Origin of the sequence: Arthrobacter sp. UYCu712, from assembly GCF_040547005.1 — a bacterium.
GTDB lineage: Bacteria > Actinomycetota > Actinomycetes > Actinomycetales > Micrococcaceae > Arthrobacter.
This window is the reverse complement of record NZ_JBEPOZ010000027.1, coordinates 1-55,952: the sequence shown is the minus strand read 5'-3', so window position 1 is coordinate 55,952 and position 55,952 is coordinate 1. Positions and strand designations below refer to the sequence as shown.

Below are 55,952 nucleotides of genomic sequence, written 5' to 3'. Positions count from 1 at the left end.
CTCAACGGTGTGAACGCCATAAGCTGCCTGCCCCTGGTGGAATGGCTCGGGGGCACCTCGCGATATACCAAGATGCAGGCGTCCGGGAACGAGCGCCTCCACAGTGGCAGAGTCTTCACCCAGGGAGGTTGGTAATGCATAGCGCATGTCGATGACAGCAGTACCCAGCTCGATCCGCTCGGTCACTGCTCCCATAGCGGCGATAACAGGAAGGGCGCTGGACAGCATCGGCTGAAAGTGGTGCACGCGTAGCCAGGCACCATCGATACCCGCTTGCTCCGCGTCACGAGCCAAAGCAACGAGGTCTTGGATGGTGCTTGCTGCATCCCTAGACCCGTCGCTCTGAACTCCCCAGTGCCCGAACGTGAGGAACCCGATCTTCTTACGACCCTGCATTTGGCCCCCCACCATTCACTCGCTCCACCAGTCGCACCGACTCTAGGTACTCCAACGTGGCACGCACGTCCCCTTTGAGGACATCCAGTGGCGCGTCGTACTCCGCAACCAGAGCATCAGTGACTTGAGCTGCAGTTGCTGCAGAAGCGAGGTGATTCCAGATGCTCACCGCCACCTCATTGACCGCATAGTACGATCCGGAGGCTGGTGAATAGATAACCGCACCGTCGCTCGAGGGGCTACAAACCGCCCCTTGAAATTGAACGTAGTGTCCACTAAATAAATCAGAATAGGTCATGTTAATTTATTCCTCTAGTTGGCGAATCGCATTCAGTCAACGCGCATAGTCTCTACGAATTGCGAAACTTCTACAGTCTCGGATATCGAGTGTTCGCCGGCCTGGATCCAGGCATGCGCAAAAAACGGGTCGGTCCGGAACCCCGCATGCCAGGAAATGTTCCGTCCCAGCGGACGCAAATAGAGAAATAGTGCGAGAGAACGAACGAAGCATGCATCATGTGAAGCGCAACGCGGACTGATGCCGCAAAGGGCGGCGTGTACATGTTCCGCTCGTGACCTCGTGACCGAACGCTCGCCCATCACGTCGACAAGGGCGGCATATCTTCTTAACACCTTGTGCAAAACCGCCGGCTTAATGTGTGATGCAGCACGGGAAGCCATGACCGCGGCACGTAGTCCCACACGCTCGATCGGGCCAGCCGGCTCGGTGCTAAAGGAACTGATTGGAATAGACATTATTAGCTGCAGCTCCCCACTTTGGAATCCATAGCGCGCACCCATTTTTCTGCGTGATAGAGCTCTTCAAGCTCCATGAGTGAGCCAGTTGAGTACATTGATCGAGACATGACAGTACGCAAGGAGTCACCATCAACGACGCCAAGGTCAACGAGATATGAGTTGCCAAGATGACGTCGAACGGTGTCGCGGTTGGCAGCAAAGCTCTCGTAGAGCTCGCTACTCAACTCGCCCTTGTCGGGTCGGTCCCGGATTGCAGCAGGCAACGAATCTCCGACGACCTTCTTAAGGATGTGCTTGTGACCATTGCGAGGACTGAACTCATGTGAATCGAGCGCAAGAACTTGCGTGACGAGTTCAGCATCGAGGAAAGGTGCTTTGAATTGCAGTTTAGAATGACCGAAGTTTCGATTTACGCTGGCAAGAGTCTTAGCCTGTTTCATGATGCTCTCAAAAATCACGTGCTTAAAACGCTCCTCGTGCAGGAAAAATTCTTCACTATTCGCAAAATCAATAATATTTGCGCATAGTTCCGCCCTTAACGATGATGCCAAGTACGACGGAACCTCGAGACCGGGCATCCAGCCAAGGTCGGCGAGGGCGTCGCCGGGGTTCGTTGATGCTTTGTCTACTGATCCCAGGCGTGCCTTGGCTTCGTCGCCCGGACTCAACAGCCTCGTCATGAGCATGCGCGCGTTTGCTCGCAAGGTTCCTGCAGCCGACATCGATCGAAGAAGCGTCCGATAGCGTCTGAGTCCTCCGGCAGCCCCATCGCTCGCTAGCAATGAACCGTACTGCATCGAGAACAGTTCGTCCCCGCCAACTCCGACAAGGTAAAGGTCATGACCACCAGTCGAGGCGAATCTCGATCGTCGCGCGTATCCCTTATCGCCACCAACCCAGGTGGGGATACCCTCATCCAGAGCCGCCGGGGACCCGTGGAAGGTGCTGTCGAAGGCACCCGCAGCAACTCGGCTGTCGCCGAGGGTACATATCGACTGCCCGAGCGCTGCGGCGGCGATTTCGGCATAGTGCTTGTCAAGGTTGTTGTTGTCCGAACTTGCGACATGAGTAGGAACGTACGGCTCGCCCAGCTCAGAGAGGATGGCGCAGATGGACGTTGAGTCCATACCGCCCGACAAGTCAGCCACTACACTCGACGCCCCGTTGATGGAGCGTCGTACAGCCGACCTCAGAACCCGCTGTAGTTCCCCTCCGTGCAGAGTAGTTCGGTCAGCGGATGCGAACTTTGAGGAAGCCGCTGATATCGGCGTAATGTCCCACGAATTGTCACGCCGAAGATAGGCCTTGAATCCAGGTGGCACACGGCGGACCCCTGCCCAAGGGGTCTGTGTTTTGTACCGCTCCGGGATAAATCGCGACATTTCTTCAGCGACACCGCGGGGATCCAGTGATAGCGGAAAGATTTCAGACAGGAAACGAATTGAGTTGGTCAAGACAGAGAGGCCATCTCGATTGCATATGAACCGAGCTTCGCCGGCTAGCAGATCCACCGAGGCGAAGTCCTCGCAATCGAACTGCCTGGCAGCGTACGCACCTGAACTACTAGGTCGTCCGTCACGAATAGAGGAGTGGTTCCACATCTCTAGATGGAGACGACCGCGCCTATCATCCCATGACTCTTTTATATGACGCACCAATGCTCCACCACGGGCAGTGGAAGCGTCGCCCGCCAGAATCGCGGTGTGAATTGAATTAGGCAAGTGCATAACGTGGCCGCACAACCGGAGGCCCTCGTCTAGATACAGACGAAGGCCTCCAGTTAGCTGGGTATTAGATCCAGCCGCAGCTCAGGTTCGGAACTCGGTTGCCGAGACCGTCACGGCTGCAACCCCAAGGAAGGCCCTTCGTGGTCTCCCGCAGAGTGCCAATTTCTTCGACGATCGGGCTGATGTACTGCTTCTTCATTACAAATCTCCTAAGGGTAAAAAGAGGTTCTACAGAATGAAATAGAGTCTGCCGCGTTCAGCGACACCGTCAGCGTAGCATGCCTACTCTGACGCAATTAAATCCACCTCCTCACCCCTAGATTCTGCAGTTTATTCCTGAGGAGGGGCCTCGATTGCCTCTGTTCTTGTGCACCCCGCGAATGAACAATGCCTTCATCCATTGACAAGTGCATCGCGTGAATGAACAAAGCCCTCATCCATGACAAGCACACGGTCGCAAATCGCTGCGACTTCCGAGCTATGAGTCGAGATAAGCACTGTCCGTGTCCCTTTTAGGGACTGGAGAATCCCGATTAGCGCTTCGATGTTGTCGGCGTCCAGGTTCGCAGAGGGTTCGTCAAGGAGGACAATCGGCCGCTGGGAGACGATTGCCCGGGCAATCGCCAAGCGTTGACGCTCTCCTCCTGAGAGCCCCGCCCCGTCTTCGTCGATTACCAACTCCAAACCGTGAGGTCCGTTCGCTGCTAAACGCGCCAGATTCACGCTGGACAACGCTTCACCGACTTCTTCGTCAGTTGCCCCCGGACGGCCAATCTTAAGGTTTTCACGCACCGTGCCGCTGATGATGCCGTGGGCCTGTTCCACGTACGCGACGTGCGACCGCCAGGCGTCCACGGCGAGGTGATCCAGCGCCAGGTGATCAGCACGAATGCACCCGCCGTCCGCCGCAATAAGGCCAGAAAGGAGATCCAGAACGGTCGACTTCCCGGATCCGGAGGGGCCGACCAGGCCAACGATACTTCCACCCTCAAGAACGAAAGTTGCGTCTTTGACGCCGAATCCCGACTGACCATGTTGGTAAGACACATCCTCAACGACGACCGTCGGAGCCGGACGCCCAGATGCTGTGTTGTCTTCTTCGGAGAACTGTCTTCTGGATCCACGGATGGTGCATGGGCCTTCGTCGGCCGGCCGGCTGCGGTCTTCGGATTCATCGAAGATAGCCCTGATCCTGTCCAAAGCACCGCTTGCAACGCTTACGTCACTAACCGCCGACAAGAGCTGACTCATGGGCATCACGGCCAGAAAGAGGTATGCGACGAACGTAACAAGTTCCCCGATGGTCATGGAACCCTCAGCTACCCGGGACCCGCCAACACCGAGTACCACAAGTAGCGATCCCTGAACCGCCAGACCATTAGCCGGCGAAACTAGCGCCTTGACTCTCGCGAGACGAATTCCAGCATGTTTGGAACCTTCCAGTAAGAGCTGCAAAGTTGCCCTGGTTTGTTTCGTGGCATTGTAGATCCGGATCGTCCGAATACCGGAAAGCGCTTTATCTAGCGACGTCGTTACGTCAGCGATAGCCTCCTGGTTCTTTCGGGAGCTGGCCCGGGTAATCCGGAATGCACCCATGACTATCGAAAAAGAAACGATGACGACAACGAGCGTCAGGAGTAGAAGTTGAATATCCACTAGGGACATCGCAACAAGGGCGCCAATCATGAGGAGCGCGTTACCGAGGGAATCAAAGATCCCTCCGGTCAGCGCTGTTCGCAGGGTTGCTGCATCCGGCCCTACCCGTGAGATTACTTGGGACGCAGAGATCCGCCGAAGCGTCTCCAGCGGCATTCTGAGCGCATATTCAACGACACGACTTCTAATCGACCAGACTATCTTTTCTGCCGTCGAATCCACCAGATATTGTTGAACGCTAGCCGTCAACACATTCGCGACGAGCATGACAATCAGTCCAACTAGCAGGGGCCTAGTATCTTGTCCGTCCTCGATTGAGCCTATGAGCTGGTTCAGCAGCGCAGGCTGAATGAGCGCAAGCCCTGACGCCACAACTGACGCAGCGACTGCTAGCGCGATTGCTGCGCGATGCCAGGACATTATGCGACTTAGACTGAGTGGAGATCGATTACCGTGCTCCATAACACCTTTCTCCATCAATGGCGTAATCTCGATTTCCGTTTAGTACCGGTCTTGTTGCTTGGTGATGGTCGGAAAGTTCTTTGCCATTGAGCCACTATGTTTGGAAAAGAGCTTACAGGGAGCTCCGTGTGGATCGAATTTAGCGAACTGTTTTCTAAGTGACTGGGCGAGGGCGCGCACCTTAACCGGGCCGGGTATGTACACAGAGATGTCGCATCTAACTTAAACGTATGTGCAGCATAGGCGATTCGCGTGGAAGGCCCAGACATAACCGCGCTATCGTGTTTTTCGGTAATACCAAAGAGCGATGGCACGCCGCTTCTGCACTGTCGGAAGCCATCTCTCGGGCTCCCGAGCAAGTTGGCTGCTGGCCCGTCGCGACGGGCCGCCCCTGTGGCGAGTTGCTGAAATCCGCTCATGACGTTGTCCCACCGTTGCCCGTGAGACGGCCGGCGGCCGGACACAGAACTGGCCGCCGAGGTGCAGGGTCGGTGGGCTGGTGGGTGCCTAGCAGAGCCCGGAGGATGGTGGTTGTCCCGGATCCGTTACTGTCGAGAAACCCGAAGGATTCCCCGGCGCGGACATCGGAGGAGGGGTCTTTGGTGACCGTCGTGTCCCCGAAGTCCATGCGGAAGTCTTGGATGTGTACAAGCGGCTTCACGGCCGCGTCCCCCAACGTCATCCCCTTACCCTAACCGGCAGCTAACAAATATCTGATGGGTAGTTCCTCGGGCGCGTCCGGGCACCCGCGATGTCACGGAACGCCGTGGCCGTCTCAACCAGGGGGCGGTGCGTTGTGTCCGCAGTCTGGCCGCCGGTTGTGCAGGCCGAGAAAGCCACCGCTGTCCGGGACGACCGGGAAATGCACCGGTCATCCCTGGCCCGGAAAGTGCGCGCCAGCGCCAGCGCCTCCGCGACCGAAGGGGAATTCGTCCGGCGCGCCCGGGACACCGGCATGCTGGTCCGGCCGCGCTACGCGAAGAACACCACCGACGTCATTGTCGGGTACTCCGTAGCCGAACGGCCCAAGCAGGGCGAACGTCCTATCTGGTTCGGCGGCGGCACTCTGGCGTCCGACCTGAAACTTGGTGCTTTGCGTGAAGAGTGGATGGACTCACCGCACCTGGCAACCGCCGAAGCTGCAGCGGAATGGAACGCCGCGGCCCGGAACAGGCGCACGGTCTCCAGGACGGGCCCGGAGAACGCGACACCCCCGGCGGAAATGTGGGTGGAGTACACCCGCAACGCGACCGCACTGGCAGATCAATTGCGGGCCATTCCGCGGGACGATCACGCGACCTGGGCGAAAGCAGCGAGAGAAGTATCCGGTGCGTTCGCGGCCTGGTCCCACCGGCTCGAACCCACCCCCGGCCCGTTGGCGGCCACCGCCGCCGAACTGTTCCGCACAGCGCAGCTGCGCACACCACGGGAGCACAGCAAGCCCGTCGTTCTGCCGTCGATTGCCGGGACCGCCATGTTGTTCATGGCCGCATCGAGCAAGAACAAAACGGCTGCTCAGTCGGCACTGATGCTGCAGCTGGTCAACACCGCCTTTGCTATCCATGAGATGCACCAACAGTCGGGACGAACGAGAGAAGCGCAGCGGCTGCGTGCCGTCGTCACTGATCAGCTGAAGCCGTTCGCTGCGACCATGCCCCGGCCGGTCTCCGTCGGTGCACCCAAAACAGGCAGCGGTAGCGAATTCCGTAGAACTTGGACTCCGCGGCATGGCGCCCATCCGTCCAGGTTCAGCGGTGCCGAGCACACCAACGCCACCCAAAACCCGCCAGCACACCGGCCGTGAATCCGGTCCCGTGCTGGACCGATATAGACCACCAACTGCAAGGGGAGCACGATGAGCGAATCAGACGGAGTGGATGAAGTGCTGGACGGCGGAATGCGGCAGTCCCTCATGATTGCCTCACGCATTGCCGAGACCCTGGCTCGGCGGCGGCATGAATCCCAGCGGCAGCAGGAACACCAGGACGCCCAGGCAGCGCACGAAGCGCAGACCCGCCTCACGGCAGACCGTAGTGCAGCGCACGCGGTGCTGGCACCGGTACATAAGGACCAGTGGTGGGACAAAGCCCAACCCCACGACATCGCAACGGCACACGCCGTCGCCGAAGGCTGGAGGGACCACGACCCCACCGCCCTGGCCGCGTCCGAAAAGATCCGTCAGGAAGTGCTCACGCGCTACGGCATCGACACCCACGACGTCGGCGCGGATGGCGCCTACTTGGAATCAGGGATCCAGACCATCACCACGGAAAAGGCACGTCAGGACGCACTGGACCGCAGCCAGGAAGAAGCACGCACGGCGGCCGCCGAACATGAGAAGGCCATGGGCATGCTCGCGGCTGCCCGTGCCGAAGAACTCCGCGCCCAAGCCGCGACACTGGCCCCGGAAATGGAACGCAATCTAGTACCCGCCGAGTACCTTGCCAACCCGGAGCTCGCCCAGGCCTTGCAGACGGCACACAACGCGAAGACTCCCGCAGCGGTGGCAGCCGCGGATGCCGGCGTGCAGAAACGCCTGTTCCTCATCGGCAAGGACGGCATCAACGGTCCCGACATCGACCAGCTGCGCAAAGAAACCATCGCGAATGTCAACGGCGCCGGCGATTCACACTTTGAGGATCCCGCGTTCGTCCAAGCCGCCAAGGAGATGCACGAAGCCAAACTCCTGGCAGAAGGAGGCTTCACCGGGTCTGAGAGGACGCCCGTGGAACAGCGGTACCAACGAGCCGAAAAGGAACTCTTCGCCCGTATGGAAAGTGTCGGCCGCGAGATCGAAAACCGCGTCACCGGCAACGACAGCCGCCGGTTCAAAGACCAGGGCTTGAAAGCTGAAAGCACGTCAGCAGCCGACTACGGCTCAGCGGAACGCCAGGAAGCTTTCGCCGCATCGCTGGCAACAACCGGAGCCAACGAAATCCAAGTTCGTGGGCGCTCCGCGGCGGAACGCAGCGAGGGTACACACCCCCGCGCAGCCGTCACCATCGGCAAGGGCGCAGCCAAAGCCAAGAAGACCCGGACAGTGGCAGCACTAGGTGCGGAACGAGTCAGGAGCGGTCCCGCTCGTTAGCAGTACAACGAGTCGATGAAGATCCTGCAGCGTTCCCTGGACCACGCCCAACCGCTTGCCGGACAAGCCGTTTTCGTCCTTGATGCCCGAGTCCTTGGTGGTGATGACCGTCAGGTAGCCGTCGGAGAAGTCAACGGTCTCCTTGCGCTTGTCCGTGATGCCGATCGCCGCAACGCCGGCGTCGAACTGACCGTTGGAGACGGCGGCGAGCAGCCCGGAGAAGTCCTGGCCGGTAAAGACGACCTTGTCCACTCCGGCGCGGTGGGCGACGTCCTTGAAGAGTTCGACGTCGAAACCGGTGAAGTTACCCTGGGCGTCGGCGAAGGTGTAGGGCTTGGAGTCACCCAGGCTGGCTACGCGGATGGTGCCGGCTTCAATGAGGCCGTACGGGTTCTCGGCTGGCGAGGACGTAGCTGATGAGGTTCCGCCGCAGGCGGATAGTGCCAGGACCGCGGCAACAGCAGCGGCAATGAGCGCTCCCGGGCGCAATTTGAATGTCTCGTTAGGGGCCGGGGGCACCTGGCACTTATCCAGGACGGCAACGCAGCCCACTCGCGAGGAGGGTTCAATCGAGGTAGGAACTACGTCGGAAGGGCTATGACTTTCTGCTGGCGGATGGGGATGGCTAGTAGGCGACTACGGTGGTGCGACCGGTCTGGTTCGAGAAGCGGTCCGCGTAGCCCTTATCGCGTCGGACTGTGGCCATCGAGACCGAATACGTGGAATCCACGTTGACAGCAGCAGCAGGAGTCACCCGTATCGGAGAAGTCAGCATGAAGCTCATGCTTGGACGACCCGACCAGTGGACCCAGCTCGCACCAGCCATTTTCGACGCCTCTGAGGCAGGCTCAACGATTGCTAAATGGGTAATCAACGCGGCCGCACGCTCCTGGATGACCACGGGGACTCCGCGGCCGGGCCGAACGCTGTGGCAGGTGTCATTATTCCGAAGAGGCTGCCTGAGGCCGTCTTCTGGGCCGATTTGAAGCGCTGGTCAGCGGGCGCGGAGGCTTGCGGCGCTGACTTCGACAGCATGAAGGCCCCTCTCCACGGCGGTGCGGGGCTCCAGGGCGTAGGAGCCGTCGCCGAAGAGCTCAAATGTCAAAGCTCCCTGGTAATCCAGTTCGCTAAGACCGCGCAGGATTTCGTTGAGGTCCAGCGTCCCGTCTCCCCATGCCAGATGGCCACCGGGAGCACCATCTACCAGGTGCACGTGCCGGACCCTGTCACCAAACGCCTGTCCGTAGTCGCTGATGTTGTCCCCGGCTACTGCTGTGGCTACGGTGTCTATCACCACTCCCAGATCGAGTGATCCCACGTCGTGAAGCATGCGGGCCAGTGAGGCAACATCCGTGACCAGATTGGATTCCACCCTCTGCAGCGGTTCGAGCACGCACACCACACCCAGCTCCTCGGCCCGGGCGGTAATGGCCCGCAACCCCGTGACGGACCTTTCCCAGGCCGGCCCCACCGGTTCATCCTCGTAGCCGCGCCCGGCCGTGAGGAACAAAAGCGGCGATTGCAGCTCGCTGCAGATTTCCGCCGCACGCAGGAAAAGCCGTACGCTTTGCTCCCGCAGCCATTCCGCTCCGGAGGCGATGTTGACCGGGTAGGCCACCTGCTCCGGGGTAAGGCAGGCTACGGTCAGCTTCCGCTCCTGCAGCAGCTTCCTCACCTGCTGTAGATGCGCTGCGTCCGTCTCAGGAATGTGCAGGTGCGGTGCGATGCCCCAGAGCTCAATCTTGGTCCTGCCCAGATCGACCATGTCGTCCAGGCAGCGCTCCAGGGTGTGGTGCTGATAGGCGAAGTTTGAGCCGCAGACCTGGTCCGCGCTGATGGTGTACACCGCTACTTTCCGACGCCGTCGGCCAGACCGCGGATGAAGTACCGCTGGCCGGCGAAGAAGAGCACGATGACTGGGAGGGCGGCGATCGCCATGCCGGCGAAAACCACAGGATAATCCGTGCCGTGCTTGGACATGAGATTGGTGAGCCCCACCGGCAGGGTCTGTAGTGCCCCACCACTGGTGAAGACCATCGCGAAAAGGTACTCGTTCCAAGTGAAGAGTATGTTCAGCAGGACCGTCGAGACGATGATCGGACGGCACATCGGCAAGATTATCTGCCAAAAGGCCCGGGCCTTTGACGCTCCGTCCACAGCGGCTGCCTCGTCCACTTCAGCAGGCAGATCCATCATGTAGGCCCGGATCAGGAAGGTGGTGAACGGGACACGGAAGGCGGTGTAGAGGATCAGCAGGGCCCAAAAGCTGTTGTAAAGGCCCATAGCCTGAAACATTTTCACCAACGGAATGAGGGCAACAGTCGGCGCCAGCATCAGTCCGCCGAGAATAAGGATCAGCACGGTGCGGCTGAAGGGGATGTTGACCTTCGTTAATCCGTAGGCCGCCCAGGCACTGACGAACACCGTGGCGATAGTGGATGCTACGGTGACGAGGACGCTGGTTGTTAGATAGTCGCCCACGCCGCGGTTCCAGGCCGTGGCATAGTTTTCCCAGCGCCAGGCGACCGGGAGTGCGAACGGGTTGGCGAACAGTTCGGCGTTGGACTTCACCCCGTTCAGCAGCATCCACAGCAACGGATAGATGACGACGACGGCTAGGGCCAACAGGAATGCCCGGATGAAAACCCGGCCAAGAACGATGAGTATGGACGTGCGCGTTACCATTGGACTCTCCTGCGCTTGGATAACCGGAGCTGAAGCACTGCGAGCACCAGCGTGATGATGAATACGGCGGTGGCAATGGCGGCCGCGTAGCCGAAGTCGTTGCGGACAAATCCACTGCGGTATAGCCACGTACCCAGCACCTGGCTGGAATTGTTCGGGCCGCCGCTTGTCATCACCATGACTTCGTTGAACACCTGGAAAGCCCCGGACACCGTGACGATCATCATGAGGCTGCTCATCTCCCGGACCAGCGGCAAGGAAATGGAAAAGAACCGCCGGAAAGCACCGACGCCGTCTATCGAGGCCGCCTCATACAGTTCAGTGGGGATCCGTTGCAGCGCGACGGCAAAGAGCAAGGTGCAGTAGCCGAAACCCTGCCATTGGCTCATGGCGATTATGCCGAAGATCGCGGTGTTTTCCTGGCCAAGCCACGCCTGGGTGAGGCTGCCGAGACCGAGGAACTCGAGCGCCGCATTCAGGATGCCCATCCGCGGCTCGTAAATGAAATAGAACAGCAGTCCGGCGACTGTGAGTGATATTGCGGAAGGGACAAAGTACACGGCCCGAAGGATCGCGCGCCACCGTTCACTTCGCAGCCCTTCGATCATGGCGGCCAGGAGAAGTGCGCCGAACACTTGGAAAATTATCGAGATGCCGGCATAGAGGGTGTTGTTGAGCAGTGATTTCCAAAAGATGGGGTCATTGAACATCTTGATGTAGTTGTCTGCGCCCACAAAAGTCTGACGTCCGCTGTAGATATCCCACTTGAGCATGCTGAACCCGAGGTTCTGCACGAGTGGCAGGTAAGCGAAGACGCCCAACAGCACGACGGCGGGCAACACCCAGACCAGGTTCCGCCAGCGCTGGTACGGAACCCGTGTCGCCGGCCGGTCCGCCGGGCGCCCGGGTGGTGCCGTCACCGACGGCGCTGCCGCTGGCTTCCGGGCAGTATTGGAAATTGTCATGGCACTGCCTGCTACTTGGCCGCGCTGGAAGCGGATCGCACGGATGCCAGCACCTGTTCGGGGCTTTGCGTTCCGGTGATCAGGGCTTCCCCGCCGGCCAGCCAGGCATCGGCGACTGCGGGGACCGTCACCGAGTCGAGCCAGATGATGGCGTTCGTCGCCGCGTTCACCTGTTTGATGCCCTCGACTACCGGTGCCGTGGAGTTTTCTTCCGAAACCGCGCCCTTGACTGAACTGGGCTGGCCGTACGGCGGGGCCGAGAGTTTCGCGGCGTTCTGGGTGCTCGTCGCAAACTTCATGAAGTCTGCAGCGAGGGCGGCGTTTTTGGACTTGGCATTGATGATGTATCCCTCGGGAGATCCTTCGATGGCGTTGATGTCACCCTTTGCGTCGACCGCGGCCGGCAGCCGGAAGATCCCGAGGCCGTCCTTTTTCAGGAGGGAGTCGTCGGATGCCGTGGTGTCGAACTCGAGGATTTCCTGGTAGTACATTCCGGCCTTGCCCTCGGCCAGCGCCTGCTGCGCCGTGGTGTACAGAACTCCGTTGGAATCCTTGCCGCTGCCCGTGCATTCGTTGGCCAAGGTGCTGAACTGCTCCATGGCCTGAAGGTAGCCCTTGTCGTCCAGTTTCGCGGACGCCGGGTCGAAGTCCGCGTTCAGCACGTCGGCCGGTACTTCGTAGGCGAACAGCTGCTGCAGGTAATGCAGCGCCGGCCAACCGTCTTTGTTCCCGAAAGAGATGGGCTCGTATCCGGCACCCTTGAGCACCGAGCAGGAGGAAATTAGCTCCTCGAAGCTCGACGGCGGGGTGAGTCCCAGTTCCTTGAAGATCCTTTGGTTGTATCCCATGAATTTGCCGTTGTTGTACAGCGGGACGGCAAAGTACTTGCCGTCTTTTTCAAAGGCCTTGAGTGCCGATCCCCCGAATTTGTCTCCCCACTCGGTGCCGGGCGCAATGGCGGGGGTGAGGTCGGCAGCCAGCCCGCCGTCGATGAAGTTGTTGGCCCAGTTACCTGCCCACGTGAAGTAAACATCCGGCAGGGCCTGGGAGGCGGTGAGCGTTTTTGTCTTGTCCTTGATGCTCTGATCCGTCTCTTGAATAAGCTCGAAGGAAACATCCGGGTGCATCTTCTGATACTCGGCGGCCAGATCCTTGAAGTATGGCTCCAGCGGGTCGCCGCCAAACTTCGTCAGGATGCTCAGCTTTCCCGAGTACGCAGGTTCCTTGGTGAGGTCAATGGGCGCGGCGGTCTGACTTCCGCCGTCCGCGCAGCCTGCCAGGGCCAGGGCTGCGCCCGCCACTATTGCCGTCATCAACTGGGTGCTTTTGCGCATCGTTTTCTACTTTCGCTCGGTGGCCGATCAGCCGAGGCTTCACGATTTGGAGCGGCGTCTTTACCCTCCATTGGGTAAGGCGCCAGCCTCCATTACAGGAATGTTGGAACTGGTGATACCGGTACCACAGTGAATCATGCTTTGAGCGGTTGGGGAAGAGGGGAAGCAGGAAATTCGGGGTGGTTTCTAATTGCCCAGTACAGCCGGCACTGGCCCGTCCGAAGATCGCACGATCAGGGTGGAGGGCAAAACATGCCTCGCCGGGGCAGAGGCATCCCCGTTGATGCGGGCTATGAGCTGCTGGGCCGCCACCGACCCCAACTCGCGCATAGGCTGCCGGATCATGGTGAGCGGTGGCTCCATCACCGCAGCCCACGGGCTGTCATCAAAGCCGATCAGGGATACGTCCTTCAAAAGACGCAGATTGCGCGCCCGCAGTGCGTGTAGCGCGCCCACGGTCGCCTCGGTCTCGGTAGTAAAGATCGCGGTGGGTGGATCAGCCAGCGCCAGCATGCCGCTGACGGCACGAGTAGCTTGTCCCTCATTTTTCAGGACGTGGGTTACCAGGGCGGTGTCGAAAGGTATTCCGGCATCTTCCAGGGCGTCGAGGTAGCCGCGCAGGCGTTCGCCGTCGCTCCAAAGCGCCTCATCGAGGATCCGCTGCATCTGCTCAAGATCGGTTGCCGGACTAAGGGTCACCGGCCCCCAGGCAAAGGCAATTCTCCGGTGGCCGTTCTGGATGAGGGAACCGACGGCGGTTCGGGCTGCCTCGCGGTTGTCGATCACCACGGAATCGGTATTGAGGGTATCCACCAGGCGGTCAATCAGGACTACCGGAATTCCACGCTCCATGGCGTCGGAAAGGTGTGAGACGTCGTCATTCCGACCCGCCGCCGAAGCCACCACCAGGCCGTCGACTTGTTTGGCAAGCAGGACGCCGATGGCGTCCCGCTCCAGCTGCAGTTTCTCGTCAGTGCTCAGGATGATGGCATCGTAGCCGGCCAGCTTTGCCGTTTCTGAGATGCCTTTGAGGACGCCGGAAAAGAACGGGTTGGCGACGTCGGCCAGGACGATTCCGAGTGTCTTGGTGATACCCGTCGTCATGCTCCGCGCCAAGGTGTTGGGTTTGTAGCCCAATCGCTCCGCGGCGAGCATCACCTTGGCGCGGGTCGCATCACTAACCGAGCCATAATTCCCAAGGGTGCGGGCCACGGTCGCCCTGCCCACGCCTGCAGCAGCGGCAACGTCTGTGATGGTCGGGGCAGCCTCATGGTGCTGGTGGTCCGACGACATCCAAGTCTCCTTCTAGGTCACGGGATCTGCAACGGCGTCCCGGCTCATGTGGTTGTTCCTGCATCAGATCCTAGTTGGTACAGCAGCGACCGGCCGTCCGTATCCGAAGGCGCCCTCGACATAGCACTGCTCCGCAGCAGTGCCTGCTGCAAAGGCCAGCGCCTCCCGAAGACTGCCGGAGGATGGCCGGGAGTGCCTCGTCCAGCCTGCTTTGAGGAGGCTCACGACCAGCCCCGTCAAGAAGGCATCACCGCAGCCCATGGTGTCAGCGAACCGCCGGGCGTCCGTGGGAGCGGCCTCTTGGCTGAGGAAGTCGTTTCCATCGAAGAGCATGGCCCCGTCTGCTCCCCTGGTACCCACCGCGAGGGAAGCGCCTGCCGCAACCACCCGCCGCAACTCATGTTTCGCGGCCTGGGGGGTGTGACCCCCCAGCGAGAGCAGGGCCAGGTCGATAAAAGGCGCTGTCCGCCGTAAATAGTGGTCCGTTCGCCGTTCCGGTTCCGAGGAGTAGTCAAAGCTGACGAGCGTGCCGGCGGTCCGCAGGGCGGGAAGCTGCGGTTCTGACGCCGAATAGACGCTGGAATGGACGAGGTCCGCCGTAGCCAGGTAGGCGAGGTGCTCCGGTTCCAGCACAAACGGATGACTCATGGTGACGCCTCCGTTGTTCCAGCCCAGAAATATCCGGTCGCCGTCGACCACCTTGATCTCGGTCACGCCGTTAGGGCCTTCCCGGATGACGCAGCGGCTGATATCCACTCCCTCCTCCTGTATGGCGGAGCGGACAAAGTCCCCCAGCCAGTCGTTGCCGAAGACGCCGATGTAGGCGGAGTCCACGCCCAGGCTGCGCGCCAACACTGCGAAGTTGACGCAGTTCCCCCCGGGGTAGATCACTTTGCGGTCTAAAAAGCGGTCCACTATGTTGTCCCCGAAGCCGATTACTTTCATGCTCTTCCTGTCTCGACGCTGCGGGCCCGGGGCGACCGGGCCCGCAGTGCTGGGTGCCATGCCCGGAGGCGGGGTGTGGCGAACGGTCTCTGTCAGTATTCAACGACGCGGTAGTACCGGCGCAGGTCCAGCGAGTGGTTGCGGGCCCGCTCGAGGTGCTTGCTGATCCGGTCAACCACGGTGTCCATGACCAGGGGGGCCAACAGGCCACGGAATCGGGGGCTGACCCCGGCCAGTTCGTAATCCTTGGTGTCGAACAGGGTGGTGTTCTTGTTGTAGTTTTCTGCAAACTTGACCACACGCTCCATGAGTGGCCGGCTTTCGTCCTCGCTGAGGAAGAGCATGAGGCTCGTGTCTTCCTCGATGAGTTCCAGGGAGCCGTGGAAAAATTCGGCGCCGTGGACGCGCGTGGTCCGGAGCCACTGCATCTCTTCGAGGATGCACATGGAGTACAGGTAGGTGAAGCCCCAAAGGTTCCCGGCGCCGACGAGGAAGTGGTAGTCAACGTCCTTGTTTTTTTCAGCGAAAGCTTCCGCTGCCGGCTCGGCTTGGCGGGCCACGCTAACGAGGGTTTCGGGGATGGTCTGCAACTCCGCCGCAAACTCTTCATACCCTTCAAACTCGCCGCGCACAGCAAGCAGGCGCGTGCTTAGGAGCAGTAAGGGGATGTCGAACGGCCAGGTCTTGGGTTCGGTGACCATGACGACGTCCAGTGCCTTGGCAAAGGGGCTGTCACCAAAGCCCGTAAAGCCTACCGTATAGGCGCCTTTAGCCTTGGCGAACTCGATGGCCTCGATGATGTCCTCGGTTGTCCCGGAAACGGACGCAAAAATGGCTACGGAACCGGGGCCGAAAGCGGGATCAGCAGTCAGCATGAGTTCTTTGCCGATGGAGGCGCGAACGGGCAATGTCGAGCGCGAGCGGATGAAGTGCTCGTAAGGGAGCATTGCCGCGTAAGTACCACCGGCACCGATCAGGAACACATTCTCGAAGTTGCGTTCCTGCAGCGAGTCCACAAGCTGTTCGACCTCGCCCTGCAGTGCGAGGGCACTGCGGGTCTGGAGTAGGAATTTCTCTTCATTAAAGCCCAGCACGAGTGGTCCTTTCGTCGGTGGAGAGCTGGTACTGATACATAATGATACCGGTATCACAGCTGCCCATATCGTGTCATAGGAGGCGCTGCGCGTCAATAGGGCCAACTGGGATCCCCAAAGGGATGGACGTCGAGTTAGCAAGGTGGGTACCCGGACAAACTTCGGATCGCCGCAGCCGTCTGCGTGCCGCCGGCGCCGCTCCAACGCGTCCTGGTCAATGGGATGGCTTGTGAATTAGCGGGATGCGACCGCGAAGACCCAGGCCATGAACGTCACCAGGATGACGCGTTGAACCAGGCCCTTGAACTCGAACAGTCCGCTGCCGGGCTGCTGGCTGACCTTGAGCACAACGATCCCGAGGGTGAGAACAACCCCCGCTGCCAGGGTCCACCCCGCCAGGGGGCGCCAGTCCGGGTCGCTGCGGAAGCGCCGGTAGAAGATGAAGCAGCTCAGCGGTGCGAACGTGAAGACGAGGGCGCCGAAGGTGCCATGCACCATCCCGTGTGTACTGGTCTGGTCGAACATCGACGACGGGTCGGGGGTGAACGGTCCGGACGCCATCAGGCTGACTCCGATGCCCTGCACCAGCAACGGCCCTGCCCTGGAGGCCGTGCCGGTGCTGAAGTGGGTGGCGAGGCCGCGGCCGAATACCAGCATCAGGGCGCCGGTCAGCACAAAGTTGAGCATTTGGACCCAGCCGTGAGGTCCCAGGGAGAGTTCGCTGACGAACATACTGTTCGGCGAGTAGCCGGGTTCCAGCCACCCGGCCACGCTGAAGACGGACACGAACAGGGCTGCCCCGATCATGCCCGCGGTACCGGCCAGCTCGACGCGCCGTCGACTGGTGGCCGTCCGGCCGGGAACAGGGCTTGAGATCACAAGGTGAAGCCTAGTCCCGGAGCCCGCTCGTGCCCGGTCAGCTGCCGACGTACGCCGCGAGGTGCTCGCCGGTGAGGGTGGAGCGGGCGGCGACGAGGTCGGCGGGTGTGCCTTCGAAGACGAGCCGGCCGCCGTCGTGGCCGGCGCCGGGGCCGAGGTCGATGATCCAGTCCGCGTGCGCCATGACGGCCTGGTGGTGCTCGATGACGATGACTGATTTGCCGGACTCCACAAGGCGGTCGAGGAGGCCCAGCAGATTCTGGACGTCGGCGAGGTGCAGGCCGGTGGTGGGCTCGTCGAGGACGTAGACGTCACCCTTCTCGGCCATCTGGGTGGCCAGTTTGACGCGCTGCCGCTCGCCGCCGGACAGTGTGGTGAGCGGCTGGCCGAGGGTGAGGTAGCCGAGCCCGACGTCCACGAGCCGGCCGAGGACCTTGTGGGCTGCCGGCGTTTTGGCCTCCCCTTCGCCAAAGAACACCTCGGCCTCGGTCATCGACATTGCCAGCACCTCGGCGATGTTGCGGCCGCCCAGCTTGTATTCCAGGACGGAGGCCTGGAACCTCCTGCCCTCGCAGTCCTCGCACGTGGACTCGACGGTCGCCATCACACCCAGTTCGGTGAAGATGACGCCCGCGCCGTTGCACGTGGGGCAGGCGCCTTCGGAGTTGGAGCTGAAGAGCGCAGGCTTCACGCCGTTGGCCTTTGCAAACGCCTTGCGGATCGGCTCGAGCAGGCCCGTGTACGTCGCGGGGTTGCTGCGCCGCGACCCCTTGATGGCACCCTGGTCGACCACCACAACACCGTCGCGGCCGGCCACCGAGCCGTGGATCAGCGAGCTCTTGCCCGAACCCGCGACACCCGTGACGACGCAAAGCACGCCGAGGGGAACGTCGACGTCGACCGCCTTGAGGTTGTGCGTCGAGGCGCCACGCACCTCGAGCGTGCCGGACAGCTTACGCACCGATTCCTTGACGGCGGCCCGGTCGTCGAGGTGGCGGCCGGTGATGGTGTCACTGTGCCGCAGGCCCTCCACGCTTCCCTCGAAGCAGACCCTGCCGCCTTCGGTGCCCGCGCCGGGGCCGAGGTCAACAACGTGGTCGGCGATGGCAATGGTCTCCGGCTTGTGCTCGACGACGAGCACGGTGTTTCCCTTGTCGCGCAGCTGGAGCAGCAGTCGGTTCATCCGCTCGATGTCATGCGGGTGCAGGCCGATCGTCGGCTCGTCAAAGACGTAGGTGATGTCCGTGAGGGACGAGCCCAGGTGCCGGATCATCTTGGTGCGCTGCGCCTCGCCACCGGACAAGGTGCCCGCCGGCCGGTCCAGCGAGAGGTAACCCAGCCCGATTTCGGCGAACGAGTCGAGCAGGTGCTGCAATCCATTGAGGAGCGGCGCGACCGAGGGCTCTTCGAGCTCGCGGACCCAGCCGGCGAGGTCGCTGATCTGCATCTCGCACAGGTCGGCGATGTTCTTGCCCCGGATCTTCGAGGACCTGGCCTCCGGGCTGAGCCGCGTGCCGTCGCACTCGGGGCAGGACTGGAACGTGATGGCGCGCTCCACGAAGGCCCGGACGTGAGGCTGCATCGCGTCCACGTCCTTGGAGAGCATCGACTTCTGGATCTTGGGGATCAGCCCCTCGTACGTCAGGTTGATGCCCTCGACCTTGATTTTGGTCGGTTCCTTGTACAGCAGGTCGTGCATTTCCCGTTTTGTGAACTTCGCGATCGGCTTGTCCATATCGAAGCCGGCGCCGCTGAAGATGCGGCCGTACCAGCCGTCCATGCTGTAGCCGGGGATCGTCAGGGCACCGCCGGCAAGCGACTTGCTGTCGTCGTAGAGCGCCGTGAGGTCGAAGTCGGAGACCGAGCCCATGCCCTCGCAGCGCGGACACATGCCGCCCAGGTAGACCGCGTTCTGCACCACGCTCTTCTCGACCCTGCCGCCCTTCTCGGTGCTCATCACCCCGCTTGCCTTCCGCGTGGGGACGTTGAAGGAGAACGCCGTCGGGGGGCCCACATGCGGCGATCCCAGCCGGCTGAAGAGGATCCGGAGCATGGCGTTGGCGTCGGTGGCAGTGCCCACCGTGGAGCGGGGGTTCGCGCCCATCCGCTCCTGGTCGACGATGATCGCCGTCGTCAGACCCTCGAGGTGGTCCACGTCGGGCCGCGACAGGTTCGGCATGAATCCCTGCACAAAGGCGCTGTAGGTCTCGTTGATCATCCGCTGCGACTCAGCGGCGATCGTGGCGAACACCAGCGAGCTCTTGCCCGAGCCGGAGACGCCCGTGAACACCGTCAGGCGGCGCTTCGGGATCTCGATGGTGATGTCCTTGAGGTTGTTCTCGCGCGCGCCCTGCACCCGTATCAGCTCGTGGCTGTCCGCTACGTGCAGCGCGGGCGACTCCGTGTCCGTCCTCGTGGCCATGCTCATCGTGTCTCCATCTGTTAAGCGGGGCCGCCTGCGCGGTCTCCGCCGGCGTCGTCTGGCTCTATATAACCAGCTTCGAGCGGTACGGAACCCGGTCCTGATCGCTCCTGAGATCGTGGGTCACATCGACCCGGTGTGCGCGATCGGGTTAAGACTAGCCGCGGGGCGCGGAATCGACAGCCGGCCCGGCCCCCTTCCGGGGTGGATGCCGAAACGTCCGACGGCGTGTTGCGGGCCACGCCGGGAGCGAGCTACCGGGCATCGTCCCAGTTCAGGCCTAGGATCAACGGCATGATGCCGGGACGAATCGACGCCGCTGACGGGAAGATCCAGCGCAGTCGACCGGGTCATCGCTTCGGCCACGAGCCGGGAGACCAGCTACCCGCACGAGTTCTTTGTTTCCAAGGACGCCGCCATCACCTGGCTGAAAGACATCGTCGCGATCAGCGATTGAGCAGTTGCGGCGGTTGCCGGGACAGGGGCCGGAGCGAGGCTTGATCAGCCTGGCCATCGCCCGCAGCAGGGTGGATTTGCCACCGGCGTCCGGGCCCACGATCACGGTGAAGGACCCGTCGGGGATGCGTACGTTCAGGTTTTCGGAACTGATCCGCTGCTCGTACCCGACGGTAAGGGCTTCCGTGGACAGCCCGAGCGTGGTGGCGGTGGTGCGGGCCAACAATCCAGCGGGCCACGTGGGGAACCATCAGCCCGACAAAACCTATGGCACCGGCCGCGGCCGGTGCCGAACCGCTGAGCAGCGTGATGGCCACAACGCCCAGGATCCGAGTGCGGTTGACGCTGCTGCCCAGCGCCGTGGCCAGGTCTTCGCCGAGCGCGACGGCGTTCAAGCCGCGGATCGTCAAAAGGGCCACCACCAGCCCTGCGGCCATGAAGGGCGCAACCCTCGGCCCGACTGGCGCGCAGCTGATCCTCAAGGACCTGCGGGACGTATTGGTCCCCAGCTAGTCACAAGCAGGAACGACGGCGCCCGCCACCTCCCAAGGTGGCGGGCGCCGTCGTCGTCGTTAGCGGGAGACAGCCAGTCACCCGACAGCGACTCCTCAGTACTTGATGACGACGCGGCCGTCGATCTTGGCGTGCTTCATTTCGTCGAGGACGGCATTTACTTCGGAGAGTTCCCGGGTGGAGACGGTGGGGTGGATCTTGCCCTGCGCGTAGAAGTCCAGGGCCTCCTCCAGGTCCTGCCGGGTTCCGACGATGGAGCCGCGGACGGTCAGGCCCTTGAGCACAATCTCGAAGATCGGCGCGGGGAAGTCCCCCGGCGGCAAGCCGTTGAAAACAATGGTGCCGCCGCGCCGGGCCATGCCGATGGCCTGGCCGAATGCTGACGGGTGCACTGCCGTGACCAGGACTCCATGGCATCCTCCGGTTTCTCGCTGGATGACTTCGGCGGGGTCTTCGTGCAGGGCGTTGACCGTCAGTTCGGCGCCGTGCTTCTTGGCCAGGGCCAGCTTGTCGTCGGCGATGTCCACGGCGGCGACCCGCAGGCCCATCGCGACGGCGTACTGGACGGCAATGTGCCCGAGTCCGCCGATGCCGGAGATGGTGACCCACTGGCCCGGTTTGGCCTCGGTCATCTTCAGGCCCTTGTAGACGGTCACGCCGGCGCAGAGCACGGGCGCGATTTCCACCGGGTCCGATCCGGCCGGAATGCGGGCGGCAAAGCGGCTGTCGACCAGCATGTACTCCCCGAAGGAGCCGTCCACGCTGTAGCCGGCGTTCTGCTGGGCCTCGCAGAGGGTTTCCCAGCCGGTCCGGCAGTACTGGCAGTCGCCGCAGGCGGACCAGAGCCAGGCGTTGCCGACGAGATCGCCGACGGCCAGGTCGGTGACGCCCGCTCCGAGGGCGACCACCTCGCCGACGCCTTCGTGGCCGGGAATGAACGGCGGCGACGGTTTCACCGGCCAGTCTCCCTCGGCGGCGTGCAGGTCGGTGTGGCAGACCCCGGTGGTGAGGACCTTGACCAGCGCCTCACCGCGTCCCGGCGTGGGGACGGGAAGGTTCTGGATCTGGAGATCCTTGCCGAATTCGGTAACTACAGCTGCTCTCATCGTCGTCATTGTCGATATTCCTTCGTCGTAGTGGGCGTGCTGGTTCTGGGGGTGATTAGGCATCGTGGGTCGGGTGAACACCGGGTACTGGGAAAAGTTGGCCGCAGGATGTCTCACCGGCCGGGTAGGCGGTGGAGACCCGCGGATGCATTGCGGGATGGATAACCCGTCAGCTTTCCAGGCCGTGTCGCTGTCGTAAAGGGGTGACCCCGACCGTCTTGAGCCTAAGGACGGGAGGGTTGCGGTGAGGTTGCAGTCGCGTGACATGACTCACATGCGAGGGTGTGTACAGCGCCCCGATTACGGACGCTCCCGCAGCAAATCACCGTTAATAGAGACAGACAAGCCGGTCCCGCTGTCAGAGGCCGACGAGCCACAGCTCCTTGAACAGAACCTGAACGCCGCGGTGGACGCGGCACTGGAGCACGCCTTGAAGGAGGGCAGGCACGGCATTCTCGTGACACGCCATGGACACGCGCCGTATACCGCCGCCGTCAGCGCCGAAGTACCGTACGGACAGACGATGGAGAGGAGCGCACCTGCCGCTTGAACGCGCCGCAAGGCGTGTCGCCCCGTAGGGACGGCCCCGAACCATGCAGCATCGCGTGCCTGGCTCGGGGCCGTATTTAATGCGCCATCTCGTTTGCTGGCGAAGCGGGCCCTGCGTAGGTGGCTGCGTCAGCCGCGTCCAGTACCTCCAGCGCAGTCAGGTGTGCTGCCGCGGCTACGTCCCTGATGGATTTGCCGTGGGCGACGGCTGCGACCACGGCGGATTGAAGGTTGGCCGCCGCGTTCTCCCCGCAGGGGCTCAAGGATTCGAGTTGTGCCGCGGCCGCTTGTATTGCCAGGATTTCGTCATCGTCCACCGGTCGTCCTCCAGTCCATTCTCTGCGTCATTGCAGTTAGGCCGGGCAGCGCGTTCATGTTCCGTGAAGCGTCGCATCCATTCGTCACAGAATATCGCAGGACAGACTAGTCTGTCTCGCCACTGTTCGTATGTTTCTTCGAGTAATCGGTCCGGCTCGGTCCGCACGGACGGGCTTCGGCCGGGGCGCTTAGCGGGTTGCCTCTTCCTGCGGGGCTTCGTCCAGGGCACTCAGGGTCATATGAGAGGTGTGAAGGAGTCTGCTGAGCAGGGATCGGGCGGCCTCGAGCAGCACGTTCACTTCAGGGCTGGCAAGTTCGTAGAACAGCCGTCCATCGCGTCGTAAGGGGAGAATCAAGCGTTGGCGGCGCAGTACCCCCAGGTGCTGGGAGAGATTTGACGGCTCCAGGCCCGTGTTGTCGCGCAACCGGCTGACAGCAACGGGCCCATCAGCGAGCATCTCCAGAAGTTGGATCCGTGCAGGGTGGCCAATGGATTTGAAGAGTTCGGCCTTTACGTCGGTCAGCACCGGACCCGCGGACATACCATCCGGCATAAAGACCTCCCTCCTTCACTTCCAAATGCACTCTGAGCCGTGCGTCTGCGCAGAAACCCTGTGAGAGAAACTAGCACGAGCGAGACAGAAAAGTCTGTCTCTCAGTCGTCGCGATAGCTCCACCCGCACGTATATCGTAGCGCCGGACTGCCGCGGTGTCGCCGCCAAAGGGCGCGTCCGCGGCCACCCCTTGCGCGGAACAGAACAGTGGTTCAGACTTTCATGAATTCATCAATTCGACTCGGCCTCCGGCGAGGGGCTGGCATTCTATCGGTGGATCCGGTCTGTTCCCGTTGACAAGGGCGTCACCGGTAACAGCAGGGTCCCGGCTCCCAGGAGGGTTCAATGACCGGCATGTTCGAACTGTTTACCGATTCCGACGCTTCCTATCGATTCCGGCTGACTGCCCCGGACGGGACGGTGATGGCCCTCTCCAGGTCCTTCCCCGACAAGCCGTCGGCAGTAGCCGGAATCGCCGCAGTCCGCGAGTACGCAGGCATGGGGCTTGTGACCGAAATCGGGATCCCGCATGACGTCGACGTACGCCAGTCCTTGGCAGTCCGGCCGCCCCGCATCCGTATCCCGTCAGCCGCGCGTTTCCTTGGCGGCCGGGCCGTCACCCGGAATCAGCAGATGATCGTGCGGTGGCGGCAGGCCCTTGAGGCGCGGACTGCTCCGGCGGGGTTCGGCACGTGCTGATTCCCGCCGCGCTCCGGGACGCCGGGCGCGCGGCCAGGCCGGGAGGCCGGCCATGTCCCTGACGCCATCGAAGAGGCTGCTGACCTACTCCAGCGCCCTGGCCGCCGAGGGCTGCCTCGCAGGGACCTTTCGCTACGATGTGACGTCCGGGGAACTGCAGTGGTCCGAGGAGATCTACCTCATCCACGGGTATCACCGAGGGGAGGTCGTGCCCACGGTCGGACTCATGACGTCGCATCAGCATCCTGACGACAGGTTGCGGTGCCGGGAAATCTTCGATGAGGTATGCCGCGTTGGAGGGTTTCTTGCCAGCTACCACCGTCTCGTCGACGCACGCAGACGGGAACGTCGTGTTCTGATCTCGGGGCAGGGGCTGCCGGAAGCTGACGGGAAGCCGCTTTTCGTCGACGGATCCATCATGGATCTGACCAGGACGCTCCAGCTGGAGACTGACCGGTCCTCCCGCGACGCCGTCGCCGGAGCCGTCGGCACGCGGGGCCTCATCGAGCAGGCCAAGGGCATCCTGATGGGAATCCTCCACATCGGCTCGGAGTCCGCCTTTGATCTGCTGTCCGCCTACAGCCAGCACCACAACATCAAAATCGCCCACGCCGCGGCGGCAATCGTCCGGCTGGCCAACAACACGCACGAGGCCGCCACGCTCCGCAGCCTCGTCCACGCCCTGGAACGCCGCTTCGCGGCACGTCAGGACGGGGAACACGCTCTTCACTCTGGCCAGCCGGGGCCGCCAGCCTGAAAAATCCCGGGAGATCGGTGCACAGGGACAGACAAGTCTGTCTCCATATCTCCGGTGTAAAATTAGATCCACAATGACTGCCCACGAAGCCGCCGGTCCCACTCTGTTGCCCGCCAATGCCATGGCCGGCCGCGATGATCCGGTGGACCGTATCCTTGCCGCGGCCTATGAGTTGTTCTCCCGACGCGGCATCCGCGGAGTCGGGGTCAACGAGCTGATCAGCAGCTCGGGGGTCTCCAAGGCAACCTTCTACCGGCATTTTCCGGGCAAGAACGACCTTGTGCTTGCCTTCCTTGAGCTCCGAGACCAGGTGTGGACTGCAGACCTGATCGTCGCGGAGGCCAGACGGCGCGGCAACACCGCCGAAGAACAGCTACTCGCCGTCTTTGACGTGTTCGGGGACTGGTTCAAGCGTACGGACTTCGAGGCGTGCACGTTCATCAACGTCCTGCTGGAGATGGGTCCCGGGCATCCGCTGGGCCAGGCGAGCATCGACTACCTCAGCAAGATCCGGGGACATATCCAGGCCTTGGCCGAGGAAGCAGGCCTGGACCGCCCCGAGGAATTCGCACGGTCCTGGCACATCTTGATGAAGGGCTCCATCATCTCGGCCACCGAAGGGGACACCCTGGCGTCCAGGCGTGCCCGGCAGATGGCCCGCTGGCTCATCGAACACCACCGGAGCTTATGACGCCGGCCCCGGCCGCGAAAGTCGCCTAGGACAAATCCTTGGCCGGGGTCAGCGTTGGCCTACCTGTTGCTTGCCCTCGGCACTCCGATTCCCGGGTCGACCTGGTGCGGCCCTGCAGCAGAGGGCCGTACATCGAAGTCGAAGACGGCTGTCGGAATGTAGACCGTGGAACAGGAGTTCGGGATGTCCACCACGCCGGAGAGGCGCCCCTCGATCGGTACGGCACCGAGAATGACGTACGCCTGCTCCCTGCTGTAACCGAATTTGCTCAGGTAGTCGATGGCGTGGAGACAAGCCCGCTGATACGACAGGTGCGAGTCGAGGTAGCGCTGTTCACCGTCCAGGGTCACCGAGGTGCCGGAGAACGCCAGCCATTGACTGAACTGCGGGTCGACGTTGCCTGGCATGAAAATGGCGTTTTCGCTCACTCCGTAGGTCTCCATGCCGCCCTTGATGAGCTCCACCCTGAGGTCCAGGAAACCGCCCATCTCGATGGCGCCGCAGAACGTGATCTCTCCATCGCCTTGTGAGAAGTGCAGGTCACCCATGGACAGATTGGCTCCGTCCACGAACACAGGGTAGAAAATGCGCGTGCCCTTGGACATGTTCTTGATGTCCTGGTTCCCGCCGTTTTCCCGGGGAGGCGCGGTCCTCGCCGCCTCCGCGGCCACCCTGCCGAACTCCGACTGCGCCAGATGCCCCAGAACCGCGTATTCGGCCTCCGGCGGCAAGGCCAAGGGCGGGACCCTGTTCGGGTTCGTGGCAATCAGGTCGCCTTCGCGCTTGTTCCATTTCGCCAGCAGCTGGGCCGAGGGGGCGGTGCCCATCAGCCCGGGGTGGATAAGCCCGGTGAAGGAAACACTCGGCACGTGCCGGGAGGTCGCGATTTGGCCGGTGAAGTCCCAGATGGCTTTGTAGGCGTCCGGAAACTGCTCGGTGAGGAAGCCTCCGCCGTTGCTGGTGGCGAAGATGCCCGTATAACCCCAACCCTGTCCGGCAAGTGGGCCGGAGTCCTCCTGCGGGATGGGACCGACGTCCAGGATGTCGACCACCAGCAGGTCGCCGGGCTTGGCGCCCTCGACGGCGAAGGGGCCGCTGAGTTTGTGGACGGTCAGCAGCGGGGCGTTGAGGATGTCGTCGGCGGAATCGTCGTTAACGATCGCGCCGTCAAACCATTCCCGGCAGTCCACCCGAAAAGAATCTCCCGGTTTGACCGTCGCAACAGGCGGAATTTCGGGGTGCCATCGGTTGTGCCCGATCTTTTCCTGATCCTCGAACTTCTTGCTGGAATCCAGGGAAAATATCTTGGCTGGCATTTCATCTCCTTTGACTGGGCGCCGCTCTTGTACCGGTCAGGGTCGCGGCAGGGTCCGATGTAACGGGTTGGATGAATATTGCTGCGCACGCCTGGGGCGGCCCGGAATCCGAGTGTTCACGACCTCCGGTTCGGCGGCACTGCGTTGGGTGGAGTCAATGAGTCTGAAGGCCTGCGAACCGGACCTGGAAAGGTGCGGTGCGCTGAATACCCGCCGGGACGGTCCACCGCAGGAGGGGCAGGGCAGGGTGTCCGGTGCGCTGCCGATGGGGTGGGACGCCTCGAAAAGCGATCCATCGGAGCAGCGGTACTCATACGTGGCCATGGATCTGTTCCTCTCGGCGTCCGGTGCAGGAAAGTCAGGCGGGCCGGGTCACGTTCGTGACTTGGGCGGGCTGGGAACTGCTTCGCATCGCCTTCCGGCCCAGGAAATAGGCGGCCGCCAGCGAGACCACAGCCAGCGCCGCGACCAGGGCGGCATAGGCGTTGTTGGTCTCGTAGCGGCCGAGCAGCAGGAGGAACGCGGGGATAGTGCCCGTCAGATGGCTGATGAACACCGTGAACCAGCCCGTCATCCGCGTCAGCGACTCCTTGTGCAGTCCGAGGACCAGGAAGAACAGGAACCAGAGCACGGCCCACACGAACCAGATGACGCCGAACACCGGATCGCCGACCAGCGTGAACTGCAGGACCCCGATCACCAAGGCGCAGGCAGCGACGAAGATGGAAAACCAGCCCAGGCCTTCGCCGCTGATGCCGGTCATCTGCAGGACTCCGACGTACAGATACGTGAAGCCAAAGAGATAGAGTCCGGCCGCGCCGAAGATGATCGACGGGTCGTTATTGGCCTGAAGGATGATGAGCGTCGGGAAGATGACCTGCATCGCTCCGACGAAGAAATTGAGAATGGCGGCCGATTTACCAGGGATCACTCCCAGCAGCATCAGCCCGTTGATAAAGAGAACAGCCCCTACATACAGCAAACCAACACTGCCCATGACGGCTCCATTAGGAATTACTCAACGACTACCGATCTTTGTCCATCTACTCTCTGCGGGGAAAGCACCGCGAGAGAAAGACCCGAGGGAGCAAAGTGTACTGCCACAGTAGGCCGAGCCCAGGAACAGGGGCAGGGGCTTTAGGCCCTTCCCCAATCCGGCTCTGTTTCCCTTTTTCGATGCCCTCGTGACACCGTCCGCCGGTCGATGGGCGGCGGCCACCGGATGTTCACCGCGTGGTCAGAGGACTGCTTCCAGCCGCACAATAACCGACTTCGACGTCGGCGTCCCGCTGACATCCGCCACCGAATCCAGCGGCACCAGAACGTTTGTCTCCGGATAGTAGGCTGCCGCGCAACCCACCGGGGTCGGGTAGGCAACGGCTCGGAAATTCTCCGCACGGCGTTCCACGCCGTCGCTGAACTCTGAAACGAGATTCACCGTCGTCCCCTCGCGCAGGCCGAACGCGGCCAGATCCTGCGGGTTCACCATCACCACGCGGCGGCCGTGATAAATGCCGCGGTACCGGTCGTCTTTGCCGTAGATGGTGGTGTTGAACTGGTCGTGGGTGCGGATGGTCTGCAGCAGCAGGCGCCCCGGCGGGACCTTCGGATATTCCAGTTCATTAGCGGTGAACACTGCCCGGCCGGAGGCGGTCTTGAAGCTTCGACTGTCCCGTGGCGGGTGCGGCAGCACGAACCCGCCGGGGTGGTCTATCCTGGCCTCATAGTTGTCAAAGCCGGGGATGACATGCTCGATGTGGCGTCGGATCAAGGAATAGTCCCCTTCCATGGCCGACCAGTCAGCCCGCGGCGCGGCAGCCCCGAAAGGTGAGCTGCCGCCGTCGAACATGCGCCGGGCGAGCCGGCAGACGATGGCGACCTCGGACAGCAGGGTTTCGTCCGGCGGTTCCAGCCGGCCGCGAGAGGCGTGGACCGTGCTCATGGAGTCTTCCACCGTGACGCGCTGGTCCCCGCCGGCCCGGGTGTCCCGGTCCGTGCGCCCGAGCGTGGGCAGGATCAGGGCCCGGCGGCCGGTGATGATGTGGGACCTGTTGAGCTTGGTGGAGACCTGCACTGTCAGCCGCGTGCTGGCGATGGCCCCCTCGGTGACGCGGGTGTCCGGGGTGGCCCGGACGAAGTTGCCGCCCATGCACATAAAGACTTTGGCCTGGCCATCCCGCATGGCCCTGATGGCGCCGACGGTGTCGAAGCCGCGTGCCCGGGGGGAGGTGAAGCCGAACTCCCCGTCCAGGGCGTCGTGGAACCATGCCGGCATCTGCTCGAAGATGCCCATGGTGCGGTCGCCCTGAACGTTCGAATGCCCGCGCACGGGGCACACTCCGGCACCGGGACGGCCGATGTTGCCCTGCAGCAGCAGCACGTTGACGATGTCCCTCAACGTGGCCACCGCGTGCTTGTGCTGCGTCAGTCCCATCGCCCACGTGACGATCGTGGCCTTGGATGCCAGGAGCCGGGCGGCGAGACCGCGGATCTGGGCCTGGTCCAGTCCGGTGGCGGCGAATACTTCCGCCCAGTCCAGGGCGCGCACGTGGTCCAGGTAGGCGTCCAGCCCCGTTGTGCGGGCCTCCAGGAAGTCCCGGTCGAAGACGGTTCCGGGTGCGGCCTCCTCGGCTTCCAGCAGCAGCTTCCCCAGTGCCTGGAACAGCGCCTGGTCCCCGCCGATGCGGATTGGCAGGTAGCCATCGGCCAATTGGGTGCCGCCGCCGGCAAGCCCATGCACTGTCTGCGGGTTGTGGAATTCCTGCCAGCCGGCTTCCGGCAAAGGGTTGATCGCCACAATGGCGGCGCCGTTCTGTTTGGCCTTCTCCAGTGCGGTGAGCATGCGCGGGTGGTTCCCGCCCGGGTTTTGTCCCGCGATCAGGATCAGCTCGGCGTGGTAGAGGTCCTCCAGGCTGACCGAGCCCTTGCCGATGCCGATGGTTGCTGTCAGTGCGTAGCCGCTGGACTCGTGGCACATGTTGGAACAGTCCGGCAGGTTGTTGGTGCCGAGGCCCCGGACGAAAAGCTGGTAGGCAAACGCTGCCTCGTTCGAGGTCCGGCCGGAAGTGTAGAAAATGGCCTCGTCCGGGCTGTCCAGACCGCGCAGCTCCTCCTCGATGACGCCGAAGGCTTCATCCCAGCTGACCGGGCGGTAGTGGGTCGCGCCGTCGTCGAGCAGCATGGCATGGGTGAGGCGGCCCTGCTGGCCCAGCCAGAAATCATCCTTCTCCCGCAACTCCGCGACGGAATGCCCGGCAAAGAAGGACGGCGCCACCCGCCGCCGCGTGGCCTCCTCGGCCACCGCCTTGGCGCCGTTTTCACAGAACTCTGCGTGGCTTCGCTTCCCCGGTTCCGGGAAGGCGCAGCCCGGGCAGTCGAAGCCGTCCACCTGGTTGACGGCGAGCAGCGCTTTGGCGGCACGGACCGGGCCCATCTGCTCCTGGGCGATCTTCAGCGCATGGACCACGGCGGGCACGCCTACGGAGCTGGTTTTCGGTTTGCCTACCTTGAGCCCAGCCTCGTTAATGCCTTCCCGTGGCGCCTTGCTGGCCATGGAGATCACGTCCGTCCAGTCACATCAGTCCGTCGCCGTTGACAGCCGGTGCTTCCATCCTAGAAAAGTGGGGGAGCTTCCTCGTCGAGTTCGGCCAGGACATCGGCCGCGTCACGGCTGCCGCCGGCCGCGAGACGCCGGAGCTCATCCAGGTCGCCCTTTTCGCCGGCGAGTTCAACGAGCTGGTCCACAGCATCCCTGCTGCCGCTGGCAGCGAGGCGACGCAGTTCATCGAAATCTTCCCGCTCCGCGGCAAGTTCGATCAGCTGCCCGACCGCATCGGAGTTCCCGCGGGCCGCTTGTTCCCGTAGGGCCGAGAGATCGGAGTCGGACATAATTTTCGCCCTTCGAAGATCGAGCATTTTTTAGTGCCATGCGGGGCCCTAGGTGATCAGGGTGTGCAGATCGACGCCGAAGATGGCCACGAGGGGCCACAGCACGATGGCCGCCAGGCCTTCCAGGATGTTGCCGGGGACATTCCACGCCACGAAATAGCCGTGGGTGGCTGCCACCACTACGCCGATGGCCAGGTACACAGCCCCGATCAGACCGATCCCGCGCCCGCCCGTTTGGCGCCTGCCAATTCCACGTATCATCGCTCATCTCCCGCTGGGGGGTGTGGATCCGATTATAGTGCCGCGCGGGGTATTAGGGGAGGGCCCGGACCGTCAACGCACCGCAATCCGGCGCCGGCGGTCCGTTGAACCGCGGAGGTCCCGATTGAGGCGACGGTCGCCGTGGTAGAGAATCTGCTCCCAGTCGATTTCCTCAAGCGATTTCGCAACCACAGGGCTCACCTTCTCCGTGCTGGACCGGGGGCTGACATAGAGCCAGTTGAGCATGCCCAGGAAGACGTCCACGGCGGAGTTGAAGACTCCGATGTAGGAGCGGATAGCGCCGGCGGCCAGGACGGCGTTGAGCGAGGCAAAGGCTACGTTGCCCCAGTTTCCCAGCTGGGCGTCGCGCCAGACGGTCAGCAAGGAGAAGGCCACGATCGCGTAGGGCGTCAGCACGTAGATTGCCGGCGCCGACGTGCGGTCCTTGACCTTGGGCGTCCGCGCGAACGGGATTTTATCGCCTGTAATGGCCTGCTGCAGGGATTTGAGCACGCCGGCCAGGTTCACAGGGAGCAGCACGAGGTTGAAGCCGTAGATCCGGAAGATATCGCTGAAACGGTGTCCGCAATCGCGGAGGTCGCTGCCCATGGCCAGGAAGTACGGCAGGGCGGCCAGGAAGACGATGGGGCTCAGCAGGCGGCTGTCGTAAGGGTATGCGAGCAGGAAGATCAGGCCGAAGCTGGCCCACGCGATCGACGCCATGTAGTTCACCCGGAGCAGCACCTCGCGGACCAGGATCGCCCGGCGTTCGGACCGGCTCTGGCGGAGCTGTGCCCACAGCTTGGGCAGGATCAGCAGACCGCCGTTGGCCCACCGCCTGCGCTGGACCACAAGGGAGCCGAAATCGGGCGGGGTTGCGCTGTAGCTCAGCCGTTCCGGATAGTTGACCAGGGTCCAGCCGTGCTGGCCGAGGTCGATGCTGGACTCGGTGTCCTCGATGACGGTGCGGTCCTGGATATAGGTCCTGACCTCGAAGCCGCCGCTGCTTTCGACCTCCACGATGTCCTCGAGGGCGCGCTTGCGGATCACGGCGTTCGCGCCCACCCAGAAGGTGGCGCCGTAGTACGTCATGCCCTGGTGGAGGATGTGCTGCAGGTCGGTGGTGGCCCCGGCGACCCGTTCGATGCGGGTGGGGGCGCCCCGGAAGGAGGAGTACGGGGTCTGTGTCACGGCGACGCGCTCGTTGCCGGCCGATTCGAGCAGGTAGACCAGGCGGAGGCAGTAGTCGCGGAGGAGGAGCGAGTCGGCGTCGAGCGTCAGGAGGTAAGTGGTGTCGGGGACGTCCAGCACCCGGCCCGGTCCTTCATGCCCGGCGTCGGGTTGCGCCTTGCGCAGGACCACGCCGTCGGCGGTGGTCTCTTCCTGCCAGGAGTTCCCCATCAGCGAGATGTACGCATTGAGGTTCATGGCCTTGTTGGCCTCGTGCGAGAGACTCGCGTACTTTTTGCGCTCGAACGTCTCGGTGGAGACGTTGAAGATCCAGGTCAGCCGCAGATACAGCTCCTCGATCCGTGAGCGCGCCGGCGAGGCCTGCTGCGCGGAGGCGGCATTCAGGCCCACGAGCACCAGCCGCAGTTCGCGGGCCAGCCCCATGAGGACCAGGTCGACGAAGAACTCGTCAACGTGGTCCTCGACCTGCTCGGCCGCGGCCATCGTTTCCAGCCAGTCGGCGGCTGCCTCGTACTCGGTTATCAGCAGGGCAAGCTCGGCGGTCTCGTCGTGGGCCGCCGTCTTGGTCCGGCGACGGAACTGCGCGAGGGCGGCGTTGACACGTTTGGCCGGTGCCTGCAAAGCGTCGGCGATTTCAGCCGTCAGGGCCCGGGTTTCGTCCAGCCGCGCGAGGAGCGCCGGGTCCGAGGGGTGCGGAGGGTCATCCAGCAGCAGAACGACCTTCAGGGCCGGGAATTCCTGGAGAGCCGCGGACCACAGGGTGGCGCGCACCACCTGCGGCTCTTCGGCGTAGGAGGGCACCAGGACGGTGATGCCGTCAACGTAGCCGGCGAAGTGGCGGTCCAGTTCGCCGCGAGGAACACGCTGGTGGTCCCGGAAACGGTAAAGCGCGCCCTGCCGAGCCATAAGGTACATCAGCGCCGAGAAAGTCAGGAAGGTTACGACAACAAGGTAGGAAACCGTCTCGAATTGAAACCGGAAACCCGCGTTGGGATTGTCCGCCAGCTGTTTCAGGATTGTTGAAACGACGTAGCCAATCCAGGCCAGGACCGTGGTGAGAATACCCAGCCGGCCAAGGATGATTTTGCGTCGGGAGGGGCGGGGATGGACCAGCGAAAGCGGCTCGGAACGCTTTTCAGCCCCCCATTGACGGCGCCGCGCGGCACTTTTCGGATCGGTGATGACGATTTCCTCGTCAAGACGCGGCAAGACACGCTGATCAGACATTAATCCCCAATAGACTGCAGAGTCGACCTTTCGGCGTGCGCTTTTGTGAAATCACGCACGGTGCACCGGACTGTTCCAGTGAGTGCCCTTATGATAATGCAAGGTCAGACCGTTTCCGGGCAGCAGAAAACCCGGAATCAATTCAAACTGATTCTGATGGCCGGCGTGTGCCCGGCAGCTCACTAAAAGTCGTAAGGGGGGTCCTGTGTCCGAAAAATTCCCGGGCCGTAAGTTATCGCTGGTTCGGCTGGGCGTGCTCACCGGCGTTGTGGTGGCCGCCGCCGTCGGCGGAATGGCCGCCTGGGGTAACTTCCAGGACGTTCGGGCCGCCGAGGCCATCCCGTCCATCTTCTCCGGCTACGTCGACGTCACGGCCACCCCGCGGTACGCCTTTGAGGCTCCTGTGTCCAAAGAGGCCCAGAACGTTGTGCTGTCCTTCATCGTGGCTGACGCCACGGACGGTTGTGCCCCCACCTGGGGCGGCGCGTATTCCCTTGACGGGGCCGGCTCGGACCTGGACCTGGACCGCCGCGTGGCAAGGCTCCAGCAGCTCGGCGGGGGAGTGTCTGTCTCCTTCGGCGGACTGATTAACAGCGAACTCGCCACCACCTGCACGGACGTGGGGCGGCTCAAGGCGGCCTACGGTGCCGTGATCGACCGCTATAACGTCAGCGCCATCGATCTGGACATTGAGGGCGCGGCGCTCAATGACACCGCTGCCCTGGACCGGCGTTCCGCCGCGATCGCGGCACTCCAGCAGGACCGCCGCGGCGACGGCAAGGAGCTGGGTGTCTGGCTGACCCTGCCGGCAGATCCGAACGGGATGACAGCGGCGGGCGCCGACGCGGTGCGCCGGATGATCTCTGCGGGCACCGACCTCGCCGGCGTGAACGTCATGACCATGGACTACGGCGGAAGCAAGGTGCCGGGGCGCTCGATGTACGAGAATGCCGTCTCGGCCGCGGAGGCCACGCACGGGCAGTTGACGGGCCTGTACAAGGCGGCCGGCACCGAGCTGGGCAGCGGGACTGTCTGGCGAAAGATCGGCCTGACCCCGATGATCGGCCAGAACGACGTCGCGGGCGAAATCTTCACTCTCCAGGATGCGCAGGAGCTCAGCGGCTACGCGAGTGCCAAGGGGATCGGACGCCTGTCCATGTGGTCCCTGAACCGGGACCGGACATGCAGCCCGAACTACCCTGACGTCAAGCAGGTATCGGACGGTTGCAGCGGCGTGGACCAGGGGTCGGAGAGCTTCGCGACCATCCTCGGCGCTGGCGTCAGCGGTCCAATCGCAGTACCGGCCGACGTCGTTCCGTCGACGACGGCGGCCCCCGCCGTCAGCGATGACCCGTCCACCAGCCCGTACCCCGTGTGGAATGAAACCGCCGCCTACACCACCGGCGAGCGGACTGTCTGGCACTCCAATGTCTACGAGGCCAAGTGGTGGACCCGGGCGGAAACGCCGGATGACCCGGTGCTGCAGGGTGCCGCCACCCCGTGGCGCATCATCGGCCCGGTACTGCCCGGTGACCGACCCACTCCGCAGCTGACGGCGCCCGCCGGCACAGCACCCGAATGGCAGCCGACCGCGGTCTACCGCAAGGGGGACCGTGTGCTGTTCGAGGCCCGCGTCTTCGAGGCGAAGTGGTGGACGCAGACGGACAGCCCCGAAGCTGCCTTGCAGGGCGCGCCGGAATCGCCATGGACCAAGCTGCCGGATGAGGAACTGCTGAAGATCATGGCAACCGCGACAGCAATTCCGACGCCGACGTCCAAGTAAGTAAGGCTCCGCGCAAACGGCGGCACCCACCCGGCGCCGCTCCCGTCAGGCCTGGTTGAAGCGGACCACGTTGCCGGAAGGGTCACGGAAGGCGCAGTCGCGCGGGCCCCAGGGCTGGACGATCGGTTCCTGGAGGACTTCGGCTCCGGCGGACCGGACGGCCTCGAACGTAGCGTCGAGATCGTCCGTGCGGAACACGATGTTGGGCAGGACGCCCTTCGTGAGCAACTGCTGGAGCGCGTCGCCGTCGTCGTGGGACCGGCCGGAATAGGGGACGGACAGCACGAGCTCCAGATCGGGTTGGGCCGCGCTGCCCAGGGTGACCCAGCGGTGCCCGTCCGAGCCGACGTCGTTGCGCACTTCCAGGCCGAGCACGTCACGGTAGAACGCGAGTGACTCGTCGAGGTCGGTGACGGTGATGTGTGAGTACTGAAGTGAGATGTTCATGTCTCACACGTTATGGCAGCGGTTGCGGGGATGCTTCTTCAATCCTGCTCGGCTTGCGCGCAGGGCGGGTGCGCTGCCGGGCAATGCACGATGGCATGGCATTCACCGCATGGTGCCCCAAGTCCCGGTACACGCTGGGTGTCGTGCCGACGATCTCGGTGAACCGGGAACTGAACGAGCCCAGCGATGTACATCCAACCTCCATGCAGGCGTCGGTCACGCTGGCTCCGGCCCGCAGCAGCGCCATGGCGCGTTCGATCCGCCGGGTCATGAGGTAGTTGTACGGCGTCTCGCCGTAGGCCGCCTTGAATTGGCGGGAGAAGTGCGCCGGGGACATGAACGCGCCGGCGGCCATGGTGGGCACATCGAGTGGCCGGGCGTAGTCGCGGTCGATCAGGTCCCGGGCCCGGCGCAGATGGGCCAGGTTGGCCAACTCCTGCGGTGTCATGCCGCCATTCTAGACCGGGCCGAGACCGCCTCGCCCTGGATCAGGGAGACCCTGTGGCCGGCTGGTGCGCATGCTGCTGGGCCAGCTGATGGAGGATGAACATTCCACCGTGGGCCGGTTGGTCCAGCCGCCCGGCGTCCGAGTCGATGTAGTCGTCGAGGACCGCGAGGATTTTCCCCTCGAGCTCCTCGATCTGTTCGGGCGAGAGGTGCAGGACGAATCTGGCGACGTTCGTGATGGAGCCAGGTCCGGCTTCCTCTAGTTCCGCTTGAAACGCACCGACGGGGGAGTTCCGTGTTTCCACGTCAGTATCGGCCAGCGGATTGTCCAACCACCAGGACATGTTCGTGGACCGGTAGGGCTTTTCGAGTGCTCCGCTTTCGCCGGTGCGGACATCGCCCTGGGCCAGGAATCCGGTGTTGACCAACTGGCGCACGTGGTACAGCGTGGTGCCGGGCTCCACCGCGAGCCTCACGGCGAGCTGCTTGTTGGTCATTTCCGACCCCGTGCACAGCCGCAGGATCCGCACGCGGAGGGGGTAGCCGTTCCCGCTGCACTCTGGCTCGGTGCGGCCGGCGCCCTGCTGCTCATCCCGGGCGCGTTCCGCATCGAACGCAGCACCCCGACCCGTATCCGCGAAGATATCGCCGAGGGCCTGTCGTTCCTCTGGGGAAACGGCGTGCTGCGAACACTCGGGATCATGGTGGGCCTGTCCAACTTTGCCTCCAACGCGACCTTCACGGTCCTTGTTCTCTACGCAGTCGGCCCGGATTCGGCGCTGGACCTGTCCGGACTTGGCTATTCGGTCCTTCTTGCCACCATCGCAGTGGGCAGCGTCATCGGATCCCTGCTGGCGCACCGGATCGAACGCACGCTCGGCAGGGCACGATCCTTTGCCCTGGCCATTCCGGCCACATCGTTGCTTATCTGGATCCCCGCGATCACCACCAGCCCGGTTGTCATCGGCGTCGTCTTCATCCTCGGAGGTGCCGCGATGGCTGTCTGGAACGTCATCTCCATCTCGCTGCGCCAGAGCATCACACCCGGCCGGTTGCTCGGGCGCGTCAACAGCGCATTCCGGCTCCTCGCGTGGGGCACGCTTCCGCTTGGTGCGGCCGCCGGCGGAATCATCGCCGACACACTCGGACTGCAGGCCGTCTTCATGATCATGGGCACGCTGACCCTCCTGCTGTTCGCGGGCCTCTTTGTCCTCACCGACAGGAACATCGACGCTTCCGAAAAACAGCAGTTGGACCCTCTGGCGTCCGAGCCAGCGCCGGCCCAGCAATAGCACCGACGACGGCGTCGGACACTTCTCGGCGACACGGCCGAAGCCAGTGGTAGGCGGCACAACCACCAATTTCAGGCACGACAACAGGATACATTGACGAACTTCGATATATCTGAGAAACTCTAAATATTGATGTTTATCGATATCCAAGGGCCCTTGGGGCCTTTTGAAAGGACAACTTCCGTGAACTTTATTCCACCCGAGGAATGGCTGAAGCTGCACCACCAAGAGCGTGAACATCTCGTCAGGCATCTTCGCGGCGACCGGGCCGCCACCTCCGGGGCAGGCCGGGACATCCGGGATGGCCTGAGGGTTCTCAGGACTTGGCGATTTCTAGCCCTCCGGAAATTCTGGCGCACCTCGTCACCAACCGAAAATCAGGCCTGCTGCTGACGCCCGCATGGGATTCGTCGCGGAAGATCGCCGGCCATCCCGAGCTGAAGGCCTTTGTTCAGATGATGCTGGACCGGTGGTGGAGTCCTGTACTGATCTGCCGGCAACTCCGAAAGCCGTCCTAGACGCAAAGATCTGCGCATCGTTCGCGAGACGATCTACCAGGGACTCTATTTTCAGGGCCGGGGCGGCCCCGAGAGCTTTTCAAATGCCTGCTCACCGGCCGGGACCGGCGCAAGCCCATCCGCGCCGTCGCCAGGAGGGCCTCCAGATTCGCTGGCGATGTCCTTATGATCGCTAACCGCCCAGAGGAAGCCAGCGACCGCTCCGTCCCCAACCACACCGTAAGGAAGGAGACTTGGTGCGCCACGAGGCGCTGTTTTACCGAGCGGAGGCGGAAGACCTTCGCCTTTGTGCTGTCGCAGTTGCATGAGGAAGGCTGGGGGCAGCCTGACCTGAGGAAACACCGGGAAGAGCGGTCGTCAGAGGGCACTCAGTGCATGACATTATTCGCAGGAATCCGCACGAAGTGTTCGAGGTCGTCTGCACGACTGTCTGCCGCAATAGGGAACTGAGCGGTGGACCAGTTCGTAGGTGGTCGCCTGGGCGCACAAACTTTGGCTTAGGTGCCGGCCAGTGGGCGATCGCGTAGTACCCGGGTACCGGTTGTACCTGCTGAAGCATGTCCCGTTGGCTGATGTTTGTGTAGGCGGAAATCCGTAGCGTGAAAGGGCAACGGAGGGCACAAAAGGTGATGGCCCCGCAATTCCAAGGAATCGAGACTTACTCATGGCTTCCCGCTCAAGACGCTTTGTCCACGCCGCTCTCGCGGTCGGATTGTCCCTCCTCACCGTGGCCGCGCTGGCTGTCGCCGGGGTTTCCGTGGCGGACGCAGAGAGCCACATCCGGCCGGCCGCGCAAGCGCTGAACGACCGGCCCGCTAATCGGCCCTCATCCTCCGGCGGAATAGTCGTGGCCGTTGTCCTGGGTTCGACCGGCACCGTGGGGAGTGACGTGCTGGCTCCCTACGAAGTGTTTGCCAGCTCCCCGGAATTTTCCGTCTACACAGTTGCGGCGCAGGCCGCCCCTGCCGCCGTTGACGGGGGTCCGGCGATAGTGCCCACGTATACGTTCGAGGACGTTCGATCGGGTGCGGCCCGGCAGCCGGACGTGGTCGTTGTCCCGGCCGTCGGCGCCCCGGAGGGCACGGAGGAAGCCCCAATGCGGGACTGGATCGTGGAACAATACCGTCGCGGCGCCCGGATCCTCGGCGTTTGCAACGGATCGAGCGTACTGGCCGGGACAGGCCTCCTCGACGGGCATAACGCGACAAGCCATTGGTCACGTCTTGGCGCCCTGAAGCAGAGCCATCCCGGGGTCCAATGGACGGGAGGTCTGCGATTCGTCCAGGACGGCATGATCACCACCACCGCCGGCGTCACGTCCGGCATCCTAGGCGCGTTAAAAGTCGTGGAAGACATGGCAGGCGCCGCCGAAGCCGAACGAGTGGGCCGGCTGATGAACTACCCGGGCTGGTCACCCGAGGCATCGACCCGGATACCCGTCCAGTCCTTTGCTTCCTCGGACATTCCTATCGGGCTCAACGCCCTTATCCCGTGGTTCCGGCCCGCGATCGCCGTCGGGCTCTTCAACGGAGTAGGAGAGACCGACGTCGCCAGCGCGTTCGAGGTCTACAACATGTCCTTCGCGGCACGGACGGTGGCGGTCGCCGCTACGGACACGGTCACCACCAAGCACGGGCTGGTTCTCCAGACCGTCCCCGGACGCCAGGCGCCTCCGGTGGACAGGGTCATCGCCCCGGGCGCGGCCGGGGTCCAGGACATTGATCCGCAATTGAGGGACTGGGCAGCGTCCCGCAACGTGCGACTCGATGCCTTCGCCGGCACAGATGGGGTGCTCGGATTCGACGGTGCCATCGAATATCTGGCGCGGCATACCGACCGTGCCACCGCTCTATCGGCAGCCAAGATGATCGACTATCCCACCGCTCATCTGAACCTTCCGGCTGGGGAGACCTCCGTCCGGATTCCTGTCCTGCTAGTGCTCGGCGTGCTCCTGGCCACTCTCGCCGGTTTTCTTCCCGCGATCATGCGAACTGCAATCCGGCGACGGGCACAGGGGCAGATGACATGACGCCGCACATGCCAGATTTCCCCTTCCGCTCCGTTGATTCCTTGAGAGGGGCCGAGCATGCGGGCCCGAAGGGTCCGTCGGGATATGTCCACGTTGCCAAGCATTTCGCCGTGATGGTCGTGTTGATGTACGCGGGAATGATCGTGCTGGACCCGCTGTACGACCTTACGGCGGAAGTTGCCGGAGTCAGCGACCCGTCGGGCCGGCTGCCCGTGCTTACAAATGTCAGCATGGCACTCAATATGACCGTACCGATGGTCCTGTACATGCGCCATCAGCGTCACACCTGGCGGGCCATCGGAGAAATGTCGGCAGCGATGCTTCTTCCTGCAGCCCTGACCATGGGTCCCTACTTTCTGGGGATCCTGACAGCCGCGACGATGATGACTCTCAGCCATGCAACAATGATCCCGCTGATGATGGTTGCCATGATTCTCCGGTTTCGCGAATATGCCCACCCCAGCCAAGCCCAGAACGCACTAAGAAATCGCTTGGCACTGGACAAGAGGAGCTTTTTGTAATGCCGCTAGATCAGCTTTCCGCACTTTTGGCCTGTGCACTTCTGGCCGCCCTGACCATCTTCCAGAGCGCGCTCATCGCCGGAGCGCCCCTCGGGAAGATGGCGTGGGGCGGACAACACCGCGTCATCCCTGCCAAACTGAGAATCGGGAGCGCTCTGTCCATAGCCGTGTATGCCCTCTTCGCCTATGCAGCACTTGCCAAGGCGGGCATTGTCCCGCCGTTGCTCAGCGAATCCTTTACTGCAATCACGGCGTGGGTGATGACGGCATACTTCGTGCTCGGCGTCGTCATGAACGGAATCTCCCGCAGCAAGCCCGAACGCCTCATCATGACCCCCACCACGCTGGCCCTCGCCGCCCTCTACCTAGTCCTTGCGCTCCAATGATCTCCAGCGGGGGTTGCAGGACCGGCAGCTTGAGCTTCAGTCCCGGGGGCACCCGTCCACAAGGCCGCCACTTCCAAACAGACGACCCAAGGGACCCTTATGCACTCCCCGACGGGTAGAGTCCGGAACATGACCGGGACGGGGGACACTGAGCGCCGGCCGGCGTTGTCGGAAACGGCCATGACGGCGCCGGTTTCGTCGGGCGAACCGCTGCGGCCAGGCGGACAGCGCTATCGTCCGCGCAGTACAGACCTCCTGGTCAGCGCCGCATACACAGTGCCGGCCATGACGGCAGCCGTCATCGCTAACGAGACCGCAGTGGGATTGGTTCTTCCATTGCTCGCCGTGGTGGTTTCCGGCACTGCATTGTTGTTCCGCCGTCGAGCTCCGATATTCTCCTTGGCTGCCACGGCCGGCATTATGCTCCTCACGTTCTCGGCTCCGGCCAGCTTCGCAGCGGTGGCGACAGCCATGGCACTGTACGCCGTCGCCGTCTACAGCTCAGCGCGGCGCACGGTCCTTGGCCTGCTGGGGACCGGCGGAATCCTCCTTCTCGCCGCGATCCTCCTACCAGGGTCGATGGTCGACCTTGGCCAAGCTGGCCAGGCGATTGTCGTACTAGTGATTGCGGCGCTGATCGGACTAAACGTACGCTTGCACCGCGCCTTTGTGGCCGCCCTCGTGGACCGTGCGGACACGCTGTTGCGTGAACGGGAACACCTGTCCCGCATTGCAGCTGCCGCTGAGCGCAACGCGATCGCCCGGGAGATGCACGACATTGTCTCGCACGGATTGGCAGTGATGATCTCTCTGGCCCATGGCTCGTCGGAGATCGCCTCGACTGACCCTGCCCGCGCTGTGGACGCCATGCGCCAGGTCGCCGAGACCGGCCGCGTTGCGGTGGCGGATATGCGCCGGATGCTCGGAATTCTGAACGAAGGCAACTGCGGAGGGTTGGCCGGCGCGGTAGCACCTGCGCCCGGAGTGGGGGACGTCCCAGCGCTGGTGGAGCTCTTTCGTTCCACGGGCCTTCCGGTGGTCCTGCGATCGGCCGGTGTTCCTCCGGCCGACCCCGGGATCCAGCTCGCTATCTACCGGGTCATCCAGGAAGGGCTCACCAATGCGCTTAAGCACGCGAGAGCAGCGACAGCGGTTACGGTCCATGTTCAGTTCAGCGCGGAGGAGATCATGGTCTCGGTGACCGACGACGGGCAGCCAGAGACCGTCCCCGCCGACCATGCAGGGCGTGGCGTCGCAGGAATGCGTGAACGCCTCGCACTGTATGGCGGCACGCTGCACGCAGGCCCTCTCACCAGCAGCGGATGGTCCGTGACCGCCCGGTTCCCGCCGCAAAGAGGAGCCCCATGGCAACGTTAGCTCCCCCGACCACGCTCCCGGTCCGGGTGCTGCTCGTTGATGACCAGACCCTTGTCCGGACGGGATTCCGGATGGTGCTGGATGCCCAGGACGGCGTCGAAGTCGTTGGCGAAGCCGCTGATGGCAGGACTGGAATCGACATGTGCCGTACTTTGGCACCGGACGTGGTGCTGATGGATGTGCGCATGCCTGGCATGGACGGCATCGCCGCCACCGCGCTGATCGCTGAGGAGTGCCCGGAGTCACGCGTCATTGTCCTCACGACCTTCGATCTCGACGAGTATGCCTTCGCAGCGCTCCGGGCCGGTGCCAGTGGCTTTCTGCTCAAGGACGTCAAACCAGCTGAGCTGCTCGCATCCATCAGGGCCGTCGCCGGAGGAGACGCCGCCATTTCCTCCAGAGTCAGCCGCCGGATGCTGGATCTCTTCAGCCAAAGGCTTCCCGCCGGCCACCCCGACGCCGGCCACGACGCCGTCGCGGCCCTGACGCCCAGAGAATCGGAAGTTCTCTCGGCAATCGCCGAAGGACTGACAAACACAGAGATCGCCCAACGGATGTTCGTGGCCGAATCAACGGTTAAAACCCACGTGGGCCGCATCCTGATGAAGCTTGGGCTGCGGGACCGCGTGCACGCCGTCATCTTCGCCTACGAACATGGCCTGACCAGCCACCGCCGGCGGGGCTGACTGTCGAATGATAGGGCGAAGAATCACTCTCTGTGCAGTGTTGCCCGGTAGCCTGGGGACATGATTCGCCGGGGGCCGCGCTGCGAGGAAAGGGCGGAATGGGGTGTCTGGACGGGCCAGGCCTGTGGGGCGGGATGTTGCGCTGTTTGTTGTCGTCCGGGGCTGAGAAAAGCCGGGCATTCCCATGGCCGGCGACGGTGTCCTGACAAGCTTGCGTTACATCGACCGCCCGGTGATGCTCGGGAGTTTGTGGTGGAACTGATCTCGCGCTGTCGTCCGGTCCCGAGCGTCCAGATTACGGTTTGGCCGTAGACGCAGCGTCGAGGAGAGAGGACAAGGGCTACCTGCGGTTCGCTTTGTCCTTGCTGGATGCCACTCTGGCGTCCACTACAGATGGAATTCTCGTTGTCGGCGCTGGCGGGAGGTCTGCCGGCTCAAACCGGGTGCGGTCCGGGCGCTGGACGGCCTATGGCAACTCCCGCTCGCCCACATCGGAGTCCTTGAGGCGCCGGAACTAGGACGCGCCAGCGCCATCCGCGTGACCACGTTACAAGCGCCTGTAGCTGGTGGGGGTGGCCGAAAACTCCCGCATGAAATGCAACCGCATATTGGTTGGAGTTCCAAGGCCGCCACGCTTGGCAATAGCTTCCACCGTTAGGTCAGTAACTTCCAGGAGCCTTCGTGGCTCCGCCATTCGCTGCGCCGTCAACCACCGCAGCGGTGTGACACCCGCTTCCGTCAAAATCGGCGGGCAGTTCGTCGAAGGTTTCATGGGTAATCTTTGGTGCGACCGCGAGGTTGCGGAAGAACGCGGTGAGGTTCTTTTGGCGGATGCAGGTCAGGCCGCTGTTGGCCCGTTTCATCGACTTCAGCGCTGCCGCCAGCGAGATTAGATCGTTGGCGATGGCTCACGTGGCCGGGTCGGTTAGCAGGTCATCCACGGCAGTGCCGAGGACGCAGGTCCAGCAGCGTCCGCCGCTGTGCAGTTCGTCCTCGGGTCCGCAGGTTCGGCAGTCGACGTTGAGTCGGATGCCTGAGCATCGACGGCACGCGGGTTGGCTATTGATGCGGACGGGGCAGGACGCCTTCGTGTCCGCAGGCGCAGGTGCCACGGGTGCGTTTGGCTTGCTGGTAGCAGTAGCCGCAGACTCCGCCGTCGGGCCACCGTGCGACGGTTTGATGGTGCTGGCCGCAGCGGTTGCAGGGGACCGGCCAGCGGATGGTGACCTCTGCTTTGGGCCTATTCACCGTCCTCGGGTGTGACGAGGCGGAAGCGCTTGGCGATCGGGTTACGCGGTTGGAGCTCAGAAAAACCGAACGCCAGGCCTGGTACCAGGTGCCTCACCACCAACCAGCCGGGTTAGAACGGCTAGTCCGCGCCTTCCTCATTCAGACGGACCAGCAGCAGGGCCTCGGCGACGATCGCGTTCCGGAAATCGCCCAGGTGCAGCGATTCGTTGGCGCTGTGGGCGCGGGAATCGGGGTCCTCGACGCCGGTGACCAGGATCTGCGCGTCCGGGTAGACCTCGGTCAGGTCCGCGATGAACGGTATGGACCCGCCGATCCCCATTTCAACCGCGGGTACGCCCCAAGCCTCGCCCAAGGCCCACATGGCCACGGACGCGGCCTTCGAACTGGTGTCCGTCAGGAAGGAGTTGCCGCTCCCCCCCGGGGTGAACACGACCTGCGCGCCGAACGGCGCGTTGTCCTCGACGTGCTTGCGGACGGCCTCCATGGCTGCCGCCGGATCCTGTCCAGGGGCCAAGCGGAGGCTGAACTTGGCCCGTGCGCGCGGCAGCAGGGTGTTGAAGGCGACGTCGACGGCCGGGGCGTCAAAGCCGATGATGGACAGTGCCGGTTTGGTCCACATGCGTGAGGCAATGCTCCCGGTTCCGGCGAGCTTCACGCCATCGAGCACGGAGGCATCGGCGCGGTACTCCTCCTCAGTGAGGTCCACGGTGACGTCGTCCCTGCTCACAAGGCCCTCGATCGCGACGCTGCCGTCGTTGTCGTGGAGGGTCGCGATCAGGCGGGCCAGCAGGGTCGGGGCGTCGAGTACCGGGCCGCCGAACATGCCCGAATGCACCGCGTGGTCCAGGACCTTGACCTCGATGGTGCCGTCCACCATGCCGCGCAGGCTGGTGGTCAGGGCCGGAATGCCCACCCTCCAGTTACTGGAGTCGGCCACGACGATCACGTCCGCGCGGAGCAGCTCGCGGTGCGTCTCGAGGAACGACCGGAACGTTGGCGAGCCGGCCTCCTCTTCGCCCTCGAAGAAGAATGTCACGCCTAAGCCCAGTTCGTCCCCGAGCAAGCGTGTCACGGCCGAGTAGGCGGCGATGTGGGCGAGGATACCGGCTTTGTCGTCCGCGGCACCGCGGCCGAAGAGCCGCCCGTCCCGTTCGACGGCGGTGAAGGGGTCGGTTTCCCACAGTGCGAGGTCGCCCGTGGGTTGGACGTCGTGGTGGGCGTACAGCAGCATGGTCGGCTTGCCCTCGGCGGCCGGGCAGCGGGCCACGACGGCAGGCCCGCCTGGCGTCCCGTCCTCCTTGTCGCAGCGGAGGATCCGGACGTCCTCGAATCCGCTGGCCCGCACGAGGCTCGCGACGGCATCGGCGCTGCGGTTCAGCGGGGCCGGGTCGAAGCTTGGCCAGGCGATGCCCGGGATGGCAACAAGGCCCTTTAGCTGACTGATCGTTTGATCGAACGATTCGGCGACGGTCTGGCGGACGGCGACGGCATCGATGGCGGTGCCGGCGGAGGGGCCTGCTTCGAAGATCAGGGGTTCGAGTCCGCGTTCGATCAGGTGGGCCGCGGCGGCCAGGCCCGCGGGGCCGGCGCCGATCACGGCAACGGGAAGGCTCTTCGTTGAATCCATGGTTTCCTCTGTTTTATCCGTAAGGGCTGCTGCTAACGCCCTCCGTCCCGCCTGCCGGGGGAGGGGGCAGGCGGGAGGGTGTTAGCAGCAGTCCTGCATGTCATCCGGGCAGTCGTCGCAGCAGCCCGAGTCACTGCAGCAACCGGTCGTGCTCGGTACGGGTTACTTGGCATCGGGGCGTGAGGGCCGTGATCAGCGTCTCGATGCGGGTTATTAGCGCTTCGCGGTTCGGGCGGGCGGATTTCACGTCCTGCCCTGCAGGATCCTCCAGACGCAGTTCTCGAGGCGCTTGCCTGAGAGGTAAGGGCATTCCTTCCCGTTTTCCGTGGTGGTCACGAGGTTGGACTCCTTTGCGCCCCTGGTGGTTAGAGCTCAAGGACCCGTGGCACCCCCGGGGTGAGCCATTCCAGGCGGTCGGTCAGACCGGCTCCGGCAAATGAAGCCGCGATCTCGTCTTCCGTTTCTGTGAAGTGTTCCCACGAGGAGAAATGGATCGGCACCACCGTGTGGGCGCCGAGGGAGGCAGTGAACTTCGCTGCGTTCGCGCTGTCCATGCTGATCATCTGGTCCCCGAGTATGGCGAACTTTGCCGCGCCGAGATGCAGCACTGCTACTCCGATCGAGAATTCTTCCCCGATTTGGTCAAGGTCACTTTCATAGGTCGTGTCACCGGAGATGTAGAGGGCCTTCTCTTCCCCGGGGACGCGGAGGATGAATCCAACCACGTCACCGGCGGGACCATGATGGGCAGGCGTCGCTGTGATGGTCACGGATTTCTCTCCCACAGTGAGCGTGTGACTGCTCCAAGGGGCCACGCCAACTGCTTGGCCGCCCAGTCGTCCCGCACCGCTTTCGGTGGTCATCACAGCCTTCCCTACCAACAACCTCCTGCCGGCCTCATCGAGATTGTCCGGGTGCTCGTCGTGACTGAGCAGCACGGCGTCAAATGGCGGAAGGTCGCTTGCGGGCATGGCTGGCTCCGTGGTGCTCCGCAGGACCACCGGCCCAGACACGTACTCCGTGGGGGCGGGGTCGAACACCGGATCGGTGAGGAACGTGAGGCCGCCAAATTCAACGAGCATCGTTGCGGTGCCGATATGCGTCAGGGTTGTCTGCATGGGTCTTCCTTAGATTCTTGAAATTCAACGTGCGGCCTTTTTGCCGCCACGGACCGGTCCGCCGATGGACGAGCCGGGAGAAGCGATGAGGCGAGTTCTTAACTATACGGACGATCGTACAGTATGATTATTACTAGATGCACGAGGAGAGATCAATATGGATGCCAGAACGCCCAGAGGCCTGAAATCGGGAACAATCGAACCGCTCGGAACGGCACCCGCCTGAACGGGCGCGACACCCCGGAGCACGAGGACCTCCAGCAGCTTCTGGGCGAACACCTCGCTGACATGTACGCAACCTCCCGCCGGAAGGCGTCCCTGCCCTTGATCCCGCCGCGTTGGCCGGACTCGGGATCAGTTTCTGGACCGCCCGGGAGGACTCACGGCTGTTGGGCTGCGCGGCGCTCAAGCACCTGGCGCCCGGCGACGCTGAGAGCGAGTCGATGCGCACCGCGAATGAAGCTCGCGGGCGCGGCGTTGCCTCGGCGCTGCTCCTCCACGTTCTGGCGGAGGCCCGGCGCGGACGCCCGGTGCAGGAGGCGCGCGCCGGTCGGGGCACTCCTGCGGCGGAGATCTGCGGCGCTCGACTCCAGTTGCCCGGCCCGGTGCCGAATCCCGGTGAGCATTCCTGCGAGCCGCGCCGCTGAGACCCTCCTGAGGTGGACCCCGGTGAGCGGGACAAATCGTTGCGGGAGGACTGCCCGCGCCTGGAGAAAGTGGGGTGAGACCAGCGAGAGGCGCGTGACGGCGTCGGAATGCTCCGCCGCGTATTCCAGCGCCAGCGCGGCACCAACGGAGTGGCCAACGAGGTGTATCCCCTTTCGGCCACCGATCACGGCGTCGAGCCAGCGGTGCCAATCATCCGGCGTTCCTGAACTGGCGCCCAGTCCCGGCAAGTCGGCTGCCCGGCCGTCGACCAGGGCGTCGGTGTCGGACCATGTCCGGGCAAGATGATGGTGCGGGCGCCGGAATCCCCGATGGACAGTGTCCGGATGCCGGACTCGCGCGTGAATCCTCTCACCGGTCCCGAGCCGGGGATCTCGCCAAAGCGGTGGGCCACGAGGTAGTCGGCTCATCGGGAGGGAGGCGGTGATATCCGGGTGGTGCAGTCCGTGGCGTTCCGCGAGCTGGTCGGCCGAGGAGGTTGGGTACCGCTCCGTCGACAGGAAACTCAGCGTTTCGGGGTGGGCCCGGGTGATCCATGGGGGAAGCGCGCGCAGGAATCGGTGGGGATGCGCAGTTGTGGTGCCCGGACTCCCAGATGCTCAGCGAGCATCGACAGCATGACCGGCAGGGCCGGTGTTGAATCGTCAAGTGGCCAATAGGAGCGCCCCAGTGTGTCGGCTGCGGTCGGGATCAACGCCATGAATGCGGCGAGATAGTCCACGGTCACGATGGGCCCCGGTGCTCCTGTTCAGTGGTGGCCGCGAGCGTGGTCCAGGTGGTCTGTGGGTGCTTGTTTTGGACGAAGGCAGCATCACTCGAGCCCCCGCAAATTGATCACGCCAAAGGCTCGGGTCCCGGCGTTCAGGTCGGCGGCCAACGCTACGTCGACCGGCCTCGGAAGGGCTGAGGACATGGACCATCGGAAGGAGTGTGGATGACCATGTGTCCGAAAACTGTGCAGTTCTCCATTGATCCGCCGGGCTCCGTTGTTCCGGCGGGGATGACCCGCGGCCGTCGCGTACCCGACCAGGTATCAAGGGCGTGTCGGCGTGGCTGTATCCGCCAGGATGGCCGCAGAGGTTGGTTCCACGCCGTGCAGTAATCTCGTTCAGGCTGGATGTCCTCGAGCCGTTGCACCTGGCTTCATTATGGGTCGCGGACGGGACGAGCCGGAGTGTTTGTCAGCTAGGGGGAAGTCAGTATTCGCCGGTCATTTGAGGTGCGGCCCGGACACGCCGATGTTCAAATGTTGGAGGAGCGGCGCTCAATCAGTATGGTGTCGCGCCACTGTCCGGTGAGCGGCCCGTGGCTCATCCTGGCGATACGCTGCCTGCGCCCGACGACGACATAGCCGTTTGCGAGGTGGAGTCTGAGGCTGGCTTCGTTTTCGGGGAAGACGCTGGCCTGCATGGTCCAAACCAGGTCCCCTTCTGTGGAGTCTGCCAGCGCCCTTAGCAGCATTGCGCCCAGCCCGCGTCCGCGCGCAACGGCTGCGATGTAGACGGAGTGTTCGACCACGCCCGAGTATGCGGGGCGGGTCGAGACGGGGGAGGCGGCGGCCCGGCCAAGGATCCTGCCGTCCGCGGTTTCGGCGACGAGCCGGGGGCGGGGCAGCCGCGAGTTGTTGAACCTTTCCCAGTCGGGCGCCTCTGATTCGAAGGTGGCGTGGCCGGTGGCGATGCCTTCACGGTAGATCCGTTGAACGGCCGGCCAGTCGCCATCGCGCATGGGACGGATCGTGGCCGCGGGCTGTTCCAGCGGGGTCACGATCTGCTCGATCAGAAGCACGCGGACGTCCTCCGTGGCCGGGCCATCAACGGTGGCATGAATCAGCGGGTCTGAAAATCCTTCTGTTTCGTTGCCCATGGAGATGGACTCACTTTCGTCGAAGGCGGATCGTGATTGAAACGCGTCGTCGGATTTAGCCGGCTCCGAAATAGCCGCCCAAGTTGTAGATCAATACCGATAGGGAAACGTTGACGGATAGTCCCGTCCGCTCCGGCTACGGGGCGGTGGCTGCGAGTTGCGGTACCTGTTCGAGCAGGCCGGCGGTGGTCACTACCGTGGCGAACTCCCCGTGCAGATTCACCCCGGTTATCCGGGATAGGGCAGCTGCGGCGACGTTCTCACCGTCCGGAGCGGTGCGGTCGAAGGTGTGGGTGGCATCCAGGGGGAAGAACACCCGGTAGCCGAGGTTGCCCCCGACTCGGGCGGTGGTCTCGCAACAGTGGTTGGTGGTGATTCCGCAGACGACCAGTTCCTCGATGCCGTTTTCCTGCAGCCAGGCGTGTAAATCGGGAGTGCCGTGGAAGCTGGAGTTGACGCTCTTGCGCACCAAGAGATCCGGGGTGCCGGTCATGATGTCCTTGAATGCGTTGCCTGGGTTGTCCGGGTGCAGGGGGGAGGACGGGGTGGTGGAGTCGTGGCGTACGAAAACGATGGGGCGGCTGGTGTCTCGCCACCGCGTCAGCAGGGCGGCGATGTTTGCCTCGCATGAAGGGTTGTCGCGCGGACCCCAGTATGCTGCGTCATCGAAGCCCTGCTGGGCGTCGACGATCACGAGTGCGGCGCGGGGATCAAGGGAGAGGGGCGAGGACGAAGTATTCACATTTGCGATCGTACTATACGATCGGCCGTATAGTTATCGAGTCGGCTTGGTGCCCTCCCGGATTGGGTGGAGCTGTGCGTTGCGGCGATTCAGGCTCGGGAACCCGTGCTCCTCACCACGGATGACTGGCCTGCCAAAAAAGCCAGGACATCGAACTTGAAGTTTCTAAGGACGAGACTTGGTTCATTCAATTTTGCTGATCTGTGGGAGTGTCAGGGTCGGTTCCGTCAACGCAGCGGTCATCGCGACCGTTGCCGATCTGGTGAGGACCCCTTTCGTCACCGCTACTTACGATGGAATCGATGGCCTTCCGCATTTCAACCCGGACCTGGATCACGACGCCCCTCCGTTGAAGGTCAAAGAACTGCGGGCGGCAATTCGAGATGCGTCCGCGCCGCTGATCAGCACGCCCGAATATGCTGGGGCGATGCCTGGTGCCCTCAAGAATCTGCTGGAGTGGACGATTGGCGGGGTCGAGATTGCAGATAAACCAACAGGGTGGATCAATCCATCGACAAACCCACTCAGGGCAGAAAAGACATATGCTTCGCTGGCGACCGTTCTGGGGTAGGTGCATCATGGTCCGGTCGGGTTCGACCTCGCCCTTGAGGGGCCGGCGTCATACCGGGACCGGCGCGAGCTCCTCTACGGCCGCCGGGCCGAACGGCCGAACCAGACGTGGAAGGCGGACCACGCCGCACTCGAGATCCCCATCATCGGCGCTGATGAGAGACCCGACCGAGCGCCCTGGCTGACCCCCGTGATAGACGACAATTCCCGCGAAATCTGCGGCTACACAGTTTTCACCGGTGCGCCATCCGCCTCAACACCGTACTTGCGCTGCGACAGGCGATCCGGCGCAAGCCGGATCCGTCTGGGCGATGTGTGGCATTCCCGATATTCTGCACGTCGATCGTGGCTCCTTCTTCATCAGCCATTACAAGGACCGCACCGCCGTCGAGCTTCCACAAGCGTCGGCTCGCTAGGTCAAGGAGTCAACAAACCGGGGGCAGTCTCCATTGAGGAGCTAGCTGACTTTCCATCCAAGTCACTAACCTGTCCGGCCCGGTTACGGATGGTGAGTGGAAGGGAAGACGGGCCGACTGATATCCATGGAGACAGTATCCGCTGCGGGCCAGCGAATCGACACACCGCCGGTAAGTCAGGAACCTCAGATTCTGTTCCAGCAGCGGCGAACTTCGCGGCGGTGCCGATCAGGTGCAATGGGCACTTCCTCCGGACTCCGAGCACGGTTGGTCCGTCCGGTCACCTTTGTCCGGCTTTGGAGGCCTCTGGAGAGGCGTGTGGCGGCGATGAGTGCGGCGGTCCCGGTGACGGACGCCATGGCGTAGGCCAATGAGGTGTAGCTCCCGAACCAGGTTGCGATTGCGGTGCCGGCTGCCGGGGCAAGGGCTGCGGAGCTCGTGATGGGTGCGGCGAAGCTTCCTTGCAGGGTGCCGAGGCTGGCTGGGCCCCACCGGTCGGCCACGACGGTGGCCTGCAGCAATGTGTGGCAGCCGCGGACGGCACCGGCCAGCATGCCGGCGGCGATCAGCATGGGTGCCGGTCCTGGCAGGAGAGCCAGCACGAGGATGGCACCCGTGGCGGTTCCGGTGATGACAGATATACGTGCAGTGGCCGGGATGGCGGCGAAGAGCAGGCCGCCGCCGACCTCTCCTGCTCCGACAAGTCCGAAGCCGAGCGCGGCCGTGGTGTAGTCGGCGCCCTTTTCCATAAGCATAGGAATGATATTCAGCGTCACGGCGTAGAGCCCGAAGCAGAGCAGGACCATCAGGGCCTGCAGACCGATGAATGCAGGGCTACGGCGGACGGCTCTGAGCACTGTCCTGTCGGTGGGGATAAGGTCCCGGTGCGGAGCCGGGATCCATGACCGGTTGAGGTAGCGGGGCGTGCAGGGGAATCGTGATGACACCGAGCAGGCCGGCGAGGACCAGGAAAGCGGCCCGCCAGCCAATGCTGTTGCTGAGGGCGGCGACGAGCGGAGCGAAGATGGTGGAGGCGAATCCCGCGATGAGCGTCAGGATGGTCAGGGGACGGACCCGGGCGGGTCCGTACCAGCGGCTGATCACGGTAAACGCCGGCTGGTACAGCACCGCGGCCTGCGCGGTGCCGGCAATCAGCCAGGCCGCATAGAACAGTGGCAGGTTCGGTGCCAGCCCGACCAGGATCAGGGCGAGCACGCCGGTGAGGGAGCCTGCGACAATGAGGTTGCGCGGCCCGGCCCGGTCCAGGACACGGCCAACGAAAATCCCGGCGGCGGCGGAGACGAACAGCGCGGCCGAGAAGGCCCCGGTGACGAGGGCGGGGTCCCAGCCCGTGTCCATGCTGATCGGGTGAACCGCTGCGGGCAGGGCGTAGTAGAGGATGCCCCCTCCGGTGGTCTGGGTGATACACAGCGCGGCGAGGCCGCCGCGCGGTGCGCCCTCCGCGACCAGTGTCCGGGATATAGCCGGGGCAGTCATTTCCTAGTTCCCCGTCAGTTCTGCTTGCAACTTCTGGGCCCGGTCCTCGACGTCGTCCCGGAGGCGCATGCGTTCCATGCCTTCGATGCCGCGTTCGGAGGGCTCGTCTGTATCTGCGGAGTAGACGGTGACGGCCTCATCGGCGAGCAGGCCCATGAGGGCTGAGCTGATGCGGCGAAGCAGTTCGGTGTGCTCCTGCAGCCCCCGGCTGGGTTCATACCGTTTTTCGTGGGGTTTCCGTCATGTCAGCTCTCCAGTGTTTTCAGTGGTCGCAAGCAGGGGAAGGTGGTCAGTTGTCGCCGGAGCGGCCGTGGGAGAGTCCGGTGGGGAACCCGACGAGCACGGGCTCGGGAGCGGCGCAGCACGAGGACTCGGATGCGACGGCGTGGGCTGCCGGGACGTCGCAGCTGGTGCCGGCGTCGGAGGAACAGACGCCGGTTTCGGGGAGTTCGAGCTGGACGGTGTCCGCGGCCTCGCGGTCACCGGCCAGGGCGGCGGCGACGGAGCGGACTTGTTCGTAGCCGGTCGCGAGCAGGAAGGTCGGCGCCCGGCCGTAGGACTTCATGCCGACGATGTAGAAGTCCTGGTCCGGGTGGGCCAGCAGGGCCGCGCCGTGCGGGGGGACGGTGCCGCAGGAGTGGAATTCCGGATCGATGAGCGGGCCGAGCTCGGTAGGTGCTTCGACGGCCGGGTCCAGATCCAATCGGAGTTCACGCAGGATGTCCAGGTCCGGGCGGAAGCCGGTGCAGGGAACGACGACGTCGGCCTCGAGGGTCCGGCCGTCAACGGATCCGACGGTGACGTGCGAGGCGAGGGATTTCAGCGAGCTGATGCCGAAGCCGGTGTGCAGTTCGATGGTTCCTGCCTCGACGAGGCGGCGCAGGCGGGCGCCGAGCTGGCCGCGGGCGGGCAGCCCGTCGGCGTTGCCGCCGCCGTAGACTTTCTCGGCGGACGCGCCGCGGACGGCCCAGAGGATCCGGGTGTCGGGTTCGTCCGTGGCCAGGTCCGCGAGGTTGATCAGGGTGTTGGCGGCGGAGTGCCCGGCGCCGACGACCAGGACACGGCGTCCACCGAACGAGGCACGGTCACGGCCGGTGACGTCCGGGAGCGGGGAGGAGATCCGGCCCGCGGCGGACTCTTCGCCGATCGCTGGAAGTCCCGAGGTTCCCAGCGGGTTGCGGATGGACCAGGTGCCGGAGGCGTCAATGACCCCGGCCACGGTGTGGTCGCGGGTTTCGCCGTCCTCATGCTCGACCCGGACGAGAAACGGGGTCCTCTCGCGGTGGCGGGTGTGGGTCTTGTCCATCCCGGCGCGGGTCACGGCGATGACCCTGGAGCCGGTCTGCAGCTTTGAGCTGATGGCCGGGAGGGCGGCCAGTGGGGTGAGGTAGTTGTCGATCAGTTCCCCGCCGTAGGGCAGGGCGGTGGGGCGGGGTAATTCCCAGCCGGAGGCTTCGAGCAGGCGGACGGCTGCGGCATCGATGTTGTACTGCCAGGGGGAGAACAGCCGGATGTGGCGCCACTGCTCGATGGCGGCGCCCGCGGCGGGGCCCGCTTCGAAGATCAGCGGTTCGAGGCCGCGTTCGAGCAGGCGGGCCGCGGCGGCCAGGCCCACGGGGCCGGCACCGATCACGGCAACGGGAAGGGTCTTCGCTGAATCCATGGTTTCCTCTGTTTCATCCGTAGGTGTGGCGGTTCTGGCCGGGGTGCCTGCCGGTCCCGGGGGGCGGCAGGCGGGAGGAGTCAGCAGCAGTCCAGATCGTCGCTGCAGCAACCCGGGTCACTGCAGCAGTCGGTATCCATTCAGCTCACCCCTGTCCGTGGTCGATGTCAGGCAGGTCTCCGGGGGCTCGGTAGGGTTACTTGGCGACCGGCGTGAGGGATGCGATCAGGGGGCGAGGCCGGACGGGCGATAAGGCGAGCTCGTAACTATACGGACGATCGTACAGTATAATCACTGTCAAGTGCACGAAGAGAGGTCAACATGGATGGCAGAACGGCCAGAGGCCTGAAATCGAGAAAAACTGTCCTGGAGCAAGCGGTGAACATGGCCTCAATCGAGGGGCTCGAGGGTCTGTCGATCGGGGGCCTGGCCGCCCGTGCAGCGCTAAGTAAGAGCGGGGTAGCTGTGCTGTTCGGTTCGAAAGAGCAGCTACAACTCGCGACGGTCGAGGCGGCGCGGGAAGTTTTCATGGCCGCGGTGGTGGCGCCTGCCCTTAAAACCGCACCCGGTCTGGCAAGACTTCGGGTCCTTCTGGACGACTGGCTTGCCTACAGCCGCGACCGGGTCTTTAGCGGCGGATGTTTCTTCACGGCCGCCAGCACGGAGTTGGATTCCAAATCCGGCCCGGTTAGGGAAGCTGTTGCGAAGGCGGTTCTGGAATGGCATTCCCTGCTGGCCTCGGAAATCCAGACCGCGGCCGACGCCGGAGAACTATCTGGCGCCGACGTGAACCAACTGGTGTTCGAGACGACGGCATTCCTGGAGGCGGCCAATGCGCATTCGCTCCTCACCGGCTCGGCTGAGCCCTACACCGCGGCCAAACGCGCGCTGGCCCGGATCTACGGGCAATGGTAGTCAACACCTCCAGCCTGGCTTCCGCCTCGGTGCCCAAGCTTGAGCACGTCACTCTCGGTCCCGAGTCCGGTCTGTTAGAAGCACAGCTCCCATGACTCCACACAGCACCCTCGTCATCGTTGCCCACCCCGATCTTGAAAACTCGCGGATCACCGCCCAGCTTTCCGCCGCCGTCAAGGACTTGGAACACGTAACGGTCCATGAACTGTCCGTTGCCTACCCCGACCGGCGTGTCGACGCAATCCGGGAGCAAGAGCTCTTGCGCCATCATGACACCAACGTGTCGCGGTTCCCCTGGAACTGGTACTCCGTCCCCGGCGTGCTGAGGGAATGGATGGACCAGGTCCTCACGTATGGTTTCGCTTACGGTGCCGGCGGCGATGCTTTGCAGGGCTAGCGGCTGCAGCTGGTCATCTCTACCGGCGCACCCGAGTCGTCGTACACGCCCTCGGGGCACAACCGCTTCACCATGGCCGAGCTGCTTCGCCCGTTGGAAGTCACCGCACACCTCTGCGGCCTCGACCTGGCGGAGCCTCTGGTCCTGAACGCGGCGCCCCGGGTAGCGCCCGAGGGACTAGCGGCCCACGCAGCGCGCTACCGCGAACTGCTCGCCGACGTGCCCGCCTTGGCCGGACACTGAACTGCCCGTAGATCAGACGAAAATGCCACCCAGGACTAGTGGAATGATGTGAGAACCCACGCCTGACCGCCTCGTCGTTCCTGCGCCTGGAAAAGGCAGACCGGCCGGTTGCCGGGGGGAGTATTGGGTGCGGCTCGAAGCGCCGCTTCTCCGGGCGGATCTTAGTACAGGAGATCCTTCTGGTCAAAGAACTTTCTGCGGTATTCAGTGGGTGTGATGCCGATCGTCCGCATGAAGTGATGCCGTAGCAGCGGAGCTGCGCCG

53 protein-coding genes and 7 pseudogenes (1 of these 60 running past the window's edge) are annotated in these 55,952 nt (G+C 63.6%); 16 read left to right on the top strand and 44 right to left on the bottom strand.

The window, feature by feature from the left end; all coding sequences use genetic code 11:
- The 7 genes and pseudogenes from ABIB51_RS19925 to ABIB51_RS19895 form a co-directional block, all read right to left on the bottom strand.
- On the bottom strand, positions 1–396 hold the start of the coding sequence (locus tag ABIB51_RS19925) for an LLM class flavin-dependent oxidoreductase (protein WP_354191082.1). The gene continues 630 nt to the left of window position 1, outside the view; only the first 396 of its 1,026 coding nucleotides appear in the window; the start codon lies at positions 394–396; its stop codon lies beyond the left edge, outside the window.
- Positions 383–694 carry a PqqD family protein gene (locus tag ABIB51_RS19920; RefSeq protein ID WP_354191081.1) on the bottom strand — a complete coding sequence of 104 codons (312 nt, stop codon included), beginning with the start codon at positions 692–694 and terminating at the stop codon, positions 383–385. Before ABIB51_RS19920 ends, ABIB51_RS19925 begins: the two co-directional genes overlap by 14 nt.
- A gap of 32 nt (positions 695–726) precedes the next feature.
- Entirely contained in the window at positions 727–1,152 is a 426-nt protein-coding gene (locus tag ABIB51_RS19915; protein WP_354191080.1) for a lasso peptide biosynthesis B2 protein, read from the bottom strand.
- 2 nt (positions 1,153–1,154) lie between these two features.
- On the bottom strand, positions 1,155–2,537 hold the full coding sequence (locus tag ABIB51_RS19910) for an asparagine synthase-related protein (RefSeq protein WP_354191090.1): 1,383 nt from the start codon (positions 2,535–2,537) through the stop codon (positions 1,155–1,157).
- 409 nt (positions 2,538–2,946) lie between these two features.
- Positions 2,947–3,081 (bottom strand): lasso RiPP family leader peptide-containing protein, encoded by a 135-nt coding sequence (locus ABIB51_RS19905; RefSeq protein ID WP_354191079.1) that lies wholly within the window; start codon positions 3,079–3,081, stop codon positions 2,947–2,949.
- A gap of 194 nt (positions 3,082–3,275) precedes the next feature.
- Positions 3,276–4,958, bottom strand: a complete 1,683-nt coding sequence (locus ABIB51_RS19900; protein ID WP_354191078.1) for an ABC transporter ATP-binding protein — start codon at positions 4,956–4,958, stop codon at positions 3,276–3,278.
- A 532-nt stretch (positions 4,959–5,490) separates the two neighbouring features.
- Positions 5,491–5,682 (bottom strand): annotated as a pseudogene (locus tag ABIB51_RS19895) (ABC transporter ATP-binding protein); the annotation flags it as partial.
- Positions 5,683–5,823: 141 nt separating this feature from the next.
- Between ABIB51_RS19895 and ABIB51_RS19890 the strand changes: the two are divergent.
- A pseudogene (locus ABIB51_RS19890) lies at positions 5,824–6,859 on the top strand (relaxase/mobilization nuclease domain-containing protein); the annotation flags it as partial.
- Complete coding sequence (locus ABIB51_RS19885) at positions 6,856–8,088, top strand: hypothetical protein (RefSeq protein WP_354191076.1); 1,233 nt, start codon at positions 6,856–6,858, stop codon at positions 8,086–8,088. The pseudogene ABIB51_RS19890 and the gene ABIB51_RS19885, both read left to right, overlap by 4 nt.
- Before the next feature lie 15 nt (positions 8,089–8,103).
- Here the strand turns inward: ABIB51_RS19885 and ABIB51_RS19880 are convergent.
- From ABIB51_RS19880 to ABIB51_RS19805, 16 genes and pseudogenes are all read right to left on the bottom strand, one after another.
- Positions 8,104–8,577, bottom strand: a pseudogene (locus ABIB51_RS19880) (ABC transporter substrate-binding protein); the annotation flags it as partial.
- Positions 8,578–8,713: 136 nt separating this feature from the next.
- Positions 8,714–8,863, bottom strand: coding sequence for a hypothetical protein (locus ABIB51_RS19875; RefSeq protein ID WP_354191075.1), 150 nt, complete (start codon positions 8,861–8,863; stop codon positions 8,714–8,716).
- A 219-nt stretch (positions 8,864–9,082) separates the two neighbouring features.
- Complete coding sequence (locus tag ABIB51_RS19870) at positions 9,083–9,934, bottom strand: sugar phosphate isomerase/epimerase family protein (protein WP_354191074.1); 852 nt, start codon at positions 9,932–9,934, stop codon at positions 9,083–9,085.
- Positions 9,935–9,936: 2 nt separating this feature from the next.
- Entirely contained in the window at positions 9,937–10,773 is an 837-nt protein-coding gene (locus ABIB51_RS19865; RefSeq protein WP_354191073.1) for a carbohydrate ABC transporter permease, read from the bottom strand.
- Complete coding sequence (locus tag ABIB51_RS19860; protein WP_354191072.1) at positions 10,767–11,738, bottom strand: carbohydrate ABC transporter permease; 972 nt, start codon at positions 11,736–11,738, stop codon at positions 10,767–10,769. The genes ABIB51_RS19865 and ABIB51_RS19860 overlap by 7 nt, the downstream gene beginning before the upstream one ends.
- A gap of 11 nt (positions 11,739–11,749) precedes the next feature.
- The gene (locus ABIB51_RS19855) at positions 11,750–13,072 is read right to left on the bottom strand and encodes an ABC transporter substrate-binding protein (RefSeq protein WP_354191071.1); all 1,323 of its coding nucleotides are present in this window, start codon (positions 13,070–13,072) and stop codon (positions 11,750–11,752) included.
- A gap of 186 nt (positions 13,073–13,258) precedes the next feature.
- The gene (locus tag ABIB51_RS19850; protein ID WP_354191070.1) at positions 13,259–14,365 is read right to left on the bottom strand and encodes a LacI family DNA-binding transcriptional regulator; all 1,107 of its coding nucleotides are present in this window, start codon (positions 14,363–14,365) and stop codon (positions 13,259–13,261) included.
- A gap of 63 nt (positions 14,366–14,428) precedes the next feature.
- Positions 14,429–15,310 carry a PfkB family carbohydrate kinase gene (locus tag ABIB51_RS19845; RefSeq protein ID WP_354191069.1) on the bottom strand — a complete coding sequence of 294 codons (882 nt, stop codon included), beginning with the start codon at positions 15,308–15,310 and terminating at the stop codon, positions 14,429–14,431.
- A 92-nt stretch (positions 15,311–15,402) separates the two neighbouring features.
- Positions 15,403–16,404 carry an SIS domain-containing protein gene (locus ABIB51_RS19840; protein ID WP_354191068.1) on the bottom strand — a complete coding sequence of 334 codons (1,002 nt, stop codon included), beginning with the start codon at positions 16,402–16,404 and terminating at the stop codon, positions 15,403–15,405.
- 234 nt (positions 16,405–16,638) lie between these two features.
- The gene (locus tag ABIB51_RS19835; RefSeq protein WP_354191067.1) at positions 16,639–17,283 is read right to left on the bottom strand and encodes a DUF998 domain-containing protein; all 645 of its coding nucleotides are present in this window, start codon (positions 17,281–17,283) and stop codon (positions 16,639–16,641) included.
- A 37-nt stretch (positions 17,284–17,320) separates the two neighbouring features.
- Positions 17,321–19,711: an ATP-binding cassette domain-containing protein gene (locus ABIB51_RS19830; protein WP_354191066.1), complete on the bottom strand. Its 2,391-nt coding sequence runs from the start codon at positions 19,709–19,711 to the stop codon at positions 17,321–17,323.
- Between the two features lie 478 nt (positions 19,712–20,189).
- Positions 20,190–20,384: pseudogene (locus ABIB51_RS19825) on the bottom strand (ATP-binding cassette domain-containing protein); the annotation flags it as partial.
- Positions 20,368–20,610: pseudogene (locus ABIB51_RS19820) on the bottom strand (iron chelate uptake ABC transporter family permease subunit); the annotation flags it as partial. The pseudogenes ABIB51_RS19825 and ABIB51_RS19820, both read right to left, overlap by 17 nt.
- 159 nt (positions 20,611–20,769) lie before the next feature.
- The gene (adhP, locus tag ABIB51_RS19815) at positions 20,770–21,780 is read right to left on the bottom strand and encodes an alcohol dehydrogenase AdhP (RefSeq protein WP_354191089.1); all 1,011 of its coding nucleotides are present in this window, start codon (positions 21,778–21,780) and stop codon (positions 20,770–20,772) included.
- A gap of 626 nt (positions 21,781–22,406) precedes the next feature.
- Positions 22,407–22,646, bottom strand: coding sequence for a hypothetical protein (locus tag ABIB51_RS19810; protein WP_354191065.1), 240 nt, complete (start codon positions 22,644–22,646; stop codon positions 22,407–22,409).
- Between the two features lie 189 nt (positions 22,647–22,835).
- Complete coding sequence (locus ABIB51_RS19805) at positions 22,836–23,201, bottom strand: ArsR/SmtB family transcription factor (protein ID WP_354191064.1); 366 nt, start codon at positions 23,199–23,201, stop codon at positions 22,836–22,838.
- Between the two features lie 345 nt (positions 23,202–23,546).
- Between ABIB51_RS19805 and ABIB51_RS19800 the strand changes: the two genes are divergently transcribed.
- The 3 genes from ABIB51_RS19800 (at position 23,547) to ABIB51_RS19790 (ending at position 25,348) form a co-directional block, all read left to right on the top strand.
- On the top strand, positions 23,547–23,900 hold the full coding sequence (locus ABIB51_RS19800) for a YegP family protein (RefSeq protein ID WP_354191063.1): 354 nt from the start codon (positions 23,547–23,549) through the stop codon (positions 23,898–23,900).
- Between the two features lie 52 nt (positions 23,901–23,952).
- On the top strand, positions 23,953–24,657 hold the full coding sequence (locus tag ABIB51_RS19795) for a PAS and ANTAR domain-containing protein (protein WP_354191062.1): 705 nt from the start codon (positions 23,953–23,955) through the stop codon (positions 24,655–24,657).
- Positions 24,658–24,730: 73 nt separating this feature from the next.
- Positions 24,731–25,348 (top strand): TetR/AcrR family transcriptional regulator, encoded by a 618-nt coding sequence (locus ABIB51_RS19790; RefSeq protein ID WP_354191060.1) that lies wholly within the window; start codon positions 24,731–24,733, stop codon positions 25,346–25,348.
- Positions 25,349–25,407: 59 nt separating this feature from the next.
- On the opposite strand, the gene fmdA is transcribed toward ABIB51_RS19790, so the two are convergent.
- The 7 genes from fmdA to ABIB51_RS19755 all read right to left on the bottom strand — a co-directional run bounded on the left by fmdA (position 25,408) and on the right by ABIB51_RS19755 (position 33,231).
- The gene (gene fmdA / locus ABIB51_RS19785) at positions 25,408–26,664 is read right to left on the bottom strand and encodes a formamidase (RefSeq protein WP_354191059.1); all 1,257 of its coding nucleotides are present in this window, start codon (positions 26,662–26,664) and stop codon (positions 25,408–25,410) included.
- A gap of 36 nt (positions 26,665–26,700) precedes the next feature.
- Positions 26,701–26,988 (bottom strand): FmdB family zinc ribbon protein, encoded by a 288-nt coding sequence (locus tag ABIB51_RS19780; RefSeq protein ID WP_354191058.1) that lies wholly within the window; start codon positions 26,986–26,988, stop codon positions 26,701–26,703.
- Positions 26,989–27,022: 34 nt separating this feature from the next.
- Complete coding sequence (locus ABIB51_RS19775; RefSeq protein ID WP_354191057.1) at positions 27,023–27,661, bottom strand: AmiS/UreI family transporter; 639 nt, start codon at positions 27,659–27,661, stop codon at positions 27,023–27,025.
- Positions 27,662–27,901: 240 nt separating this feature from the next.
- Positions 27,902–30,217, bottom strand: a complete 2,316-nt coding sequence (locus tag ABIB51_RS19770) for an FdhF/YdeP family oxidoreductase (protein ID WP_354191056.1) — start codon at positions 30,215–30,217, stop codon at positions 27,902–27,904.
- 59 nt (positions 30,218–30,276) lie between these two features.
- Positions 30,277–30,552, bottom strand: coding sequence for a hypothetical protein (locus ABIB51_RS19765; protein WP_354191055.1), 276 nt, complete (start codon positions 30,550–30,552; stop codon positions 30,277–30,279).
- Between the two features lie 48 nt (positions 30,553–30,600).
- Positions 30,601–30,813 carry a hypothetical protein gene (locus ABIB51_RS19760; protein ID WP_354191054.1) on the bottom strand — a complete coding sequence of 71 codons (213 nt, stop codon included), beginning with the start codon at positions 30,811–30,813 and terminating at the stop codon, positions 30,601–30,603.
- A gap of 72 nt (positions 30,814–30,885) precedes the next feature.
- Entirely contained in the window at positions 30,886–33,231 is a 2,346-nt protein-coding gene (locus tag ABIB51_RS19755; protein ID WP_354191053.1) for a glycosyltransferase family 2 protein, read from the bottom strand.
- Positions 33,232–33,436: 205 nt separating this feature from the next.
- Between ABIB51_RS19755 and ABIB51_RS19750 the strand changes: the two genes are divergently transcribed.
- Positions 33,437–35,014, top strand: coding sequence for a chitinase (locus ABIB51_RS19750; protein WP_354191052.1), 1,578 nt, complete (start codon positions 33,437–33,439; stop codon positions 35,012–35,014).
- 45 nt (positions 35,015–35,059) lie between these two features.
- On the opposite strand, the gene ABIB51_RS19745 is transcribed toward ABIB51_RS19750, so the two are convergent.
- The 3 genes from ABIB51_RS19745 to ABIB51_RS19735 are packed head-to-tail and all read right to left on the bottom strand — an operon-like array spanning position 35,060 to position 36,405.
- Positions 35,060–35,461, bottom strand: a complete 402-nt coding sequence (locus tag ABIB51_RS19745; protein ID WP_354191051.1) for a VOC family protein — start codon at positions 35,459–35,461, stop codon at positions 35,060–35,062.
- Positions 35,462–35,471: 10 nt separating this feature from the next.
- Complete coding sequence (locus ABIB51_RS19740; RefSeq protein WP_354191050.1) at positions 35,472–35,909, bottom strand: helix-turn-helix transcriptional regulator; 438 nt, start codon at positions 35,907–35,909, stop codon at positions 35,472–35,474.
- Between the two features lie 40 nt (positions 35,910–35,949).
- Positions 35,950–36,405, bottom strand: a complete 456-nt coding sequence (locus tag ABIB51_RS19735) for a winged helix-turn-helix domain-containing protein (RefSeq protein WP_354191049.1) — start codon at positions 36,403–36,405, stop codon at positions 35,950–35,952.
- On the opposite strand from ABIB51_RS19735, the gene ABIB51_RS19730 reads away from it, so the two are divergent.
- The 6 genes from ABIB51_RS19730 to ABIB51_RS19705 all read left to right on the top strand — a co-directional run bounded on the left by ABIB51_RS19730 (position 36,346) and on the right by ABIB51_RS19705 (position 42,717).
- Complete coding sequence (locus tag ABIB51_RS19730; RefSeq protein ID WP_354191048.1) at positions 36,346–37,200, top strand: MFS transporter; 855 nt, start codon at positions 36,346–36,348, stop codon at positions 37,198–37,200. The two genes, ABIB51_RS19735 and ABIB51_RS19730, sit on opposite strands and share 60 nt — an antisense overlap.
- A 1,182-nt stretch (positions 37,201–38,382) precedes the next feature.
- Positions 38,383–39,747 (top strand): DJ-1/PfpI family protein, encoded by a 1,365-nt coding sequence (locus tag ABIB51_RS19725; RefSeq protein ID WP_354191047.1) that lies wholly within the window; start codon positions 38,383–38,385, stop codon positions 39,745–39,747.
- Positions 39,744–40,268 carry a hypothetical protein gene (locus ABIB51_RS19720; protein WP_354191046.1) on the top strand — a complete coding sequence of 175 codons (525 nt, stop codon included), beginning with the start codon at positions 39,744–39,746 and terminating at the stop codon, positions 40,266–40,268. Before ABIB51_RS19725 ends, ABIB51_RS19720 begins: the two co-directional genes overlap by 4 nt.
- Positions 40,268–40,654: a hypothetical protein gene (locus ABIB51_RS19715; RefSeq protein WP_354191045.1), complete on the top strand. Its 387-nt coding sequence runs from the start codon at positions 40,268–40,270 to the stop codon at positions 40,652–40,654. The genes ABIB51_RS19720 and ABIB51_RS19715 overlap by 1 nt, the downstream gene beginning before the upstream one ends.
- A 129-nt stretch (positions 40,655–40,783) precedes the next feature.
- On the top strand, positions 40,784–42,031 hold the full coding sequence (locus ABIB51_RS19710) for a sensor histidine kinase (protein ID WP_354191044.1): 1,248 nt from the start codon (positions 40,784–40,786) through the stop codon (positions 42,029–42,031).
- On the top strand, positions 42,019–42,717 hold the full coding sequence (locus ABIB51_RS19705) for a response regulator (RefSeq protein WP_354191043.1): 699 nt from the start codon (positions 42,019–42,021) through the stop codon (positions 42,715–42,717). The genes ABIB51_RS19710 and ABIB51_RS19705 overlap by 13 nt, the downstream gene beginning before the upstream one ends.
- Positions 42,718–43,264: 547 nt before the next feature.
- Here the strand turns inward: ABIB51_RS19705 and ABIB51_RS19700 are convergent.
- The 4 genes from ABIB51_RS19700 to ABIB51_RS19685 all read right to left on the bottom strand — a co-directional run bounded on the left by ABIB51_RS19700 (position 43,265) and on the right by ABIB51_RS19685 (position 46,713).
- Complete coding sequence (locus ABIB51_RS19700) at positions 43,265–43,411, bottom strand: hypothetical protein (RefSeq protein WP_354191088.1); 147 nt, start codon at positions 43,409–43,411, stop codon at positions 43,265–43,267.
- Entirely contained in the window at positions 43,377–43,580 is a 204-nt protein-coding gene (locus tag ABIB51_RS19695) for a hypothetical protein (protein WP_354191092.1), read from the bottom strand. The genes ABIB51_RS19700 and ABIB51_RS19695 overlap by 35 nt, the downstream gene beginning before the upstream one ends.
- A gap of 506 nt (positions 43,581–44,086) precedes the next feature.
- A complete protein-coding gene (locus tag ABIB51_RS19690) occupies positions 44,087–45,595 on the bottom strand; it encodes a dipeptidase (RefSeq protein WP_354191042.1) in 1,509 nt (502 codons plus the stop codon).
- A 365-nt stretch (positions 45,596–45,960) separates the two neighbouring features.
- Positions 45,961–46,713 (bottom strand): MBL fold metallo-hydrolase, encoded by a 753-nt coding sequence (locus ABIB51_RS19685; protein WP_354191041.1) that lies wholly within the window; start codon positions 46,711–46,713, stop codon positions 45,961–45,963.
- 338 nt (positions 46,714–47,051) lie between these two features.
- Between ABIB51_RS19685 and ABIB51_RS19680 the strand changes: the two genes are divergently transcribed.
- Complete coding sequence (locus tag ABIB51_RS19680) at positions 47,052–47,360, top strand: GNAT family N-acetyltransferase (protein ID WP_354191087.1); 309 nt, start codon at positions 47,052–47,054, stop codon at positions 47,358–47,360.
- Here ABIB51_RS19680 and ABIB51_RS19675 read toward each other — a convergent pair.
- The 3 genes and pseudogenes from ABIB51_RS19675 to ABIB51_RS19665 all read right to left on the bottom strand — a co-directional run.
- A pseudogene (locus ABIB51_RS19675) lies at positions 47,325–47,789 on the bottom strand (alpha/beta fold hydrolase); the annotation flags it as partial. The gene ABIB51_RS19680 and the pseudogene ABIB51_RS19675 sit on opposite strands and share 36 nt — an antisense overlap.
- Positions 47,790–48,621: 832 nt before the next feature.
- Entirely contained in the window at positions 48,622–49,107 is a 486-nt protein-coding gene (locus ABIB51_RS19670; RefSeq protein WP_354191086.1) for a GNAT family N-acetyltransferase, read from the bottom strand.
- Positions 49,108–49,381: 274 nt separating this feature from the next.
- Entirely contained in the window at positions 49,382–49,987 is a 606-nt protein-coding gene (locus ABIB51_RS19665; RefSeq protein ID WP_354191040.1) for a cysteine hydrolase family protein, read from the bottom strand.
- A 178-nt stretch (positions 49,988–50,165) separates the two neighbouring features.
- Between ABIB51_RS19665 and ABIB51_RS19660 the strand changes: the two genes are divergently transcribed.
- Positions 50,166–50,558, top strand: coding sequence for an NADPH-dependent FMN reductase (locus ABIB51_RS19660; protein ID WP_354191039.1), 393 nt, complete (start codon positions 50,166–50,168; stop codon positions 50,556–50,558).
- A 600-nt stretch (positions 50,559–51,158) separates the two neighbouring features.
- Here the strand turns inward: ABIB51_RS19660 and ABIB51_RS19655 are convergent.
- The 4 genes from ABIB51_RS19655 to ABIB51_RS19640 form a co-directional block, all read right to left on the bottom strand.
- The gene (locus tag ABIB51_RS19655) at positions 51,159–51,830 is read right to left on the bottom strand and encodes an MFS transporter (protein WP_354191038.1); all 672 of its coding nucleotides are present in this window, start codon (positions 51,828–51,830) and stop codon (positions 51,159–51,161) included.
- A complete protein-coding gene (locus tag ABIB51_RS19650; RefSeq protein WP_354191037.1) occupies positions 51,808–52,470 on the bottom strand; it encodes an MFS transporter in 663 nt (220 codons plus the stop codon). Before ABIB51_RS19650 ends, ABIB51_RS19655 begins: the two co-directional genes overlap by 23 nt.
- Before the next feature lie 3 nt (positions 52,471–52,473).
- The gene (locus ABIB51_RS19645; RefSeq protein WP_502916179.1) at positions 52,474–52,626 is read right to left on the bottom strand and encodes a hypothetical protein; all 153 of its coding nucleotides are present in this window, start codon (positions 52,624–52,626) and stop codon (positions 52,474–52,476) included.
- 133 nt (positions 52,627–52,759) lie between these two features.
- Positions 52,760–54,133, bottom strand: coding sequence for an FAD-dependent oxidoreductase (locus ABIB51_RS19640; protein WP_354191036.1), 1,374 nt, complete (start codon positions 54,131–54,133; stop codon positions 52,760–52,762).
- Between the two features lie 321 nt (positions 54,134–54,454).
- Here ABIB51_RS19640 and ABIB51_RS19635 point away from each other — a divergent pair, with 321 nt between their 5' ends.
- Together ABIB51_RS19635 and ABIB51_RS19630 are read left to right on the top strand one after the other, a co-directional pair.
- Positions 54,455–55,048: a TetR/AcrR family transcriptional regulator gene (locus tag ABIB51_RS19635; RefSeq protein WP_354191035.1), complete on the top strand. Its 594-nt coding sequence runs from the start codon at positions 54,455–54,457 to the stop codon at positions 55,046–55,048.
- Between the two features lie 91 nt (positions 55,049–55,139).
- Positions 55,140–55,688: pseudogene (locus ABIB51_RS19630) on the top strand (NAD(P)H-dependent oxidoreductase).
- Positions 55,689–55,952: the final 264 nt, after the last annotated feature.

Coding starts and splice junctions, on each gene's coding strand:
- ABIB51_RS19795 (WP_354191062.1), top strand. CDS start 23,953: ATGTCCCTGACGCCATCGAAGAGGCTGCTGACCTACTCCAGCGCCCTG.
- ABIB51_RS19650 (WP_354191037.1), bottom strand. CDS start 52,470: ATGACTGCCCCGGCTATATCCCGGACACTGGTCGCGGAGGGCGCACCG.
- ABIB51_RS19745 (WP_354191051.1), bottom strand. CDS start 35,461: ATGAACATCTCACTTCAGTACTCACACATCACCGTCACCGACCTCGAC.
- ABIB51_RS19685 (WP_354191041.1), bottom strand. CDS start 46,713: ATGCAGACAACCCTGACGCATATCGGCACCGCAACGATGCTCGTTGAA.
- ABIB51_RS19805 (WP_354191064.1), bottom strand. CDS start 23,201: ATGCCGGATGGTATGTCCGCGGGTCCGGTGCTGACCGACGTAAAGGCC.
- ABIB51_RS19900 (WP_354191078.1), bottom strand. CDS start 4,958: ATGTCCTGGCATCGCGCAGCAATCGCGCTAGCAGTCGCTGCGTCAGTT.
- ABIB51_RS19720 (WP_354191046.1), top strand. CDS start 39,744: ATGACGCCGCACATGCCAGATTTCCCCTTCCGCTCCGTTGATTCCTTG.
- ABIB51_RS19875 (WP_354191075.1), bottom strand. CDS start 8,863: ATGCTGACTTCTCCGATACGGGTGACTCCTGCTGCTGCTGTCAACGTG.
- ABIB51_RS19855 (WP_354191071.1), bottom strand. CDS start 13,072: ATGCGCAAAAGCACCCAGTTGATGACGGCAATAGTGGCGGGCGCAGCC.
- ABIB51_RS19705 (WP_354191043.1), top strand. CDS start 42,019: ATGGCAACGTTAGCTCCCCCGACCACGCTCCCGGTCCGGGTGCTGCTC.
- ABIB51_RS19645 (WP_502916179.1), bottom strand. CDS start 52,626: ATGGGCCTGCTCGCCGATGAGGCCGTCACCGTCTACTCCGCAGATACA.
- ABIB51_RS19695 (WP_354191092.1), bottom strand. CDS start 43,580: ATGAAACGGGCCAACAGCGGCCTGACCTGCATCCGCCAAAAGAACCTC.
- ABIB51_RS19700 (WP_354191088.1), bottom strand. CDS start 43,411: ATGGCGGAGCCACGAAGGCTCCTGGAAGTTACTGACCTAACGGTGGAA.
- fmdA (WP_354191059.1), bottom strand. CDS start 26,664: ATGCCAGCCAAGATATTTTCCCTGGATTCCAGCAAGAAGTTCGAGGAT.
- ABIB51_RS19850 (WP_354191070.1), bottom strand. CDS start 14,365: ATGTCGTCGGACCACCAGCACCATGAGGCTGCCCCGACCATCACAGAC.
- ABIB51_RS19740 (WP_354191050.1), bottom strand. CDS start 35,909: ATGACACCGCAGGAGTTGGCCAACCTGGCCCATCTGCGCCGGGCCCGG.
- ABIB51_RS19885 (WP_354191076.1), top strand. CDS start 6,856: ATGAGCGAATCAGACGGAGTGGATGAAGTGCTGGACGGCGGAATGCGG.
- ABIB51_RS19690 (WP_354191042.1), bottom strand. CDS start 45,595: ATGGATTCAACGAAGAGCCTTCCCGTTGCCGTGATCGGCGCCGGCCCC.
- ABIB51_RS19770 (WP_354191056.1), bottom strand. CDS start 30,217: ATGGCCAGCAAGGCGCCACGGGAAGGCATTAACGAGGCTGGGCTCAAG.
- ABIB51_RS19920 (WP_354191081.1), bottom strand. CDS start 694: ATGACCTATTCTGATTTATTTAGTGGACACTACGTTCAATTTCAAGGG.
- ABIB51_RS19755 (WP_354191053.1), bottom strand. CDS start 33,231: ATGTCTGATCAGCGTGTCTTGCCGCGTCTTGACGAGGAAATCGTCATC.
- ABIB51_RS19790 (WP_354191060.1), top strand. CDS start 24,731: ATGACTGCCCACGAAGCCGCCGGTCCCACTCTGTTGCCCGCCAATGCC.
- ABIB51_RS19735 (WP_354191049.1), bottom strand. CDS start 36,405: ATGACCAACAAGCAGCTCGCCGTGAGGCTCGCGGTGGAGCCCGGCACC.
- ABIB51_RS19640 (WP_354191036.1), bottom strand. CDS start 54,133: ATGGATTCAGCGAAGACCCTTCCCGTTGCCGTGATCGGTGCCGGCCCC.
- ABIB51_RS19710 (WP_354191044.1), top strand. CDS start 40,784: ATGACCGGGACGGGGGACACTGAGCGCCGGCCGGCGTTGTCGGAAACG.
- ABIB51_RS19860 (WP_354191072.1), bottom strand. CDS start 11,738: ATGACAATTTCCAATACTGCCCGGAAGCCAGCGGCAGCGCCGTCGGTG.
- ABIB51_RS19760 (WP_354191054.1), bottom strand. CDS start 30,813: ATGATACGTGGAATTGGCAGGCGCCAAACGGGCGGGCGCGGGATCGGT.
- ABIB51_RS19775 (WP_354191057.1), bottom strand. CDS start 27,661: ATGGGCAGTGTTGGTTTGCTGTATGTAGGGGCTGTTCTCTTTATCAAC.
- ABIB51_RS19905 (WP_354191079.1), bottom strand. CDS start 3,081: ATGAAGAAGCAGTACATCAGCCCGATCGTCGAAGAAATTGGCACTCTG.
- ABIB51_RS19845 (WP_354191069.1), bottom strand. CDS start 15,310: ATGAAAGTAATCGGCTTCGGGGACAACATAGTGGACCGCTTTTTAGAC.
- ABIB51_RS19780 (WP_354191058.1), bottom strand. CDS start 26,988: ATGGCCACGTATGAGTACCGCTGCTCCGATGGATCGCTTTTCGAGGCG.
- ABIB51_RS19910 (WP_354191090.1), bottom strand. CDS start 2,537: ATGTCGCGATTTATCCCGGAGCGGTACAAAACACAGACCCCTTGGGCA.
- ABIB51_RS19830 (WP_354191066.1), bottom strand. CDS start 19,711: ATGAGCATGGCCACGAGGACGGACACGGAGTCGCCCGCGCTGCACGTA.
- ABIB51_RS19865 (WP_354191073.1), bottom strand. CDS start 10,773: ATGGTAACGCGCACGTCCATACTCATCGTTCTTGGCCGGGTTTTCATC.
- ABIB51_RS19800 (WP_354191063.1), top strand. CDS start 23,547: ATGACCGGCATGTTCGAACTGTTTACCGATTCCGACGCTTCCTATCGA.
- ABIB51_RS19915 (WP_354191080.1), bottom strand. CDS start 1,152: ATGTCTATTCCAATCAGTTCCTTTAGCACCGAGCCGGCTGGCCCGATC.
- ABIB51_RS19765 (WP_354191055.1), bottom strand. CDS start 30,552: ATGTCCGACTCCGATCTCTCGGCCCTACGGGAACAAGCGGCCCGCGGG.
- ABIB51_RS19635 (WP_354191035.1), top strand. CDS start 54,455: ATGGATGGCAGAACGGCCAGAGGCCTGAAATCGAGAAAAACTGTCCTG.
- ABIB51_RS19715 (WP_354191045.1), top strand. CDS start 40,268: ATGCCGCTAGATCAGCTTTCCGCACTTTTGGCCTGTGCACTTCTGGCC.
- ABIB51_RS19670 (WP_354191086.1), bottom strand. CDS start 49,107: ATGCGCGATGGCGACTGGCCGGCCGTTCAACGGATCTACCGTGAAGGC.
- adhP (WP_354191089.1), bottom strand. CDS start 21,780: ATGAGAGCAGCTGTAGTTACCGAATTCGGCAAGGATCTCCAGATCCAG.
- ABIB51_RS19725 (WP_354191047.1), top strand. CDS start 38,383: ATGGCTTCCCGCTCAAGACGCTTTGTCCACGCCGCTCTCGCGGTCGGA.